Annotated in this window: 70 protein-coding genes, 3 tRNA genes and 3 pseudogenes (2 of these 76 only partly in view); 58 read left to right on the top strand and 18 right to left on the bottom strand. The window is 38.0% G+C overall.

Annotated features, from left to right (window positions below):
• From AB8525_RS05960 to AB8525_RS05940, 5 genes are all read left to right on the top strand, one after another.
• Positions 1–125: the 3' portion of a hypothetical protein gene (locus AB8525_RS05960; protein WP_369150110.1), read on the top strand. The gene continues 76 nt to the left of window position 1, outside the view; the window shows 125 of its 201 coding nt (coding positions 77–201); its start codon lies beyond the left edge, outside the window; the stop codon is at positions 123–125.
• A gap of 2 nt (positions 126–127) precedes the next feature.
• A complete protein-coding gene (locus AB8525_RS05955; protein ID WP_369176834.1) occupies positions 128–340 on the top strand; it encodes a hypothetical protein in 213 nt (70 codons plus the stop codon).
• 15 nt (positions 341–355) lie between these two features.
• Positions 356–1,750, top strand: a complete 1,395-nt coding sequence (locus AB8525_RS05950; protein WP_369176832.1) for a hypothetical protein — start codon at positions 356–358, stop codon at positions 1,748–1,750.
• Positions 1,751–1,963: 213 nt separating this feature from the next.
• A complete protein-coding gene (locus AB8525_RS05945; protein ID WP_369150110.1) occupies positions 1,964–2,164 on the top strand; it encodes a hypothetical protein in 201 nt (66 codons plus the stop codon).
• Positions 2,165–2,166: 2 nt separating this feature from the next.
• The gene (locus AB8525_RS05940) at positions 2,167–2,352 is read left to right on the top strand and encodes a hypothetical protein (protein WP_369176830.1); all 186 of its coding nucleotides are present in this window, start codon (positions 2,167–2,169) and stop codon (positions 2,350–2,352) included.
• Positions 2,353–2,370: 18 nt separating this feature from the next.
• On the opposite strand, the gene AB8525_RS05935 is transcribed toward AB8525_RS05940, so the two are convergent.
• Positions 2,371–2,574, bottom strand: coding sequence for a hypothetical protein (locus AB8525_RS05935; RefSeq protein ID WP_369150102.1), 204 nt, complete (start codon positions 2,572–2,574; stop codon positions 2,371–2,373).
• 143 nt (positions 2,575–2,717) lie between these two features.
• Here AB8525_RS05935 and AB8525_RS05930 point away from each other — a divergent pair.
• The 12 genes from AB8525_RS05930 to rnhB all read left to right on the top strand — a co-directional run bounded on the left by AB8525_RS05930 (position 2,718) and on the right by rnhB (position 14,559).
• Positions 2,718–2,794, top strand: a tRNA-Met gene (locus tag AB8525_RS05930).
• A gap of 51 nt (positions 2,795–2,845) precedes the next feature.
• Positions 2,846–3,307 carry a ribosome maturation factor RimP gene (rimP, locus tag AB8525_RS05925; RefSeq protein ID WP_369150100.1) on the top strand — a complete coding sequence of 154 codons (462 nt, stop codon included), beginning with the start codon at positions 2,846–2,848 and terminating at the stop codon, positions 3,305–3,307.
• A 9-nt stretch (positions 3,308–3,316) separates the two neighbouring features.
• On the top strand, positions 3,317–4,795 hold the full coding sequence (gene nusA / locus AB8525_RS05920) for a transcription termination factor NusA (RefSeq protein ID WP_369150099.1): 1,479 nt from the start codon (positions 3,317–3,319) through the stop codon (positions 4,793–4,795).
• Positions 4,796–4,816: 21 nt separating this feature from the next.
• Complete coding sequence (infB, locus tag AB8525_RS05915) at positions 4,817–7,132, top strand: translation initiation factor IF-2 (RefSeq protein WP_369176828.1); 2,316 nt, start codon at positions 4,817–4,819, stop codon at positions 7,130–7,132.
• A gap of 3 nt (positions 7,133–7,135) precedes the next feature.
• Entirely contained in the window at positions 7,136–7,474 is a 339-nt protein-coding gene (rbfA, locus tag AB8525_RS05910) for a 30S ribosome-binding factor RbfA (RefSeq protein WP_369150096.1), read from the top strand.
• Position 7,475: 1 nt separating this feature from the next.
• Positions 7,476–8,378 (top strand): tRNA pseudouridine(55) synthase TruB, encoded by a 903-nt coding sequence (truB, locus tag AB8525_RS05905; protein WP_369176826.1) that lies wholly within the window; start codon positions 7,476–7,478, stop codon positions 8,376–8,378.
• Entirely contained in the window at positions 8,375–9,001 is a 627-nt protein-coding gene (locus AB8525_RS05900; RefSeq protein ID WP_369150094.1) for a hypothetical protein, read from the top strand. Before truB ends, AB8525_RS05900 begins: the two co-directional genes overlap by 4 nt.
• Before the next feature lie 20 nt (positions 9,002–9,021).
• Positions 9,022–10,857, top strand: a complete 1,836-nt coding sequence (locus AB8525_RS05895) for a P-loop NTPase fold protein (RefSeq protein ID WP_369176825.1) — start codon at positions 9,022–9,024, stop codon at positions 10,855–10,857.
• Between the two features lie 20 nt (positions 10,858–10,877).
• Positions 10,878–12,143, top strand: coding sequence for a phosphoribosylamine--glycine ligase (purD, locus tag AB8525_RS05890; RefSeq protein ID WP_369176823.1), 1,266 nt, complete (start codon positions 10,878–10,880; stop codon positions 12,141–12,143).
• A gap of 36 nt (positions 12,144–12,179) precedes the next feature.
• Positions 12,180–12,329 carry a hypothetical protein gene (locus tag AB8525_RS05885; protein WP_369150050.1) on the top strand — a complete coding sequence of 50 codons (150 nt, stop codon included), beginning with the start codon at positions 12,180–12,182 and terminating at the stop codon, positions 12,327–12,329.
• Positions 12,330–12,715: 386 nt separating this feature from the next.
• Positions 12,716–14,002: a Fic family protein gene (locus tag AB8525_RS05880; RefSeq protein ID WP_369176822.1), complete on the top strand. Its 1,287-nt coding sequence runs from the start codon at positions 12,716–12,718 to the stop codon at positions 14,000–14,002.
• On the top strand, positions 13,999–14,559 hold the full coding sequence (gene rnhB / locus AB8525_RS05875; RefSeq protein ID WP_369176820.1) for a ribonuclease HII: 561 nt from the start codon (positions 13,999–14,001) through the stop codon (positions 14,557–14,559). The genes AB8525_RS05880 and rnhB overlap by 4 nt, the downstream gene beginning before the upstream one ends.
• Here rnhB and AB8525_RS05870 read toward each other — a convergent pair.
• Together AB8525_RS05870 and AB8525_RS05865 are read right to left on the bottom strand one after the other, a co-directional pair.
• Entirely contained in the window at positions 14,537–15,262 is a 726-nt protein-coding gene (locus tag AB8525_RS05870) for a BON domain-containing protein (RefSeq protein ID WP_369176819.1), read from the bottom strand. The two genes, rnhB and AB8525_RS05870, sit on opposite strands and share 23 nt — an antisense overlap.
• 6 nt (positions 15,263–15,268) lie before the next feature.
• Positions 15,269–15,643, bottom strand: a complete 375-nt coding sequence (locus AB8525_RS05865) for a YraN family protein (RefSeq protein WP_369150086.1) — start codon at positions 15,641–15,643, stop codon at positions 15,269–15,271.
• On the opposite strand from AB8525_RS05865, the gene rsmI reads away from it, so the two are divergent.
• The 11 genes from rsmI to phoR all read left to right on the top strand — a co-directional run bounded on the left by rsmI (position 15,642) and on the right by phoR (position 24,730).
• Positions 15,642–16,472, top strand: coding sequence for a 16S rRNA (cytidine(1402)-2'-O)-methyltransferase (rsmI, locus tag AB8525_RS05860; RefSeq protein ID WP_369153080.1), 831 nt, complete (start codon positions 15,642–15,644; stop codon positions 16,470–16,472). The genes AB8525_RS05865 and rsmI overlap by 2 nt on opposite strands.
• Positions 16,469–16,780 carry a ferredoxin gene (locus AB8525_RS05855; protein WP_369150085.1) on the top strand — a complete coding sequence of 104 codons (312 nt, stop codon included), beginning with the start codon at positions 16,469–16,471 and terminating at the stop codon, positions 16,778–16,780. The genes rsmI and AB8525_RS05855 overlap by 4 nt, the downstream gene beginning before the upstream one ends.
• 102 nt (positions 16,781–16,882) lie before the next feature.
• Positions 16,883–17,029, top strand: a complete 147-nt coding sequence (locus AB8525_RS05850; protein ID WP_369149988.1) for a hypothetical protein — start codon at positions 16,883–16,885, stop codon at positions 17,027–17,029.
• Between the two features lie 125 nt (positions 17,030–17,154).
• Complete coding sequence (locus tag AB8525_RS05845) at positions 17,155–18,210, top strand: PstS family phosphate ABC transporter substrate-binding protein (RefSeq protein WP_369153079.1); 1,056 nt, start codon at positions 17,155–17,157, stop codon at positions 18,208–18,210.
• 168 nt (positions 18,211–18,378) lie between these two features.
• Positions 18,379–18,528 carry a hypothetical protein gene (locus AB8525_RS05840; protein ID WP_369150050.1) on the top strand — a complete coding sequence of 50 codons (150 nt, stop codon included), beginning with the start codon at positions 18,379–18,381 and terminating at the stop codon, positions 18,526–18,528.
• 82 nt (positions 18,529–18,610) lie between these two features.
• Positions 18,611–19,951 (top strand): phosphate ABC transporter permease subunit PstC, encoded by a 1,341-nt coding sequence (gene pstC, locus AB8525_RS05835; RefSeq protein ID WP_369176817.1) that lies wholly within the window; start codon positions 18,611–18,613, stop codon positions 19,949–19,951.
• The gene (gene pstA / locus AB8525_RS05830; protein WP_369176815.1) at positions 19,944–21,224 is read left to right on the top strand and encodes a phosphate ABC transporter permease PstA; all 1,281 of its coding nucleotides are present in this window, start codon (positions 19,944–19,946) and stop codon (positions 21,222–21,224) included. The genes pstC and pstA overlap by 8 nt, the downstream gene beginning before the upstream one ends.
• A gap of 9 nt (positions 21,225–21,233) precedes the next feature.
• Complete coding sequence (gene pstB, locus AB8525_RS05825; RefSeq protein WP_369176813.1) at positions 21,234–22,061, top strand: phosphate ABC transporter ATP-binding protein PstB; 828 nt, start codon at positions 21,234–21,236, stop codon at positions 22,059–22,061.
• A gap of 17 nt (positions 22,062–22,078) precedes the next feature.
• Positions 22,079–22,759 (top strand): phosphate signaling complex protein PhoU, encoded by a 681-nt coding sequence (phoU, locus tag AB8525_RS05820; protein WP_369176811.1) that lies wholly within the window; start codon positions 22,079–22,081, stop codon positions 22,757–22,759.
• Positions 22,760–22,763: 4 nt separating this feature from the next.
• Positions 22,764–23,456, top strand: coding sequence for a response regulator (locus tag AB8525_RS05815; protein ID WP_369176809.1), 693 nt, complete (start codon positions 22,764–22,766; stop codon positions 23,454–23,456).
• Positions 23,453–24,730: a phosphate regulon sensor histidine kinase PhoR gene (gene phoR, locus AB8525_RS05810; protein WP_369176807.1), complete on the top strand. Its 1,278-nt coding sequence runs from the start codon at positions 23,453–23,455 to the stop codon at positions 24,728–24,730. The genes AB8525_RS05815 and phoR overlap by 4 nt, the downstream gene beginning before the upstream one ends.
• Here the strand turns inward: phoR and coaE are convergent.
• Positions 24,712–25,311, bottom strand: coding sequence for a dephospho-CoA kinase (coaE, locus tag AB8525_RS05805; RefSeq protein WP_369150074.1), 600 nt, complete (start codon positions 25,309–25,311; stop codon positions 24,712–24,714). The two genes, phoR and coaE, sit on opposite strands and share 19 nt — an antisense overlap.
• A gap of 75 nt (positions 25,312–25,386) precedes the next feature.
• On the opposite strand from coaE, the gene AB8525_RS05800 reads away from it, so the two are divergent.
• The 13 genes from AB8525_RS05800 (at position 25,387) to AB8525_RS05740 (ending at position 37,105) form a co-directional block, all read left to right on the top strand.
• Positions 25,387–25,463 (top strand) — tRNA-Met (locus AB8525_RS05800).
• 56 nt (positions 25,464–25,519) lie between these two features.
• Positions 25,520–25,595, top strand: a tRNA-Thr gene (locus AB8525_RS05795).
• A 321-nt stretch (positions 25,596–25,916) separates the two neighbouring features.
• Entirely contained in the window at positions 25,917–27,902 is a 1,986-nt protein-coding gene (gene tkt, locus AB8525_RS05790) for a transketolase (protein WP_369176805.1), read from the top strand.
• A 29-nt stretch (positions 27,903–27,931) separates the two neighbouring features.
• Positions 27,932–28,927: a type I glyceraldehyde-3-phosphate dehydrogenase gene (gene gap, locus AB8525_RS05785; protein ID WP_369150071.1), complete on the top strand. Its 996-nt coding sequence runs from the start codon at positions 27,932–27,934 to the stop codon at positions 28,925–28,927.
• 4 nt (positions 28,928–28,931) lie between these two features.
• On the top strand, positions 28,932–29,759 hold the full coding sequence (locus AB8525_RS05780) for an endonuclease (RefSeq protein ID WP_369150070.1): 828 nt from the start codon (positions 28,932–28,934) through the stop codon (positions 29,757–29,759).
• A complete protein-coding gene (locus tag AB8525_RS05775) occupies positions 29,756–30,916 on the top strand; it encodes a phosphoglycerate kinase (protein ID WP_369150068.1) in 1,161 nt (386 codons plus the stop codon). The genes AB8525_RS05780 and AB8525_RS05775 overlap by 4 nt, the downstream gene beginning before the upstream one ends.
• Before the next feature lie 3 nt (positions 30,917–30,919).
• The gene (gene pyk, locus AB8525_RS05770) at positions 30,920–32,371 is read left to right on the top strand and encodes a pyruvate kinase (protein ID WP_369150066.1); all 1,452 of its coding nucleotides are present in this window, start codon (positions 30,920–30,922) and stop codon (positions 32,369–32,371) included.
• 84 nt (positions 32,372–32,455) lie between these two features.
• Positions 32,456–33,517, top strand: a complete 1,062-nt coding sequence (gene fba / locus AB8525_RS05765) for a class II fructose-bisphosphate aldolase (RefSeq protein WP_369176803.1) — start codon at positions 32,456–32,458, stop codon at positions 33,515–33,517.
• Between the two features lie 72 nt (positions 33,518–33,589).
• Positions 33,590–34,036, top strand: coding sequence for a Panacea domain-containing protein (locus AB8525_RS05760; protein ID WP_369150063.1), 447 nt, complete (start codon positions 33,590–33,592; stop codon positions 34,034–34,036).
• Between the two features lie 9 nt (positions 34,037–34,045).
• Complete coding sequence (locus tag AB8525_RS05755; RefSeq protein WP_369176801.1) at positions 34,046–34,402, top strand: hypothetical protein; 357 nt, start codon at positions 34,046–34,048, stop codon at positions 34,400–34,402.
• On the top strand, positions 34,386–36,254 hold the full coding sequence (gene mnmG, locus AB8525_RS05750) for a tRNA uridine-5-carboxymethylaminomethyl(34) synthesis enzyme MnmG (RefSeq protein WP_369176799.1): 1,869 nt from the start codon (positions 34,386–34,388) through the stop codon (positions 36,252–36,254). Before AB8525_RS05755 ends, mnmG begins: the two co-directional genes overlap by 17 nt.
• A complete protein-coding gene (rsmG, locus tag AB8525_RS05745) occupies positions 36,251–36,913 on the top strand; it encodes a 16S rRNA (guanine(527)-N(7))-methyltransferase RsmG (protein ID WP_369176797.1) in 663 nt (220 codons plus the stop codon). Before mnmG ends, rsmG begins: the two co-directional genes overlap by 4 nt.
• Before the next feature lie 21 nt (positions 36,914–36,934).
• Positions 36,935–37,105 (top strand): hypothetical protein, encoded by a 171-nt coding sequence (locus AB8525_RS05740; protein ID WP_369176795.1) that lies wholly within the window; start codon positions 36,935–36,937, stop codon positions 37,103–37,105.
• A gap of 221 nt (positions 37,106–37,326) precedes the next feature.
• Here the strand turns inward: AB8525_RS05740 and AB8525_RS05735 are convergent, their stop codons facing one another.
• Positions 37,327–37,479 carry a hypothetical protein gene (locus AB8525_RS05735; RefSeq protein WP_369149986.1) on the bottom strand — a complete coding sequence of 51 codons (153 nt, stop codon included), beginning with the start codon at positions 37,477–37,479 and terminating at the stop codon, positions 37,327–37,329.
• Between the two features lie 4 nt (positions 37,480–37,483).
• On the opposite strand from AB8525_RS05735, the gene AB8525_RS05730 reads away from it, so the two are divergent.
• A complete protein-coding gene (locus AB8525_RS05730; RefSeq protein WP_369176794.1) occupies positions 37,484–37,849 on the top strand; it encodes a transposase in 366 nt (121 codons plus the stop codon).
• Entirely contained in the window at positions 37,849–37,983 is a 135-nt protein-coding gene (locus AB8525_RS05725; RefSeq protein WP_369176792.1) for a hypothetical protein, read from the top strand. The genes AB8525_RS05730 and AB8525_RS05725 overlap by 1 nt, the downstream gene beginning before the upstream one ends.
• A gap of 59 nt (positions 37,984–38,042) precedes the next feature.
• Here the strand turns inward: AB8525_RS05725 and AB8525_RS05720 are convergent.
• Positions 38,043–38,135, bottom strand: a pseudogene (locus AB8525_RS05720) (transposase); the annotation flags it as partial.
• A gap of 219 nt (positions 38,136–38,354) precedes the next feature.
• Positions 38,355–38,726: a hypothetical protein gene (locus tag AB8525_RS05715; RefSeq protein WP_369150056.1), complete on the bottom strand. Its 372-nt coding sequence runs from the start codon at positions 38,724–38,726 to the stop codon at positions 38,355–38,357.
• A 302-nt stretch (positions 38,727–39,028) separates the two neighbouring features.
• Between AB8525_RS05715 and AB8525_RS05710 the strand changes: the two genes are divergently transcribed.
• The 3 genes and pseudogenes from AB8525_RS05710 to AB8525_RS05700 form a co-directional block, all read left to right on the top strand.
• On the top strand, positions 39,029–39,646 hold the full coding sequence (locus tag AB8525_RS05710) for a hypothetical protein (RefSeq protein WP_369176790.1): 618 nt from the start codon (positions 39,029–39,031) through the stop codon (positions 39,644–39,646).
• A gap of 210 nt (positions 39,647–39,856) precedes the next feature.
• Positions 39,857–40,063, top strand: coding sequence for a hypothetical protein (locus tag AB8525_RS05705; RefSeq protein WP_369176781.1), 207 nt, complete (start codon positions 39,857–39,859; stop codon positions 40,061–40,063).
• A gap of 416 nt (positions 40,064–40,479) precedes the next feature.
• Positions 40,480–40,611, top strand: a pseudogene (locus AB8525_RS05700) (IS481 family transposase); the annotation flags it as partial.
• 71 nt (positions 40,612–40,682) lie between these two features.
• On the opposite strand, the gene AB8525_RS05695 reads toward AB8525_RS05700, so the two are convergent.
• A complete protein-coding gene (locus tag AB8525_RS05695; RefSeq protein ID WP_369150045.1) occupies positions 40,683–40,916 on the bottom strand; it encodes a hypothetical protein in 234 nt (77 codons plus the stop codon).
• 4 nt (positions 40,917–40,920) lie between these two features.
• Here AB8525_RS05695 and AB8525_RS05690 point away from each other — a divergent pair, with 4 nt between their 5' ends.
• The 3 genes from AB8525_RS05690 (at position 40,921) to AB8525_RS05680 (ending at position 42,740) form a co-directional block, all read left to right on the top strand.
• Complete coding sequence (locus AB8525_RS05690) at positions 40,921–41,286, top strand: transposase (RefSeq protein ID WP_369176788.1); 366 nt, start codon at positions 40,921–40,923, stop codon at positions 41,284–41,286.
• Positions 41,286–41,420, top strand: a complete 135-nt coding sequence (locus tag AB8525_RS05685) for a hypothetical protein (protein ID WP_369176786.1) — start codon at positions 41,286–41,288, stop codon at positions 41,418–41,420. Before AB8525_RS05690 ends, AB8525_RS05685 begins: the two co-directional genes overlap by 1 nt.
• A gap of 639 nt (positions 41,421–42,059) precedes the next feature.
• Positions 42,060–42,740 carry a hypothetical protein gene (locus AB8525_RS05680; RefSeq protein ID WP_369176784.1) on the top strand — a complete coding sequence of 227 codons (681 nt, stop codon included), beginning with the start codon at positions 42,060–42,062 and terminating at the stop codon, positions 42,738–42,740.
• A gap of 19 nt (positions 42,741–42,759) precedes the next feature.
• Here AB8525_RS05680 and AB8525_RS05675 read toward each other — a convergent pair whose 3' ends face one another.
• A complete protein-coding gene (locus AB8525_RS05675; protein WP_369150050.1) occupies positions 42,760–42,909 on the bottom strand; it encodes a hypothetical protein in 150 nt (49 codons plus the stop codon).
• Between the two features lie 149 nt (positions 42,910–43,058).
• On the opposite strand from AB8525_RS05675, the gene AB8525_RS05670 reads away from it, so the two are divergent.
• Complete coding sequence (locus AB8525_RS05670; protein ID WP_369176782.1) at positions 43,059–43,313, top strand: hypothetical protein; 255 nt, start codon at positions 43,059–43,061, stop codon at positions 43,311–43,313.
• A 582-nt stretch (positions 43,314–43,895) separates the two neighbouring features.
• Here the strand turns inward: AB8525_RS05670 and AB8525_RS05665 are convergent.
• A pseudogene (locus tag AB8525_RS05665) lies at positions 43,896–44,027 on the bottom strand (IS481 family transposase); the annotation flags it as partial.
• 416 nt (positions 44,028–44,443) lie between these two features.
• Positions 44,444–44,650 carry a hypothetical protein gene (locus tag AB8525_RS05660; protein WP_369176781.1) on the bottom strand — a complete coding sequence of 69 codons (207 nt, stop codon included), beginning with the start codon at positions 44,648–44,650 and terminating at the stop codon, positions 44,444–44,446.
• Positions 44,651–45,110: 460 nt separating this feature from the next.
• Here AB8525_RS05660 and AB8525_RS05655 point away from each other — a divergent pair, with 460 nt between their 5' ends.
• Positions 45,111–45,299 carry a hypothetical protein gene (locus AB8525_RS05655; protein ID WP_369150041.1) on the top strand — a complete coding sequence of 63 codons (189 nt, stop codon included), beginning with the start codon at positions 45,111–45,113 and terminating at the stop codon, positions 45,297–45,299.
• Positions 45,300–45,337: 38 nt separating this feature from the next.
• Here AB8525_RS05655 and AB8525_RS05650 read toward each other — a convergent pair whose 3' ends face one another.
• The 7 genes from AB8525_RS05650 to cysS form a co-directional block, all read right to left on the bottom strand.
• A complete protein-coding gene (locus AB8525_RS05650) occupies positions 45,338–45,814 on the bottom strand; it encodes a hypothetical protein (protein WP_369176779.1) in 477 nt (158 codons plus the stop codon).
• A gap of 81 nt (positions 45,815–45,895) precedes the next feature.
• Entirely contained in the window at positions 45,896–47,101 is a 1,206-nt protein-coding gene (locus AB8525_RS05645) for a hypothetical protein (protein ID WP_369176777.1), read from the bottom strand.
• 450 nt (positions 47,102–47,551) lie between these two features.
• Positions 47,552–49,132, bottom strand: a complete 1,581-nt coding sequence (locus AB8525_RS05640) for a M15 family metallopeptidase (RefSeq protein ID WP_369176775.1) — start codon at positions 49,130–49,132, stop codon at positions 47,552–47,554.
• A gap of 37 nt (positions 49,133–49,169) precedes the next feature.
• Positions 49,170–49,325: a hypothetical protein gene (locus tag AB8525_RS05635; protein WP_369150036.1), complete on the bottom strand. Its 156-nt coding sequence runs from the start codon at positions 49,323–49,325 to the stop codon at positions 49,170–49,172.
• A 119-nt stretch (positions 49,326–49,444) separates the two neighbouring features.
• A complete protein-coding gene (locus tag AB8525_RS05630; protein WP_369176773.1) occupies positions 49,445–49,918 on the bottom strand; it encodes a metallophosphoesterase family protein in 474 nt (157 codons plus the stop codon).
• The gene (locus AB8525_RS05625) at positions 49,915–50,577 is read right to left on the bottom strand and encodes an HAD-IA family hydrolase (protein WP_369176771.1); all 663 of its coding nucleotides are present in this window, start codon (positions 50,575–50,577) and stop codon (positions 49,915–49,917) included. Before AB8525_RS05625 ends, AB8525_RS05630 begins: the two co-directional genes overlap by 4 nt.
• Complete coding sequence (gene cysS, locus AB8525_RS05620) at positions 50,562–51,950, bottom strand: cysteine--tRNA ligase (RefSeq protein WP_369176769.1); 1,389 nt, start codon at positions 51,948–51,950, stop codon at positions 50,562–50,564. Before cysS ends, AB8525_RS05625 begins: the two co-directional genes overlap by 16 nt.
• Positions 51,951–52,083: 133 nt before the next feature.
• Between cysS and AB8525_RS05615 the strand changes: the two genes are divergently transcribed.
• The 7 genes from AB8525_RS05615 to AB8525_RS05585 all read left to right on the top strand — a co-directional run.
• A complete protein-coding gene (locus AB8525_RS05615) occupies positions 52,084–52,527 on the top strand; it encodes a DUF2141 domain-containing protein (RefSeq protein ID WP_369176767.1) in 444 nt (147 codons plus the stop codon).
• Entirely contained in the window at positions 52,502–53,167 is a 666-nt protein-coding gene (locus AB8525_RS05610) for an ABC transporter ATP-binding protein (protein WP_369176766.1), read from the top strand. Before AB8525_RS05615 ends, AB8525_RS05610 begins: the two co-directional genes overlap by 26 nt.
• Entirely contained in the window at positions 53,164–54,405 is a 1,242-nt protein-coding gene (locus AB8525_RS05605) for an ABC transporter permease (RefSeq protein ID WP_369176764.1), read from the top strand. Before AB8525_RS05610 ends, AB8525_RS05605 begins: the two co-directional genes overlap by 4 nt.
• A gap of 16 nt (positions 54,406–54,421) precedes the next feature.
• Positions 54,422–54,571 (top strand): hypothetical protein, encoded by a 150-nt coding sequence (locus AB8525_RS05600; protein ID WP_369150026.1) that lies wholly within the window; start codon positions 54,422–54,424, stop codon positions 54,569–54,571.
• Complete coding sequence (locus AB8525_RS05595) at positions 54,553–55,266, top strand: outer membrane lipoprotein-sorting protein (RefSeq protein ID WP_369150025.1); 714 nt, start codon at positions 54,553–54,555, stop codon at positions 55,264–55,266. The genes AB8525_RS05600 and AB8525_RS05595 overlap by 19 nt, the downstream gene beginning before the upstream one ends.
• Positions 55,263–55,583: a hypothetical protein gene (locus AB8525_RS05590; RefSeq protein WP_369176762.1), complete on the top strand. Its 321-nt coding sequence runs from the start codon at positions 55,263–55,265 to the stop codon at positions 55,581–55,583. The genes AB8525_RS05595 and AB8525_RS05590 overlap by 4 nt, the downstream gene beginning before the upstream one ends.
• Before the next feature lie 111 nt (positions 55,584–55,694).
• On the top strand, positions 55,695–55,719 hold the start of the coding sequence (locus tag AB8525_RS05585; protein WP_369176760.1) for a hypothetical protein. 677 nt of this gene lie beyond the right edge of the window; only the first 25 of its 702 coding nucleotides appear in the window; it begins with the start codon at positions 55,695–55,697; its stop codon lies beyond the right edge, outside the window.

Below are 55,719 nucleotides of genomic sequence, written 5' to 3'. Positions count from 1 at the left end.
AGCCATCCACAGTGTTTATGATTAACAAACCCGTTAAGCGTGAAATTTTTGCAGCAGATTTTTCCGATAGAGTGGTGCACCATTTGATTTATCGAGCGATTTACCTTGATGAGACCTTTGCATAAATATGAATAATCATCAAAACGCCATCTTTCATCAAATTACAAACTTTTTAAAAACACCCTTAGCCCTGCTAGGAGTGGATTTAAAAAATTTCCAATTTAATAAAATCTGTCATTTTGCTAATCATCCCTATTTATGCAAAGGTCTCTCTCTAATAAAAAAGATAAAAAAATCTGCACAGAGGGTCAATGGTATAATCCTTGAAAATTTTAATTAGAATCAGGTGCCAAGCATGACAAATACTATAATAAAAATCAAATTAATTCACTTCCTTAAAAATACCTTTACCAAAAACACCTTTACCAAAACCCCAGCCCAAGCCGTAAATATCGCGGGGGGTTCTACTGCATTAACCAAACTAAAATACCTTTTCAGTGTTAGTTTACTTACCCTATCTCTTAATGTAGTCTCAGACACTCAGCAATTCAACAAAGCTGCCTACCTAGATTTTAGCAAGCCTTACACCTACAACTGGAACAACACCCAAGCCGTTAATAAAAAAGACAACCAAGCCATCACCTTACTCAAAGAAGTCGCGGGCACTGTGCGTAACACCCTAGGCGGCACTGACTCAAACAATACCAACCAATTTGGCAAAACTCTAAGCACCAATGTAGCAAACCAACTCAAAAACAAAGCCATCAGCACCACTGAGGGTTTTATTAATGACAAAGCCAATGAATATGCTAACAGCATTGGCTCTGGTCGCAGCGAGATTAGTATTTACGGCATTGACTCACAAGCATTGGTTACTGCGGTGAATGCAACAGTTACTGCTGCTGCTGCCTCAAGCAGCGTTCTAGCAGACATCGGCACCGATGCCAACACTGCTAGCACTTCTGATACCACTATCGCTGAGTTTGGTGCAATTCTGCCAGCACTCACGGGTTTTGTTGATGCTAATTTAGCTGCTTACCAAGCCTACATTAATGACAATCCAGGTAGTTTTTCCTCTCCTGCGACTCAGGCAGAGGTGCAAGCAATGATTACTGCGGTGAATCCTTTTGTAGCTGAAACCGTTATGTTTAAGGGCTCAACTTATAAGACAGTGAAATCTCCTGACACAAACAGAATCTGGCTCGATAGAAACCTCGGTGCCACTCAAGTTTGTGCCTCATCTACAGATTCTGCTTGTTATGGCAATCTCTACCAATGGGGTAGAAATGATGATGGGCACGAATCTAGAACTTCAGGCATAACAGCAACATTGGCAACTACCATCACCCCAGCAATAAATAAATTTATTACCTCTTCAAGCGACTGGAGCACTGCAGACTCAACTGGTAGCAGTAGAACCAGTGCTTGGGCAGATGGCGGAGCAAATGACATTTGCCCAGCAGGCTTTAGTGTGCCAACAGAGGCAGAGCTAACAGCAGATACCGCCGGTGCCACTACCACGGATGTTATTAACAGCGCCACAGCCTTCTCCAGCTTCCTCAAAATCCCAGTTGCTGGCTATCGCTATCGTGCGAATGGCGCGCTTAACGATGTTGGCTCTGACGTCTACTTGTGGAGTCGCTCTGCTCGTGGGTCGAATGGTCGCAGTTTGGACATCGGCAGTGACACTGCGGGTTTCGGCAGCACTAATCGTGCCTACGGTTTGAGCGTTCGTTGCATTAGGGATTAAGCGTAGCGTGACACTTTGATTTATTTGCACACTTCGTCCCTTGACCCAGACATCCCGCAGGGTGGCTGGGTGCTCTTGATTTTTTGCGCCTTTGGCGCAAGTTTTTTTTAGATTTTAAAATGAAAAACAATAAAGATTATGAAAATTTGGCTTACCAGTTGTATTTGGCTTATTTATGATGCGCGCAAAAACAAGCGCAATACCTAAAATCAGTTGGAATTTGAGTTTGATTATGAATCAAAATTGATTGAATTGGCAACACAGATTAATAATCGAACTTACCAACCTAAGCCATCCACAGTGTTTATGATTAACAAACCCGTTAAGCGTGAAATTTTTGCAGCAGATTTTTCCGATAGAGTGGTGCACCATTTGATTTATCGAGCGATTTACCTTGATGAGACCTTTGCATAAATATGAATAATCATCAAAACGCCATCTTTCATCAAATTACAAACTTTTTAAAAACACCCTTAGCCCTGCTAGGAGTGGATTTAAAAAATTTCCAGTTTAATAAAATCTGTCATTTTGCTAATCATCCCTATTTATGCAAAGGTCTCAACAGGACAAAGATCAATTTTTATGAGAGAGACAACTTATAAAGTTAAAAGTGTTTGTTTTTAAAGTTGCCAGTTGCTGGCAACCGCAATCGTACGAATGGCGCGCTTAACAATGTTGGCTCTAACGCCAACTTGTGGAGTCGCTCTGCTAATGGGTCGAATGGTCGCAATTTGAACATCAACAGTGGCAGTGCGAATTTCAACAGCAATAATCGTGCCAACGGTTTTAGCGTTCGTTGCATTAAGGATGAGAATTTTTGTCATGCTGTTTTATTTTTTTATCAACTTTGCCTGATTACAAAGAGTCTTTAGTTATGAGGATGCGGCGATTTTTCGCTAGGTTATTAAATTAATCTGTGTTTTTAGTGGACATTTGCAATATAAGTGCGTAAAATCGCCTCCTTTAGTGCGGGGTGGAGCAGTTCGGTAGCTCGTCGGGCTCATAACCCGAAGGTCATAGGTTCAAATCCTGTCCCCGCTACCAAATTTTTAGACCCCCTTTTTTAGGGGGTTTTTATTACAATAAAGAAAAAGCATGGCAAAAATTACGGACAAAATTGAAGAATTAATCAAGCCCGTTATTGAAGGTATGGACTATGAATTGGTGGGAATTGAGTATATTTCCAGCGGCAAGCACAGTATTTTACGGGTGTATATTGATACTGAGAAAGGGATTGGGGTTGATGATTGCGAGGCAGTATCGCGTCAATTGAGTAGTCTTTTTGATGTGGAAGACCCGATTACAATGCCGTATAATTTGGAGGTTTCATCGCCAGGTATTGAACGACCATTGTTTCATATTGGGCATTATCAGCGATTTTTAGGCAATGATATTTCGCTGAGATTGTTGCGACCGATTAACGGACAGAGAAAATTTAAGGGTGCTATTGGCAGTGTGAGTGAAAAAAACAATAGTATTGAGTTGATGACAGAATTGGGGTCCGTTGATTTGGACATTGATTTAATTGAGAAAGCGAATTTAATTGCGCATTTTTAGGAGAAAAAAGTGGAAAGTAAAGAATTATTTTTAATGGTTGAGGCAATTTCTAATGAGAAGAACATCACAAAAGAAGATGTTTTTGAGGCTTTAGAAGAGGCAATGGCGGTTGCAACCAAAAAACGCCATAATATTGATGCTCATGTTGAGATTGACAGAAAAACAGGTGAGTTTTCTACCTTTAGACAATGGACAGTGGTTGAAGATGGCGATAATTTCCTTGATGATGATGGTGAAATAGAATTTAACGCAGAATTGCATGTTTACGCCAAAGACGCCAAAGGCATTGCAGTTGAAGATTTTGTGCGTGAGCCGAGAGAGACGGAAGAATTTGGCCGTATTGCCGCACAAACCGTGAAGCAAGTGATTATCCAAAAAGTACGCGAAGCAGAAAGAGAAGTGATTGTTGCCGATTACACTCAACGAGTGGGCGAGGTGATTATGGTCACTGTGAAGCGTGTTGATCGCAGTAATGCCTATGTGGATATGGGCGGTGTTGATGGAATGATTTCTAAATTTGATTTAATTCCTAACGAATCTATTCGTAAAAATGACCGTTTGAGAGCCTATATTAAAGAAGTGAAATCAAGTCCACGCGGTGCACAAATCTTCCTAAGTCGCACAGTACCTGAAATGATGATTGAGTTATTTGAGATGGAAGTGCCAGAGATTTCAGAGGGTGTGATTGAAATTATGGGTGCAAGTCGTGACCCAGGTTTGCGTTCAAAATTGGCAGTCAAAACCAAAGACAAGCGTTTAGATCCAATCGGTTCTTGTATTGGTATGCGGGGTGCACGAGTGCAAGCAGTTTCTAATGAGTTAAATGGCGAGCGAGTTGATGTGATTTTATGGGATGAAGACATTGCACAATACGCGATTAACGCTATGGCACCAGCAGAAGTCACTTCAATCGTGGTGGATGAAGATAAAAATACAATGGATATTGCAGTTGAAGAAGATCAATTGGCATTAGCCATTGGTCGTGGTGGTCAAAATATTAAATTGGCTTCTCGCTTAATTGGCTGGAAGTTGAATGTAATGTCAGTCAGCGAATCCGACGACAAACAAGCCGAAGAGAGCCAAAAAGTCAGCGATAAGTTGGCTGAAAAATTGGGTATTGATTCTGAGGTAGCAGCGGTATTAATTGACGAAGGTTTTGGCAGTGTTGATGCAGTGGCAGATGCCGATGCGGTAAATTTGGAATCTATTGAAGAGTTTGATGCTTCAATGGTGGAAGAAATGCAGGCGCGTGCTTCTGATGCACAATTGGTGCAGGCTTTTGGTGATGCAGATTCTTTTGAAGTATTGACAACAGTTGAAGGGGTTGATGAAGATTTGGCACAAGCATTGATTAAGGCTGAGGTTATCACCGTTGAAGATTTGGCAGAATTATCTATTGACGAATTATTGGAAGTTCGTAATATTGACAAAGAAGTGGCATCAGCTGTGATTATGACAGCAAGAGAAAATGAAGGATGGTTTAAATAATATTTAACAAAGGCAAACGCTATGGCACATACAGTTCAATCACTTTCTAAATTATTGAAAAAGTCGGAAGACGAAATCATTGCAAGTCTGGCAGACGCTGGTGTTAGTGATAAAACGATGGATTCCGAAGTTTCGGCAAGCGAACTCAAAATTCTAATGGGTAGTAAAAAGCGTACGGTTAAACCAGCCACACCTACTGTGAGTGAAATCGATGCAGAAGAAGTGGCTAAGGCGAAAGCGGCGTTAGAGGCTGGGCACGAAAAAGATGAGAAGTTGTTGGAGCAAGATGCTAAGCGTAAAGAAATGACGCAAAAGCAAAAGCAAGACGATGAAGATCTGAAAAAACAGCAAACAGAAGCAAAACAAGAAGCAGAAAATACTAAAAAAGCCCCAGAAGACAAGAAAGAAGAGGCCAAAAAGCCAAAACGCTTGCGTAATGCAGGTTCGCCAGGGGTAGGCGGTCGTGCACAGTTGCATGTTGCCAAGAAAACCAATAGAAAATTAAAGAAAAAAGACAGAACTCGCCTTAGTCAAAAAATTCAAGAAGAACAAGCACAGCACGGTTTCCAAAAGCCAGTTGAAAAGGTAATTCACGAAGTGGCAGTTCCTGACAATATTAAAGTAATTGATTTAGCCCAAAAAATGACTACCAAAGCAGGTGAAGTTCTGAAAGTATTGATGGGTATGGGTGTGATGGCGACGCTGAATGATGTAATTGACCAAGATACTGCACTTTTGGTGGTGGAAGAAATGGGACATCAAGGTGTTGCCAGTAAAGAAACAACGATTGAAGATGTGGCCATTGAAAAGTCAAAAGCCACTGGCGACGAAATACAGCGACCACCAATTGTTACTATTATGGGTCATGTTGATCACGGCAAAACTTCACTATTAGACCGTATTCGTGAGGCAAAAGTTGCGGATGGCGAAGCGGGCGGTATTACTCAGCATATTGGCGCTTATCAAGTTGAGTCAAAAGGCAATGTCATTACTTTTATTGACACGCCAGGACATGCTGCATTTTCAAAAATGCGTTCTCGTGGTGCAAATTCGACCGATATTATTATTCTCGTGGTGGCAGCCGATGATGGGGTAATGCCACAAACAATTGAGTCAATCAATCACGCGAAAAAATCAGGCGCACCAATTATTGTCGCTATTAACAAAATTGATAAAGAAGGGGCTAATCTTGACAAAGTCAGACAAGAACTCTCTTCGCACGAGGTCATTTCTGAAGAATGGGGCGGCGATGTGATGATGGTTGGTGTTTCGGCAAAAACAGGCGAAGGCATTGATGCTCTGTTGGATGCCATTACGCTAACCGCTGAAGTGTCAGAATTTTCAGCAGTTGCCAAAGGTCCAGCACAAGGGACAGTATTAGAAGCCCGCTTAGAAAAAGGCCGTGGCAAAGTAACGACAATTCTGGTGCAATCAGGCACTTTAAAGAAAGGCGATATTATGATTGCTGGGCTGGAATATGGCAAGGTTAAGCAAATTGTTAACGACCAAGGCAAAGTTTTAAAAGAAGCAGGACCTTCTATGCCAGTTGAAGTGCTTGGCTTGTCAGGTGTGCCAGATGCAGGTGATGAGGTATTGGTAGTGGAAACTGAACGCAAAGCACGCGAAGTCGCTAGTTTCAGAAAAGCACGCGATCGCGAGGCGGAATTACAAAAACAACAAGCATCGAAAATGGAAAACTTCTTGCAAAAAATGGAAGAAGGCGATGTTTCTACCGTTAATGTATTGCTTAAATCTGATGTTAGGGGTTCAGCACAGGCATTAGTTGAAGCGCTTGAAGAATTGTCAACCGATGAAGTGCGTGTTAAAGTGGTATCCAGTGGCGTGGGCGGTATTAACAATACTGATATTACTTTAGCGGCTACTTCAGGGGCGTTGGTGCTTGGCTTTAATGTGCGTGCTGATGCGGTGGCGCGTAAAACGGCAGATAATGAAGATGTGCGTATTGAATATTACTCAATTATTTATAACTTAATTGATGATGTTAAGGCGATTATGAGCGGTTTATTAAGCCCTGAATTGAGTGAAAATATCATCGGTATTGCTAATGTGAAAGAAGTATTTAGGTCGCAAAAATTGGGCGATATCGCAGGTTGTATGGTTGAGGAGGGTATGGTTAGAAAAGACTCTCCAATTCGTGTATTGCGTGATAGCGTGGTAGTATTTGAAGGTGAATTAGAATCACTCAGACGCTTTAAAGATGATGTTAAAGAAGTCAAATCAGGTATTGAATGCGGCATTGGCGTTGCTGGTTACGATGTGGAAGCAGGCGACCAGATTGAAGTCTTTGAGCGTATTGAAAAAGCGCGTACTTTGTAGGTAATGGCAGAACAAAATTCTTTTAGAGTAGAACGCGTTAATGAGTTAATTCGTCGAGAATTAGTGATATTGCTCAAAAAAGAAACCAAAGACCCAAGGCTACAAGCCGTCGATATTACTGATGTGTTAGCCAGTCGTGATTTGAGCAGTGCCAAGGTTTTTTACACTGTGCCAGAAGAGCAGAAAAACAGCGTCGCCCCTTTGCTTTATAAGGCTAGTGGTTTTTTTCGTTCTCGCTTGTCAAATATTTTGGATTTACGCCACACTCCAGCACTCAAGTTTATCTATGATTCAGCCCCAAATACAGGTGCCAGAATTGATGATTTATTAGCAAAACTCTAAATTGTCAAGACGCAACCCAAAAGGTAGAAATATTAACGGCATTATCCTATTGGATAAAGATACAGGGCTGAGTTCTAATGCAGTTTTACAAAAAGTCAAACGCTTATTTTTTGCTAAAAAAGCAGGACATACAGGGGCGCTTGACCCACTTGCCAGTGGCATACTGCCGATTTGTTTGGGGCAGGCTACGAAGGTTGCAGGGTTTTTATTGGATGACAATAAACGCTATTATGTGCGTGGGAAATTGGGTGAAACCACTGACACCTTAGATTGTGAAGGCGAAATTACCAACACCAGAGATTTTGAACTGAGTGAGGCACAAGTAAAAGCAGCTGCATTCAGTTTTCAAGGCGATATTGAGCAAATACCGCCAATGTATTCAGCGCTTAAAAAAGACGGACAACCTTTGTACAAACTCGCTAGACTAGGCATTGAAATTGAACGACCAGCTCGACCTGTCACTATTTTCAACATTGATTTTTTGGGCTATGAAAATGGCATTTTTAGTTTAGAGGTGTCATGTTCCAAAGGCACTTATATCCGTTCATTGGTTGGCGATATTGGTGAAAAATTGGGCTGTGGTGCACATGTGATTGAACTCAGGCGTACAGGATTTGCCCATGTAGATATTGGTCAAGCTATTAAATTTTCTGATTTGGAAAAATTAGCCAGTGACAATTATGCACAACTTGATGCACAGATTTTTCCAAGTGAGGATATGTTGCCTAGCATTCACAGCATCACTATTGATGAGCAGCAGGGTATCGACATTCGTTATGGGCGAACTGTGAAAGTTGAAAACCAAGGTGATAACTTGGTTAAAATATTTGATAAAAACGCTCTATTTTTAGGTATTGGGCAAATAGAAAATAACATTTTACAACCCAAGCGATTATTTATATGAAGAAAAAAGACGCACTCGTCGGCTATTATTTTAATAATAATTTAATGCACTCCATCAAAGGCGATAAAAGCCTACGAGAGAGTGTTTATAATCGTGAGCGTGCATTTAACAGTGTTGATAAAAACCTAGAAAAACTCTCAAAAGTTTGGTTATATTTGCTGCTGGAAACTGGTGCTTATCGCCTAGTAATTGGGCTTAATAATGCCGAGGTGCGTATTTCCAGTGTATTTGACCCATTTAATACTGAAGTGCATTTGGCAGATGATTTGCTCAATCCAGAATATATGGATTTTCATTTTAATAAAATCCCACTCAAAGAAAAAAGTCGATTGATTAAACGACTTTACAAAGTAATGGAAGACGATACTGCCTTTGAGTTGCTTTCCTTAGAATGGCAAAACTCTTTACGCATGCGTAATAAAAAAATGGAAAAATTGACCGATGTTGACGATTTGCGTTTCATTATGGAAAATCTACCTAAATTGCGAGACTTAGAGGGTTATTATTTGCGTGCAGTGACTATCAACTTGTTTAATTCAACGGTGTCAATGTCATTTAATTGTGACGGTACGCAGATTATGTCACACAAGAAATTTAGAGAATTTATTGAGCATTACATATAATTTGAGACCTTTGCATAAATATGAATAATCATCAAAACGCCATCTTTCATCAAATTACAAACTTTTTAAAAACACCCTTAGCCCTGCTAGGAGTGGATTTAAAAAATTTCCAATTTAATAAAATCTGTCATTTTGCTAATCATCCCTATTTATGCAAAGGTCTCAATTTTTGTAAATTATTCAAAAAAACTATGCATATTACAATAAAAGAAAGATTAAAAAATATTTTTAAAAAGGATGAGCCTATCGTTATTTCAATTAACGGCAAGTGGGGCGTGGGGAAAACGTATTTTTGGCATAAATCTAAAGAAGAACTGGCGGATAAAAAAACTGCCTATGTTTCTTTGTTTGGCAAGGAAAAAATTGCAGATATTCGAACAGATATATTTTTGCAAGTTATGTCTAAGAACGAGAAAATTGTAACTAAAACCAAGGAGTTGGTTAAAAGTATAAAAATCCCGCTTATTGATATTTCAACACTTATAGCCTCACTTGACAGTCAAGACTTCAAAGATATAATCGTGTGTTTTGATGATTTTGAAAGATTATCATCAATAAAACTAGAAGAAGTTTTGGGCCTTATATCAGAATTAAAAGAACAAAAACAATGTAAGATTGTTATGATATTGAATGAGGAAGAGTTAGAACCAGAAGATCAAGAAACCCTGTCCAAATATAAAGAAAAAATTGTTGATTATGAATTTAATTACGATCCCAGTCCATCTGATTCATTAAATATATTGAAAGATAAATTAACTGTTTTCAAAGATTATCCTTTAGAGAAATATTTAATAGAGCATAAAGTAAACAATATACGGATTATTAGCCGAATTATTAACGCACTAAATGATTTTTCTTTTATCCAGACTCATATCGAAGGCGAGCCAAAAGTTACAACTGAGATAGTGGGCAGTATTATCGAAATTGCCGCTATTAATGCACAAACATCTTCTTTTGATGGACTTATCAAATATGTTAGTGAAAAACTAGAATCTGAATCTGCTGAGTTTACAGAAAATGTAGAGCATGAAAAATTATTATTTTTAATCGAAGGCGATGATTGGAATATATCTTCTTTTTTGAAAAGCGATGTTGTGTCTATCCTTCGCCAATATTGCCAAACTTCTCTTGTTGACGAGGAATCTCTTGTAAAAATTATCAAATCTAAAGTTGATAATAGAAATTTATATTCTGTGCATGAAAATATTAAAACAAAACGGGATAAGCATTTATACGATATGTCGTATGAAGTCGATAGTTATGTAGGGGATTTATGGGAGATATTCGAAGAACACGGCAATAAACTTATTATTGCTGGAGATACATATCTAAATCCTAGAAATTTTATGTACTATATGGGGCAATTAAAAGAACTAGACATTGAAAATAAAGAAAAATACCATAATTTTGCTGTCGAACACCTTAAATCTTTTATTAAAGAGAATCTTGACTGGATGAAAGATGATAGTGGAGATGTACAAAAGATTTTAGATTTTGATGTGTCATTACCTGATTATTATAAAGAATGTATCAAAGAAAGTGATCAGTGTTCTATTAATTCAGTTGAACAAATAATAACCATGATGCGTGATATAAGACAAAAGCATGGTTGGAACAATGAGCCAGAAGTATTATCTAAAGTTCCGCCAAAGAATATAGAGCAATATATTTTGGATAATCCAAAATATGTTAAAGAGGTTGTGCGTTTTTTGAGTAGCCCTGAAGGAAAGGATTTGAACGTTAGTGAATATACAGAAAATGTAATATCCGTTTTCCAAGATTTATCCAAATCTCAGAATAAAAACCATGCGGATAAAGCCAAAAAAAATATTAAATTATTTAGAAAATACAAATAAATAAAATCACAGGAGAATATATGAAAATTTTAGTAATAGGCGGCGGTGGTCGTGAGCATGCTATTTCTTGGCAGTGTGCTAAGTTTGATGGTGTTGAAGAGGTTTTTGTGGCACCAGGTAATGCGGGCACGCAACTAGAAGACAAACTCACGAATGTCGATATTGGGGTGGAAGAGGTTGGTGCTTTGATTGATTTTGCTAAAGATAATGCGATTGATGTTACCATTGTGGGGCCTGAGGCACCGTTGGTGATTGGCGTGGTGGATGCCTTTCAAAAGGAAGGATTGGCAATTTTTGGGCCGACTCAAGCTGCCTCACAACTTGAGGGTTCAAAAGCGTTTTGCAAAGATTTCTTAGAGCGCAATAATATTCCAACTGCTTATTATGATGTGTTTACCGAGGTTGAACCTGCTATTAAATATGTGCAAGAAAAAGGTGTGCCGATTGTTATTAAAGCCGACGGTCTAGCGGCAGGCAAGGGCGTAATTATTGCCAATACTCAACAAGAGGCAACCGATGCAATTAATGATATGCTTGAGGGTAACCGCTTTGGTGAAGCGGGTTCACGCGTGGTGGTTGAAGAATTTTTGTATGGAGAAGAGGCCAGTTTTATTGTTATGGTGGATGGTAAAAATATCTTGCCAATGGCAACTTCGCAAGACCATAAAGCCAGAGACAATGGCGATAAAGGTCCAAATACAGGTGGCATGGGTGCTTACTCCCCCGCCCCAATCGTTACCGATACAATTTTCCAAGAAGTGATGGACACCGTCATCCGCCCAACCGTTGACGGAATGGCAGCCGAAGGCAATGCTTACACAGGATTTTTATACGCAGGTTTGATGATTGATGCGGATAATAAATTTAAAGTATTGGAATATAATTGCCGTTTCGGCGACCCAGAAACGCAACCGATTATGATGCGTCTAAAGTCTAATTTGGCAGATTTATGCTTATTAGCAACGCAACAAAAATTAGACCAAGCGACTATTGAATGGGATACTCGCTCATCTATGGGCGTAGTTTTGGCAGCAAATGGCTATCCAGATGCTTACCCTTCGGGCGAAGTGATTAGTTTGCCGATAGACAGTGAATCAACAAAAGTATTTCATGCTGGCACCAAGATAGATGGCGACAATATTGTTAGCAACGGTGGGCGTGTTTTATGTGCCACCGCACTCGGCACCGACACCAAAGACGCACAGAAAAACGCTTACGCATTAGTGCAAAAAATTGACTGGGAAAATGCCTATTATCGAACCGACATTGGTTTCAAAGCAATTTGACAGATTTTTTCCATTATTAGAGACCTTTGCATAAATATGAATAATCATCAAAACGCCATCTTTCATCAAATTACAAACTTTTTAAAAACACCCTTAGCCCTGCTAGGAGTGGATTTAAAAAATTTCCAATTTAATAAAATCTGTCATTTTGCTAATCATCCCTATTTATGCAAAGGTCTCTATTAAGGGCACGCTTAAAAACCCCAGCACAATTTATGAAACACATAAAAACAGCCCTTTTTCTACCCAAAAACTCGTTAAATAACGGGCTATTCTCCTTATTTTTGGATAGAAAAGGGACTATTTTCTGCATTTCCTAAATCGCACCGGGGTTTCTGGGGCGCCCTTAATTTTTTCAGGTTGGATAAAAACCGATAGTTCAAAATAATATAGTCTTATATTTACACTAACTATCAGTGTTAAAAGTTAAAAAAATAGTGTTTAATCAACGATAAACAGAGTTACAAATAATTAACTATCGGTTTTTAAAAAACTGATAGTTAATGTTATAATGTGTTTTATTTTAATCATTTCTTATTATGAAAATTGTATCACCACCTCAATCACTATCTATGGGGGAACTTGTTAAATTAGTAGTTGAAAAAGTTCAGTTGGGTGCGATACCCTCTGCAACAGATAAAAAAGGGCGTTATTTACATTGGGATAAAATTAGACACTTAGAGGTTCCTGAGGCGTTCGATAGTATTGAACAGTATTGGCATTTTTTGCAATTTTCTCGCACAGGACAACAAAAAATATTGCCTTTTACCGAAGCGTTTTCCTATGTTTTGACAGACGATATTCAGAAAAATATCCACCAAATAGATTCCAACATGCACGGCTCAGTTGAATCTAAAAATATTGGAAACAATAAAGACAGGTATATTATTCGTTCATTGATGGATGAAGCCATTAGTTCGTCTCAACTTGAGGGGGCAGCAACCACCAGAAAAGTTGCACGCGATATGTTGCGGCACAATAAAGCACCTGAGGATTATTCGCAACGCATGATTTATAACAATTATCAAGCGATTAATTTTATTAATGAACACAAACACGATGATTTAACACCCAAGTTAATACTAGAATTGCACAAAATTGTTACTGACAATGCCATAGACAACCCTGATGACGCAGGCAGATTTAGGCAAGATGACGATATTAATGTGGTTGATATGGGTACAGGCAGTATCTTGCACCACCCCCCAGAATATCAATCATTGCCCGATAGAATGAAAGTTTTGTGTAATTTTGCCAATGGCAATACGCCGAATTATTTTGTTCATCCCATTATTAGAGCGATTATTGTGCATTTTACTTTGGCATATGACCACCCTTTTGCCGATGGCAATGGACGCACCACTAGGGCGTTATTTTACTGGGTGATTTTAAAAAACAATTATTGGCTATTTCAATATATTACGCTATCAACCTACATTAAAAAAGCACAAGGTCAGTATGGTGAATCGTTTTTAATGGTTGAAAGTGATAATTTTGATTTGACTTATTTTATTAATAGCCAACTAAAATTTATTAACCAAGCCATCAAAGGTTTGTTTGACTATGTAGATAAAAAGCAGCATGAACAAAAAAAGGCGTTAGAATTACTAAGCGCTTACTTGACAGATGGCAAACTTAACTCACGCCAAGCGATGCTAATTCAGCATTCCATCAAACACTTGGGGGCAGTTTATACAATTGAAGGGCATAAAATATCTCAAAATATTGGCTATGCAACCGCTAAATTAGATTTAGAAAAATTAGCAAAATTAGGGCTTTTGCAACAATCTAAGCGTGGGCGAGCCTTTGTCTTTATTGCCCCGAATGATTTAGAGCAACGCATTAAATCATACCAATGATTATTGTCGGTGTAGATGAAGTGGGCAGAGGCTGTTTGGTCGGTAATGTGGTGGCAGGAGCGGTGATTTTGCCTGATGATTTTGATTTGCCGGAACTTACTGATTCTAAAAAACTCAGTGAGAAAAAACGCGGAACTTTATATGCACAAATCACCCAACAATGCCAATGGGCAGTGGGCGAAGCAAGTGCCAATGAAATTGATGAAATCAACATCTTGCAAGCCACAATGTTAGCCATGAAACGGGCGGTTGAAAATCTGTCTATCCAATATCATCAAGTGTTAGTAGATGGCAATCGTTGCCCAGAGTTAAATAATTGCCAAGCAATTATTAAGGGTGATTTGACTGAGCCTGTGATTTCCGCAGCGTCAATTATTGCTAAAGTCACACGCGACAGGCAGATGTTTGAATTAGATGAACTTTACCCAGCATATGGTTTTTCCAAGCACAAAGGCTATGGCACAAAGCAACATCTGCAAGCACTAAAAGAATTTGGTGCAATTAAAAATCAGCACCGTGCTTCATTTTCCCCAATTAGAAACTTGTCCCGCTGTTAGAGTCTAATGCCTGTATTTGGCGACGAAGAACCTCTTTTTTTGCTTTGATTATGGCGCGTTTTGCCTCAAGTTTTGCTTGCTTCTCAGCCTCAAGTTGTTTGCGTTTTTCGCTTTCAATCTCAGCGGCGGGACGGGCTTTTAAATAGTGAAATAATTTAACGACTCGCTCAACCCCTCCTATTGTAGAGACAATTTTGGTTGCTTTGTCAGCTTCACGAGCCGTCAACGCACCCATTAAATAAACCGTGCGATTTTCAGTCATAATCTCAACATGTAGCGGATTAAAAACTTCTTGATTATGGAATAACGCTTTGGCACTTAGGGTAATCGCCGAGTCTTTAGCCCTGCCCACTAAACCAGTATTTTTTGCAACACGCACTTCATTGGTAACCTTTCTGATTTTAAAATCTTTGAATGGCGCCTGCTTAGTAATGTAGTTGCGTATGGAGACAGTCGGCACTTCACCCGTGATGACAACTTCTTTGTTATAAACCATAAAATTTAAATGCGTGTCTTTTAGCATTTTGTCTTCGCCACTCCAGCTAAATAAACTAAACTCAATACCTGTGTCATCAATGACTTCGCCAGTAGTACGCCTGTCATTAGAAACTACAATAGTAGTGCCCACCACCGATGAAATAAGACAGCCACTTAAAAATAGCGTGCCTATAGTAATGAGTAAAGATAAGATGATTTTTTTCATAAGTAGTTATCGCACCTCAAATGCGTTTTGTATCCAATTTATTTTAGGACATTTTAAATCAGATTCCAACCCAACAACATCAAACCGGCAGATAAAATCATCATATTGTGCATATTTTTGTAAAAAATGTTTAGCAGTGTTAATAATTTTCCCTTGCTTGCTATGGTTGATTGTATCAGTGGCAGAGCCAAAATTCGCCATTTTCCGATAACGAACTTCAATAAAAACCAAACTTTGTTCTGATTTATCAAGCATAATAAGGTCTATTTCACCCATTGTGGTTAAATAGTTCTGCTGGATAAGTTTTAGTCCCTGTTTTTTTAAATATTGCAGCGCCAACTTTTCCGCTTTATTGCCTATTTTCCGTTTTAAACTAAACATAATTATGCCTTTATATATCATTGCCACCCCGATTGGAAACCTAGACGACATCACTTTTAGAGCAATAGAAACGCTCAAAACCGTCGACTTAATTTTAGCAGAAGACACCCGCCACAGCAAAAAATTACTCACCCATTACGCCATCAACACCCCTACACAAGCCTTTCATGAATACAACGAATCCGCCAAAACAGCCGATATAGTAACACAATTAGTGGCAGGAAAAAACATTGCCCTTATCAGTGATGCAGGCACACCCCTGATCAGTGACCCGGGCTATGTGCTCGTCCATGAAGCAAAAAAATCAGGGATTATTGTCTCCCCAATTCCGGGTGCATCGGCAATCATTAGTGCAATGAGTGCTAGCGGCATTGCCAGCAATCAATTTACTTTTTTTGGCTTTCTACCTGCTAAAACCACTGCCCGCATCAAAGTTATCCAATCCATTGCACACATCAACGAAACTGCCATTTTCTACGAATCCCCCAAACGCATCCTCGCCTGCGCAAATGACTTATTGCAAATTTTGGGCAATGAACGCATCGTCTGTTTCGCCAAAGAAATCAGCAAATCTTTTGAAACCATTGTTACAAATACTTTGCCAAAAATTATCGATTATTTAACGACAGACAACGCCCATCAGAAAGGCGAATTTGTAATTTTAATTAGTGCTATTGATAAAAATAATGCCATTCAAGGAGAAGCACAATTAGATAAAATTCTCCCTATTTTACTCATAGAAATGGGCACATCTAAAGCCGCAAAACTAGCCGCCAAAATCACTGGTATTGACAAAAAATATTGTTACCAAAGGGCGATTAATTTATGAGCCATTACACACGCCATATTTTCTTTTGCAATAATCAACGCAAAGAGGGCGAGGATTGCTGTGCAAAATTTGGTGCCAAACAAATGTATCGTTACACCAAAGACAAATGTCGCAACGAAGGAAAATTAGGCGCAGGAAAAATTGGCGTCAGTGAATCACGCTGTTTAGGACGCTGTGAGTTTGGACCAGTGGCTGTGGTATATCCTGATAATATTTGGTATCAATATATTGATGAAGACGACATTGATGAAATCATCAATGAGCATTTAATAGCAGGTAAGTTGGTTAATAGATTAAAAATTGATTAGCAGGCAGTAAATTTAATTATTAAAGTGTTTTGTTGTTAGTAATTACACCATTAACCTCTTAGAAAATTTACCAATTTACCTAGGTGAGACCTTTGCATAAATATGAATAATCATCAAAACGCCATCTTTCATCAAATTACAAACTTTTTAAAAACACCCTTAGCCCTGCTAGGAGTGGATTTAAAAAATTTCCAATTTAATAAAATCTGTCATTTTGCTAATCATCCCTATTTATGCAAAGGTCTCTAGGTATAAAAAAATGTATTGTCATAATTCTGTCATATTCATTGGTTAAACTTTATCCGTAATTTAATAAAAATGGAGAAAAGCATATGATAAATAATTATAAACTAGCAGCAATCACTTCTGCAGCCATGATGACACTATCTGTTTCATCTTATGGGGCATTAATTTCTAGAAATCACATTGATATCGTTGGGTCATCAACAGTTTATCCTTTTGCAACGGTAGTTGCCGAAACTTATGGGAAAAAAACAGGATTTAGAACGCCAAAAATTGAATCTACTGGCTCAGGGGGTGGTTTTAAGTTGTTTTGTGCTGGGAATGGTATTGCTACGCCAGATATTACCAATGCTTCTCGTAGAATTAAAAGCAGTGAGTATAAAAAATGTCAAAAAAATGGTGTGCAGGATATTATAGAAGTTAAGATTGGATTTGATGGTATCGCCGTTGCTAACTCTAAGAAAAGTCCGGTTTTTAATTTGACGCGTAGAGAATTATTTTTAGCGTTAGCTAAGCAAGTTCCAAGTCTAAAAACAGGCGAGTTGGTTGATAACCCATATGCAAAATGGAGTGATATTAACCCCAAGTTACCCAATACAAAAATTGAGGTATTAGGTCCGCCACCAACCTCTGGAACACGCGATGCATTTGTAGAGTTAGCCTTGCAGGGAGGGTGTTTTACCTATAGTTGGATTAAGAAAATTAAAAAAGATTCAAAAGTGGCTAAGAAATCTAGCAACAAACCCCTTGCTTCTAAGTTAAAGAGAAAATATAAAAATATTTGTCATTCAATTCGCGAGGATGGCGCCTACATCGAAGCAGGAGAAAATGACAATCTTATTGTTGAAAAATTAAAGGCAAATCCTAATGCATTAGGCATTTTTGGGTATAGTTTTTTAGATCAAAATAGCGATGTAGTTCAGGGCGCTGTTATTGACGGGATTAAGATTGATTTTGAAGCAATCGCTAATGGCTCATATCCAATCTCAAGACCTTTGTATTTCTATGTTAAGAAGAGTCATGTTGGAAAAGTGCCAGGTATTAAGGAGTTTATTGCTGAATTTACCAGTGAAGATGCTTGGGGCGAAGATGGATATTTGACTGACAAGGGGCTAATCCCGCTATCTGATAGTGAACGCCAAAATATGAACCGTTCTGCCAACAATTTAAGACCACTTAAAATGTAGGTAGCATATTTAGCAATTAAATTTAATTGCTAATCATCCCTATTTATGCAAAGGTCTCATAGAAAAGACCATCGGTGGCGACGATAGTAAGATAATAAACTTTATTGTCATAATTCTGTCATATTCACTTATTAAACTCCATCTATTATTAGAGACCTTTGCATAAATATGAATAATCATCAAAACGCCATCTTTCATCAAATTACAAACTTTTTAAAAACACCCTTAGCCCTGCTAGGAGTGGATTTAAAAAATTTCCAATTTAATAAAATCTGTCATTTTGCTAATCATCCCTATTTATGCAAAGGTCTCTATTAAAAAATGCTAAAAATAACTGTATGCGTATGATAAGTTTTATATTGAAGGAATTAATATGACCTTTGGAGTTACACTCATAGCATTGCTACTTCTGGGGTATTACACTGGGAGGAAGCGCTCAATTGACTTATCTAATAAGAGTAACCAGCGTTTGCATTCATTGCCACAGCATTATGGTTATTTGATTGCATTTTGGAGCAGTGTTCCTGCATTATTAGTGTTGTTATTTTGGTCTGTTTTAGAGCCATCTATTATTAACTCTGCAATTGTTGCCCAATTACCAGTACAGTTGCAACAACTATCAACAGATGAACTCGGGTTATTTATTAATGAAATTATTAATTTATCTCATTCAAGTGTCGTTATAAATGATGATGTTAAACGCCATGCAGTCCTTTATTACAAAGAGTTAACTGAATTTAGCGACTGGATTAAGCCAGTCGCTGTTTTTGTTTTAGCGTTTATAGGTATGTTCGTCGCATTAACCTTTGTTAAGCCAGAAATGAAAGCGCGCAATTTGGTTGAAAGGTTAATACGCTGGGCGATGATTGGCTGTGCTTCAATTGCAGTTTTGACGACTGTGGGCATTATATTTTCAGTGATATTTGAATCTATTATTTTCTTTAAAACAGTTAATGTATTTGATTTCTTATTTGGCATCCACTGGAGTCCTCAAGAAGCTATTCGTGAATACCAAGTTGGCGGCTCTGGCAGTTTTGGTGCATTGCCTTTATTTATTGGAACCTTATTGATTTCATTTATTGCATTAATGATTGCTGTACCTTTAGGACTTATGTCAGCTATATATTTGTCAGAGTATTCATCGCCTAGATTTAGGTCGTTTGCTAAGCCAGTTTTGGAAATGCTAGCGGGTATTCCGACTGTTGTCTATGGTTTCTTCGCTGCGATAACAGTCGCACCCTTTATTCGTGATTTAGGTGAGTCCCTTGGTTTAAGTTTGTCATCTGAAAGCGCATTAGCAGCGGGTATTGTAATGGGTGTAATGATTATTCCATTTGTGTCTTCATTGTCAGATGATATTATTTCTGCCGTGCCACAAGCAATGCGTGATGGTTCATACGCAATGGGCGCTACTAAATCTGAAACCATCAAACAAGTGATTATTCCCGCCGCACTCCCTGGTATTGTTAGCAGCGTGTTGTTAGCGGCTTCTCGTGCCATTGGTGAGACGATGATTGTGGTTATGGCGGCAGGTCTATCAGCAAATTTAACATTCAACCCTTTAGAAGCAGTTACGACAGTTACAGTGCAAATGGTAGCCTTGTTAACAGGTGACCAAGAGTTTGACAGTACAAAAACGCTTGCAGCATTTGCATTGGGATTAGGATTGTTCTTAACCACATTAGTGCTTAATGTTATCTCATTATATATCGTGCGTAAATATCGTGAACAATATGATTAGTAATACAAAAAAAATAAAAGATAAACTCGATAAGCGTTATGCAAAGGAAAGGCGTTTTAAGGTATATGGTATCAGTGCGATTGCTGTTAGTATTGCATTTTTATTATCATTATTGATCAATATCTCAATAACAGGGTTTCCAGCTTTCCAGCAAACTTATATTAATATTGATGTTGATATAGATAGTAAACTATTAAATCTAGATGGTAAATATAGCAAGAAAGCGTTATTTAGTGCTAATTATAGAAAAGTTGTTAACCAATCATTAAAAGCTATGTTTCCGGGAGTTAAGAGTAGGAAGCAAAAAAGAGCACTTAGGCAGTTAGTCAGTAAAAGTGCCACATACCAACTTAGAGATATTGTTATCAATAATCCCGATGTTATTAATACTAAACAATCTTTGTGGTTTTTAGCTAGGGACGATGTTGATGTATTTATGAAAGGTGGTATCGACAGATCTTTGCCAGAGTCAGACCGTAGGCTTAAAAATTTTCAACTGGTCTGGATTGATAAATTATTGGCTGAAAATCGCCTTGAAAAACGATTTAATATCAATTTTTTTACCAAAGGAGATTCTAGGGAGCCCGAACAAGCAGGTATTAAAGGTGCAATGATTGGCTCATTGTTGACAATGATAGTAACGATGCTTTTGTCTTTTCCAATCGGCGTTGCAGCTGCTATATATCTTGAAGAATTTGCACCAAAAAACAATAGATGGGTGGATGTTATTGAGATTAATATCAATAATTTAGCTGCCGTACCCTCCATTGTTTTTGGATTATTGGGACTAGCGGTATTTATTGGTCTTTTTGGAATTCCAAGATCAATTCCATTGATTGGAGGCTTGGTATTAACTTTAATGACCTTCCCTACTATCATTATTTCTTCTAGGGCGGCATTAAAATCTGTTCCCCCATCTATTCGTGAGGCAGCACTAGGTTTGGGTGCATCACGCGTACAAACTACCTTTCATCATGTGGTTCCAGCCGCCATGCCTGGAATACTAACAGGCACTATTATTGGTATGGCACAAGCATTAGGCGAAACTGCACCATTGCTAATGATTGGTATGGTTGCTTTTATTGCAGATGTGCCCCAAGGTATTGCAGATCCATCTACGGTGCTTCCAGTGCAAATATATTTATGGTCTGATTCACCAGAACGCGCATTTACAGAGAGAACTTCGGCGGCTATTATGGTATTGTTAGGGTTTTTAATTGTAATGAATTTGTTAGCAGTAATAATGCGTAGAAAATTTGAAAAAAAACGGTAGAATAAAATTATGATAAATATGGAAAAGCGTGAAGAATTTGATATAGAAATTGATAAAACTGTTGGCAAGCCTTTTATTGATAATGCAAAATTTTCTACTCGTAATGTGGATGTTTTTTATGGCGAAAAACAAGCCATATTTGATGCGAATATAGATATTGGGAAAAATCAGATTATCGCTATGATTGGTCCATCTGGATGTGGGAAATCCACTTTTTTACGATGCCTTAATCGTATGAATGACACCATTCAAGATTGCCGTATAAGCGGTGATATTAAGTTAGACGATGAAGATGTTTATCAAAAACAACAGGACCCTGTTTTGCTGCGTGCACGGGTTGGAATGGTTTTTCAAAAACCAAATCCATTCCCAAAATCTATTTATGACAATGTCGCCTATGGGGCAAAATTACATGGGCTAGCAAGTAGTAAGATTGAGCTTGATGAGTTGGTAGAGAAAAGTTTAATTCGAGCGGGCCTTTTTAAAGAGGTTAAAGATTCATTGCATAAGCCAGGTACTGGACTTTCTGGCGGGCAACAGCAACGATTATGCATTGCCAGAACAATTGCCATTGACCCAGAGGTTATTTTAATGGATGAACCAACCTCTGCACTTGACCCGATTGCCACCGCTGTTATTGAAGAACTAATGATTGATTTAAGTAAGAAATATACCATTGCAATCGTTACACATTCTATGCAACAGGCGGCTAGGGTATCACAAAGAACCGCTTATTTTCACTTGGGTTATTTGGTTGAGGTGAATGATACCAATACCGTTTTTACCAATCCAGAACATCAATTAACTGAAAACTATATCACTGGCAGATTTGGATAATAATTAGGAGGCTATTTATGGAAACACAACAACATATTTCACAACAGTATAACCAAGAGTTAGAGGGTGTTAAAAGTAAAGTTCTGAATATGGGAGGGCTAGTTGAAGACCAAGTAGAAAAGGCCATTAATGCCCTGATTGAACAAAATAATGAGTTGGCAAAAGAAGTTGCAGAGTCAGACTATAAAATTAATAAAATTGAAGTAGAGATTGATGAGAACTGTGCCCAACTTATTGCTAAAAGACAGCCTGCTGCTGGCGATCTTAGACTTATTATTGCAATTATTAAGCTTATCACAGACCTTGAGCGTATTGGCGATGAGGCAGAAAAAATTGGCCGTTACACCCAAAAACTAACCGCTATGAAAGATGACATTAACATGTATGCTGAACTCTCTGGATTAGGGAATAAGGTTGTCACTATTTTACGAGATGCACTCGATGCTTTTGCCAGAATGGATGTAAAACAGGCAATCAAAATCGCTGAAACTGACAAACAAATTGACGAAGAGTTTAACCGAATTTCTAGAATATTAGTAACACATATGATGGAAAATTCCCGTAATATTAAAACTATGCTACATGTTATTTGGTGTGCAAGAGCACTAGAGAGAATCGGCGACCATTCTCAAAATATTTGCGAGTATGTCGTTTACTTAGTCAAGGGACAGGATATTCGCCATATTGAGCGAGAGTAAAGATATGGCAACCATATTAATTGTTGAAGACGATAAAGCAATATTAGAAATGCTTAGCATATCACTTCAATCCAAGCGATACAAAACACTCAAAGCCAACACAGGCGCCAAAGCAATAAGCCTATTGAGCGATAACGACATAGATTTAGTTTTACTAGATTGGATGTTGCCAGATGTTGACGGCACTCAGTTGATTGGCAAGATTAGAAAGTTTGAGGGCTTTCAGTATTTGCCAATAATAATGCTAACCGCAAAATCCAGCGAAGAAGACAAGGTCAAAGGCTTTGATATGGGTGCCGACGACTATATGACCAAACCTGTGTTATTAAAAGAATTAGATGCACGCATTCGCTCTTTATTACGCAGATCACAAGGGCTTACCGCAAATGACGAACTCATTATTGACAACATTACTATAAATCCAGTGCAACAATTATTAACTATTAGCGGTGAGAATATTGCCGTTGGCGCTACCGAGTTTCGGTTACTACATTTTTTAATGAAAAATAAAAACAGGGTGTTTGGTCGCTCCCAATTGCTTGATGAAGTCTGGGGAAGGTTTGTCGCTATAGACGAACGCACTGTTGATGTCCACATCTTAAGACTAAGAAAAGTATTAAAACCCCATAAGTCAGACAAACACATCCAAACTGTCCGCAATATAGGCTATCGATTTAGCCCTGATATAACTCTATGAAACCCGCCATTTTGTCTATTGAAAAATGGCACATAACTCTTGCTATACTTGCAATACTACTGGGTGGCTTACTCACAGGTGCTTGGCTAATCAGTATAGCGTTAAGTTTATTTGGCTATATTATCTGGATGTATTACAGAATTCATCAGTTCTACATTTGGATAATTAACGGAACCCGTCAAAACAATGTGCCAGACAGTGATGGAATATGGGACAAAATTAACTACCAAGTATTACAAGATAAAAATAAAAGCAATAACAGGAAGAAAAGACTAAACGCTTTATTAAAACGCTCGCAAAGTATTTTAAAAGGTTTCCCCTACGCTGCTATTGTGCTTGATCAAAGCAATGCAGTTGAATGGAGTAATAAAGAATCAAGTGCTTTACTCAATATTGTTAAAAATGATAAAGGACAGCGTATTAACCATTTAATCCGCTCACCCAAATTATACAAATTATTACATTCCAACGACCGCAGCAATGAAATTGAAATAGAATCACCCAAAGACTCATCCGTACAGTTATTATTAAAGCTAATTACCCTCGGTGTAGACTCGAAATTATTGATAGCACGCGACATCACCCAAAGAAACAGAACGCTAGAAATGCGTAAAAGTTTTATCTCCAACGCTTCTCACGAATTACGCACCCCGCTAACAGTCATCTCAGGCTATTTGGAGATAATCAAAGAAGATAAAAGTTTACCGCAATCCCTATCCAGCCCAATTAACACCGCATACGAACAAGTCGAACGAATGCAAAATATCATTGAAGATTTACTCACACTTTCACGCCTAGAAAGCACCAACGACATCCAAGACATCAGCACAAACATCAATATGGCAAAGCTTATCAACCACATCTGCCAAGACTTAAACCGACAAGTCATCATAGAAATTAACACCAATGAAATCATAATCGGTATCGAAACAGAAATAATTAGCTTATGCACCAATCTCATACAAAACGCAATATTTTATACCCAAAAACACACAAAAATCATCACCAGATGGTATAAGGACAAGGATAAATTGTGCTTTGAGGTGCAAGATTTTGGCGCAGGTATCCCACACAAACATTTAGCCCGCTTAACCCAAAGATTCTATCGAGCCGACAAAGGCAGGTCTAAAGAGCAAGGAGGAACAGGGCTAGGATTAGCCATTGTGAACCACATTGCTCAACGCCACAACGCCACATTAAGCATCAACAGCAAAGTAGGTATCGGCTCAACATTCACAGTGCGTTTTAACCTTAGTCAACCCAGCCCCTTATAAAACGCCTGTGCCTGATGCTGTAAATCCTCAATCCCTCCATTATTCTTAATAACACTACCTCCCACCCGTTCAGTCGCCCTTAATCGTTGCCGTTGATTCATCTGCATCGCAATCAGCCTTTGCGCAGTATCTTCATCCACCCCTGTGCGTTTTCTCAATCTCTCCCGTTGTTTCCCGCCCCCGCAAACAACCACAACAACCCTATCAAATAACCCCTCCAACCCCTGCTCAAAAAGCAACGGCACCTCCACCACCACCACGCGTTTTTGCGAGTGTTGTTGCAATCTCCTCATCTCTGCTAATATCCGCGGATGCAAAATCCCCTCAATCACCCGCCTATCCGCCTGACAAGCCAGCAAAATATCACGCAACACCGCCCGATTCAACCCACCCGCCCGATTAACAACCCGCACACCAAACGCCTCAACCAATGCCGCCAGCCCCGAAGACCCAGCCCCAGTTACCTCAGCAGACAAATCATCCAAACGAATAACCTGCGCACCCAACCCCTCCAAAAAACCCCCAAACCGTGATTTTCCACAAGCAATCCCACCCGTCAACGCAACATTTAGTCTCTTCATAGCCCCCAATTTTAAATAATAAAGCCTTAACCTATTGACTTTTTTAACAAAGCTTGGATAATACCCTCTCTGTATGGTTATGTAGCTCAGCTGGTTAGAGCACAGCATTCATAATGCTGGGGTCGGTGGTTCAAGTCCACCTATAACCACCATATTTGAGAATTTATCCAATCTACCTCCCATAAGATTGTATAATCTCTCGTTTCACGCCGAAGTAGCACAGTTGGCAGTGCAACTGATTTGTAATCAGTAGGTCGCCAGTTCGAGTCCGGCCTTCGGCACCATACATTAAAAAGGTTATCGAAAGGTAGCCTTTTTTTTCGCCCCAACAAAAAACCACCAAAACAAAAAAACCACCAAAACAGTTTTTACGGCATAATGCCCTCATTCTTAGATAAGCATTCCAATACACCATCATCACCCCTGACAAGGTCGAACCTTGTCAGGGCGGAAAAGGGGCTATGTGTTGGATTTTTTAGAGTAGTAAACAGTTATATAAGATATAAAATAGGTTATTTATTGATAGCGCAAGCGTTTGTGAGGGGGTTGATAATTAGAAATTTTTTGCGTATAATTGTTTAATTTTTTGTTCAAGGAAATTTAATATGTCATCACGCAGAAATTTAGCAAATGCCATCCGCGCTTTAAGTATGGATGCGGTTCAGAAAGCCAACTCAGGACACCCAGGCGCCCCAATGGGCATGGCAGATATTGCCGAAGTGCTTTGGAATGACCATCTAAAGTTTAATCCTACAAACTCTAACTGGGCGGATCGCGACCGTTTTGTTTTGTCTAATGGACATGGGTCAATGTTGATGTATTCATTGTTGCATTTGTCGGGTTTTGATTTGACAATGGACGATATTAAAGGCTTCCGTCAATTACACTCTAAAACAGCGGGACATCCAGAATATGGGTATGCAGACGGTATCGAAACAACAACTGGTCCATTAGGTCAGGGAATTACTAATGCGGTCGGTATGGCAATTGCAGAACGCACTTTAGCAGCACAGTTTAATAAACCGGGACATCAGATTGTTGACCATAATACCTTTGTCTTTATGGGAGATGGTTGTTTAATGGAAGGCTTATCGCACGAATCTTGTGCAATGGCTGGGACATTAGGTTTAGGTAAATTAATGGCATTTTGGGATGATAACGATATTTCAATCGATGGGCATATTGGTGATTGGATGGAAAAAGGCGTTCCAGGGCGTTTCAAATCTTATGATTGGCATGTGGTTGCGGTTGATGGACATGATGCCCAGGCAATTGGTAAAGCCATTGAAGAAGCAAAAGCTGTTACAGACAAGCCCAGTTTAATTTGTTGCAAGACCACGATTGGTTTTGGTTCACCCAATCTTGCGGGGACGCACGATTGTCATGGTGCACCTTTGGGCGATGATGAGATTGCGGCAACACGCAAACAATTAGGTTGGACATATGCACCGTTTGAAATACCTGCTGAGGTTTATGCGGGTTGGGATCACAAAGTGCAAGGGGCGGCGGATGAAGCGGCTTGGGATGATAAATTTGCTGCTTATAAAGCAGAATTTCCAGCTGAAGCGGCTGAGTTTATTCGTCGTATGGCAGGGGATTTACCAGCGAACTTTGAAGTTGAAATGGATGCTTTTATTGCTAAGACACAAGAGCAAATGCCAAAAATTGCCTCTCGTCAAGCATCGCAAGCAGCGATTGAAGCAATGGGGCCATTATTGCCAGAGATGTTTGGTGGTTCTGCCGATTTAACTGGCTCTAATTTGACCAACTGGTCAGGTACGGTGAAAGTCAATAAAGAAAATGCAAAAGGCAATTATCTTTCATGGGGTGTGCGTGAATTTGGTATGGCACATATGATGAATGGTATGGTTTTACACGGTGGTTTTAAGGTGTATGGTGCCACATTCTTTATGTTTATGGAATTTATGCGCAATGCGTTGCGTATGTCAGCATTGATGAAAATTGGCACGATTTATGTTTATACGCATGACTCTATCGGCTTGGGCGAAGATGGTCCAACGCATCAACCAGTTGAGCAATTGGCAACGGTTAGAATGATTCCTGGTTTTCAAACTTGGAGAGGCTGTGATGCAATTGAATCTGCAGTTTCTTGGAAAATGGCAATGCTTCGTCATGATGCACCGACAGCGTTAGTCTTTTCAAGACAAGCATTAACCCCTATGCCAAGAACGGCAGAACAAGTGAAAAACATTGAAAAAGGAGGGTATGTGTTGCAAGATTGTGATGGCAAGGCAGATATTATTCTCATTTCAACAGGGTCAGAAGTGGGCTTGGCAATTGACAGTGCCAATGCGATGACCGATAAGAAAGTGAGGGTGGTTTCAATGCCTTCAACAGATGCATTTGATGCACAAGATCAAGCCTATAAAGAGTCTGTATTGACTGCTGGTGTTAAGCGCGTGGCAATTGAAGCAGGTGTGGGTGATGGTTGGTATAAGTATGTTGGTTTGGACGGTGGCTTGGTTTGTATGACCAGTTTTGGTGAAAGTGCACCAGCAGATCAATTGTTTAAAGAATTCGGTTTCACAGTGGATAATGTTGTCAAAACGGTTAATGAAGTTTTAGCATAATTTTAAAAAAATAAATAGGAGAAAGTAAAATGACAGTAAGAGTAGGTATTAACGGCTTTGGTCGTATTGGTCGCATGGTTTTCCGTGCAATTAAAAAGGATTTTCCTGAATTGGAAGTAGTCGGTATTAACGACTTATTAGAAAACGATTATTTGGCATATATGCTTAAGTATGATACGGCACAAGGTCGTTTTGACGGCGATATTGCTGTCGAGGGTGACAATTTTATTATTGATGGTAAGCAGATTCGTCTTTCTGCTGAACGCAATCCTGCTGATCTTAAGTGGGGCGATATTGATGTAGATATTGCGATTGACTGCACAGGTTTCTTCCTAACCACAGAATCTTGTCAAGCACATATTGATGCGGGTGCTAAGAAAGTGGTGCAATCCGCACCTGCTAAAGATGGTACACCTATGTTTGTTTATGGCGTTAACCACGATTCTTACGATGGTCAGACAATCGTTTCAGCTGCGTCTTGCACCACTAACTGTTTAGCACCAATCGCTAAAATTGTCAATGACAACTGGGGATTGAAACGAGGCTTAATGACAACTGTTCACGCCTCAACAGCAACACAGAAAACGGTTGATGGTCCTTCAATGAAAGATTGGAGAGGTGGTCGTGCCGTATTTGAGAATATCATTCCTTCCTCAACAGGTGCGGCTAAGGCAGTTGGTGTTGTGTTGCCAGAATTGAATGGCAAATTGACAGGTATGGCTTTCCGTATCCCTTCAGTGGATGTTTCGGTGGTTGATTTAACTTGTGAATTAGATAAAAGCGTTACTTATGAAGAGATTTGTACAACCATTAAAGCAACAGCAGAAACCACAATGAAAGGCACTTTGCAATATACAGAAGATATGGTTGTATCCTCTGATTTCCGTGGTGTTAGTGCTTCTTCAATTTTTGATGCCAATGCGGGTATTGCACTTGATGGCACTTTTGTGAAGTTGGTCTCTTGGTATGATAATGAGTATGGTTATACTTGTAACATGCTTCGTTTAGTTAAACATATCGCTTAAGCCGATGAAAAAGTTTATTTTATTGTGTGGTGTGGTACTTACGCTGAGCATAACCTCATGTGGCTTTTCAGATACTACTGAGAATGTAAAAGACAATCAAAAACCGGTTGAATCGTTAAGGGAAAGGTTGTTTGAACAAATAAAAGACCACAAGGTTATCAGTTATAAACAGGTATGGAAGGCATTTAAAACAACCGATCCATTACCAGGTCATGCGGATGAAGTGTTTGATATTTATTCATATAATGATAAGAATAAACCACCAATGGCTTATGTTTATAAATTTTTTACCGATCAGTGTGGTGTTTATAAACACGAAGACGAATGTTATAACAGAGAGCATTCCTTTCCAAAAGCTTGGTGGGGAGGTGGTTTAGGTAAGCCAATGGCTAGGGACTTATTTCATATATATCCCACAGATGGATTTGTGAATAATATGCGTGCTAATTACCCTTATGCAGAAGTTGACACAACTCAAAAAGGCACTTACAAGCAATCTACTAACGGATCTTATTTAGGTCAAGCAGAAAACAAACTGATAAAAGGCAAGGTTTTTGAGCCAGTTGATGAGTTTAAAGGAGACCTTGCTAGAGGCTACTTTTATTTGGTAACGGCTTATTATGACAGAGTAAAAAATTGGTCATCGCCTATGTTAGAAGGGGATAACTTTACACCATGGGCGCAAGAGATGTTGCTTAGATGGCATGAAAATGATCCTGTAAGTGATAAAGAGAAAAAACGCAACGATCAAATTACGGCAATACAAGGGAAATCCAACCCCTTTATTACAAACCCCGAATATGTTGAACGAATATGGAATATTAATCAATGATTATAAAATTAGAAGCGTTAGACTTGAACGGCAAGAAAGTATTGATTCGTCAAGATCTTAATGTACCCATCAAAGAGGGTGTAGTAACTAGTGATAAACGCATTAAGGCATCATTGCCAACCATTGAAATGGCAATGAAGCAAGGTGCCAAAGTGATGTTAATGTCGCACCGTGGTCGCCCAACTGAGGGTGAGTATAGTGAGGAATTTACACTGCAACCTGTGGCTGACCGTTTAACCGAGTTATTAGGTGTTACTGTGCGTTTAGAAAAAGAGTGGCTAGACGGCATTGAAATGAATGACGGCGAAGTGGTGCTATGCGAAAATGTGCGTTTTAATAACGGTGAAATGGCAAACGACGATGATTTATCTAAACGCATGGCGGCGACATGTGATATTTTTGCGATGGATGCGTTCGGCACTGCACATCGTGCACAGGCTTCAACGCATGGCGTTGCCAAATATGCACCCATTGCTTGTTCTGGTCCATTATTATCGGGCGAGCTTGAAGCGCTAGGTAAAGCATTAGACAATCCTAAGCGTCCGATGGTAGCGATTGTGGGTGGCTCTAAAGTGTCAACAAAATTAACCGTACTTGATTCCCTTTCCAAAATTGTTGACCAGTTAGTTGTTGGTGGCGGTATTGCTAATACTTTTATTGCAGCACAAGGGCATAATGTTGGTAAATCATTATGTGAAAATGATTTAATCCCAACCGCTAAAAAGTTGATGGAAGACTGTGAAATCCCAGTGCCAACAGATGTCGTTTGTGGCAAGGAATTCTCTGAAACAGCAGAGGCAACGACAAAGGCATCCTCAGAAGTGATGGATGATGATATGATTTTTGATATTGGTCCAAATTCTGCAGAAGAGTTGGCTGAAATTATGAAAAATGCAGGGACCATTGTTTGGAACGGTCCAGTCGGCGTATTTGAATTTGATCAATTTTCTGATGGCACCAAAACGGTAGCAACAGCAATCGCTGAATCAAAGGCTTTCTCAATTGCAGGCGGTGGTGATACGCTAGCAGCAGTTGATAAGTATAATATTGAAGACAAAATCAGTTACATCTCTACTGGCGGTGGCGCGTTTTTAGAATTTTTAGAAGGTAAAAAATTACCTGCAGTAGAAATCTTAGAACAAAGAGCAGCGGAGTAATTCTTGCCTAGAAGAACTAAAATATTAGCAACACTTGGCCCAGCAACGGACAAGCCCGGCGTTTTAGAAAGCGTTTTAGAGGCGGGTGCCAATGTCGTGCGTATTAATTTTTCACACGGTTCGCAAGAAGAGCATTTAGGTCGCGTTAAAGCAGTGCGTGATTGGGCGCATGCAAACAACACTTATGTTGGTGTTTTAATGGACTTACAAGGACCTAAAATTCGTATTGCCCGCTTTCAAGACGAGATGAAAATCCAGTTAGAAAATGGCGATAAATTTGCGTTAGATGCAGATCAAGATGAGTCAATGGGCACTCAAGAGTCAGTCGGTATTGCTTATAAAACTTTACCGCAAGATGTTAAAACAGGTAATATTTTATTGTTAGATGATGGCAAGGTTGTTTTGGAAGTGCTGAGTGTTGAAGGTAATAAAATCAACACCGTAGTTACCCAAGGCGGTGAATTATCAGACAAGAAAGGCATTAACTTGCGTGGCGGTGGTTTATCAGCCGATGCGCTAACTGAAAAAGATAAAAAAGATATCCTAACAGCAGCAAAAGCTAAGGCAGACTATGTGGCGTTATCATTCCCAGTGAGTGGCGACGATGTGCGCTTAACTAAGAAATTATTGAAGGCAGCGGGATCTGATGCAGGTGTTATTTCAAAAATTGAACGCGCTGAAGCTTTGGCAGAGGAAGTTATTACCGACATTATTAAAGAGTCAGCTGGCATTATGGTGGCACGAGGTGATTTGGGCGTTGAAATTGGCGATCCACAGTTACCCGCGCAGCAAAAACGCCTGATTAAATTAGCACGCTCTTATGACCGTGCGGTGATTACAGCAACGCAGATGTTAGAGTCTATGATTCACAGTCCAATTCCAACTCGTGCAGAAGTATTTGATGTTGCCAACGCAGTGCTTGATGGCACAGATGCGGTGATGTTATCTGCAGAAACAGCGGCAGGAGATTATCCTGCGAATGCTGTCAGAACGATGCATGATGTTTGCGTGGAAACGGAAAAGAGCCCAACAGCAAAAGTATCCCATCACCGTTTGCACGAAGGCTTTGAGTTTGTTGATGAAACCATTGCCATGAGCACAATGTATGCAGCCAATCACTTGGGCGTTAAAGTTGTGGTGGCGTTGACTGATAGCGGAAAAACCCCATTATGGATGTCGCGTATCAGCTCTAATATTTCCATTTATGCGATGAGCGACAAAGTGGCTACTTTGCGTAAGACAACGCTTTATCGTGGTGTTTATCCTTGTGGTATTGAAAAAATGTCAGCTTTAGATTGGGAAAAAGTCAACGCTAAAGTGATTGAAATATTGACAGAAAAAAACATTGTAGAAGAAGGAGATTTAGTAGTGCTAACCAAAGGCATGCACAGTGACAAATCTGGTGGCACCAACCTAATGAAAATTTTGCGTGTCGGCGACGAAAAATATGGGTAAAAACAGTAAAAAAAGTGTGTGTTCGTTTTTATGTAAACGAGTAACATCAACTAACCAGTAAATAATAATAAAAAGGAGAAAAATATGTTAATTTCATTAAGAGAACTATTAGACCATGCGGCAGAAAACAACTACGGTATGCCCGCATTCAATGTCAACAATATGGAGCAAGTGCATGCGATTATGCAGGCTGCCGACAAAACTAACAGCCCTGTTATCATGCAAGGCTCTGCGGGTGCTAGAGGCTATGCAGGCGAACCGTTTTTGCGTCATTTAATCATTGCAGCCACGGAAATGTATCCACATATTCCCGTTGTTATGCATCAAGACCATGGTTCTGAGCCCGCAGTTTGTTTGCGTTCAATCCAATCAGGTTTTTCATCAGTAATGATGGACGGTTCTTTAGAAGCAGATTGCAAAACCCCTGCTTCATTTGAATACAATGTTGCCGTAACCAAAGAAGTGGTTAAAATGGCACATGCAGGTGGTGTTTCAGTAGAAGGCGAATTAGGCTGTTTAGGCTCGCTGGAAACAGGCGAAATGGGCGAAGAAGACGGTCACGGTGCCGAAGGCAAATTAGACCTTGATATGCTCCTAACTTCCGTTGAAGAAGCAGCAGATTTTGTTAGAGAAACCAATGTTGATGCCTTAGCAATCGCTATCGGCACTTCACACGGTGCTTACAAATTCACCAAAGAGCCAGACGGTGACATCTTACGTATTGACCGCATCAAAGAAATCCACCAACGCCTACCCAACACCCATTTAGTTATGCACGGATCATCTTCAGTGCCACAAGAATGGTTAGAAATCATCAACTCTCACGGTGGCGATATGGGGCAAACTTACGGCGTGCCAGTCTCTGAAATTCAAGAAGGCATCAAAAACGGCGTGCGTAAAGTCAACATTGACACTGACTTGCGTATGGCTTCAACCGGTGCAGTGCGTAAATTCTTAGTTGAAAACACAGCAAATTTTGACCCGCGTAAATTTTTAAAAGAAGCCACCAATGCTATGAGTGATATTTGTGCCGCTCGTTTCGAGGCTTTTGGTTCCGCTGGCAATGCTGATAAAATCAAAGTGTCTTCACTAGACACTATGAGTCAAAGATATTTATCTGGTGAGTTAGACGCACAAATCAAATAACTAGGTTAGACAGTTTGTTGTGAGTATTTGGGTTGGGCTTGTAATGGGAATATATTTTAATGGGAGGGTCGCATGGTTTATTCAGTGATAACTATTGCTAATAAATTTATTGATTTAGCCAAAGAAGAGTATTTGACTAATATGCAATTACAAAAAATGGTTTATATTGCACATGGATTTAATTTAGCACTTAGAGATACTAAGTTATATTATGAAGATACGAGAGCTTGGAATTTTGGACCTGTGGTGCCAGAACTTTATGAAGAGTTACGACAGTATGGTTCCAACCAGGTAACAGAAAAGATAAATACCCCCCCCAATACAGCAGAACAACTTGATGACGGTAGTTTAAAGATTATTGAAGCTGTATATGATAATTATAAGCAATATAGTGGTACGCAACTGTCAAATTTAACCCATCAAGATAACACACCTTGGAGCAAGTCTTGGGAAAGTAATAAATATGGTGTAATTCCTGCTGATGACATATACGAGTTTTATAAGAATAATCATATTTAATTGATAACTATGGGGAGTAACACTAAATATAGCGATTTCATAAAAAAAACAAAGGATTCGCAGAATATAAAAGCTGAAAGTGCAACTCAAGAACAAAAACTAGATCTTGCTGAACCCTTATCTAAGGAAGAAGAACAAGATTTAGTACACAAAAATGATAAACATGAACTTGCAGTTAAAATATACAAGAAATTATTTTGGGCTATTTGTGTTTATATTTTTTTGGTGTTATTGTTACTTGTTGGGAATGAACATTATTTTCAACTTAAGAGCCAAGTATTAATTACTTTACTAAGCACAACCACTGCAAATATTCTAGGTGTTTTTTATATAGCCTCTAAGTGGCTTTATGAAACAAATAAATAACACTTATTCAGTAATCGTCATCGGCGGTGGTCACGCAGGTACGGAAGCGGCGTTGGCATCTGCACGGATGGGGGTTAGCACTTTGTTGATTTCTCATAACATTGAAACCCTAGGGCAAATGAGTTGCAACCCTGCAATTGGTGGGATTGGCAAGGGGCACTTGGTCAAAGAGATTGATGCGATGGGTGGCGTGATGGCGAAGGCGATTGACAAAGCAGGTATTCAATTTCGCACGCTAAACGCCTCTAAAGGGTCTGCGGTGCAGGCAACTAGGGCACAGGCGGATAGGGTTTTATATAAGGCGGTCATTCGTTTTGCGTTGGAAAATCAGGAAAATTTGTCTTTGTTTCAGCAGGCAGTAGGTGATTTAATCATTGAAAACGATGTGATTAAAGGCGTTAAAACCGAAATGGGTTTGGATTTTTTAGCTGATAAAGTGATTTTGACTACAGGCACTTTTTTGGGCGGTATTATCCATATCGGACAAAGCAACTTTCAAGGCGGGCGGGCAGGTGATGCCCCCTCTAATGCTTTATCTAAAACGCTTCGTGCCTATGATTTAGGGGTAGGGCGACTTAAAACGGGCACACCACCACGGCTTGACGGCAGAACCATTGATTTTAGTATTTTGCAAAAACAACTGGGTGATACCCCCTTGCCGACTTTTTCCTTTATGGGAAAAGCCACTGACCACCCCGAGCAAATCCCTTGTTATATCACCCATACCAATGAAAAAACCCACGATTTTATTCGTGATGGCTTAAAAGATTCACCTATGTACACAGGTAATATTGAAGGCGTTGGCCCTAGATATTGCCCATCGATTGAAGATAAGGTGGTGCGTTTTGCCGAGCGTGATTCACACCAAATTTTTGTTGAACCTGAGGGTTTGACGACGAATGAGTTCTATCCAAATGGCGTTTCTACTTCTTTGCCGTATGAGGTGCAGCAAGATTTTATTCGTTCAATTAAAGGCTTTGAAAATGTTGATATTGTGCGTCCTGGTTATGCCATTGAATACGATTTCTTTGACCCACGAGGCTTGAGGCAAACGCTGGAAGTGAAGAAAATATCGGGGCTGTATTTTGCTGGGCAAATTAATGGCACAACTGGCTATGAAGAAGCGGCAGCACAAGGGTTATTAGCAGGCGTAAATGCGGCGTGCAGCGTACAGGAAAAAACCGCTTGGCTGCCAAAACGCGACGAGTCTTATATCGGGGTAATGGTCGATGATTTAATCACCAAAGGCACAAATGAGCCTTATCGAATGTTCACTTCCCGTGCGGAATATCGCTTGTTGTTGCGTGAAGATAATGCTGATAAGCGTTTAACACCCAAAGGCAGAGAATTGGGGCTTGTGGATGATGAACGCTGGACAGCCTTTCAAACAAAATATGAGGCGACAGCACAGGAAGAACAACGATTAAAAACCACTTGGATTCAAGCAGGTGATACGCAGGCAGACGAAGTATTGGGGCAAACATTGAATCACGAATATTCACTGCTAGAGTTGTTAAAACGCCCAAAAGTAAATTACGAATTATTGTCTAAAATTGAGTCGGGAAAGCCATTTTTGACCGATAAAACTTTGAGTAGCATTGTTGAAAATGAAATTAAATACAAAGGCTATATCAAACGCCAATTAGAAGAAATTGAGAAATACCGCAAGAACGAAGACACTAAACTACCAGAAGATATGGACTACACCTCTATCAAAGCGCTGTCTGCCGAAGTAATACAAAAACTCAACGACCACCGCCCAGAAACGATTGGTTTGGCAAGTCGATTGCAAGGCGTTACCCCAGCATCCATTTCCATCTTATTGGTTTATTTAAAAACCTACAAAAAATGAGTTCAGAAGCATTATTAATCTCAGGTGCAGAGAAAATGGGCATTGCGTTAAACGATATTCAAGCACAACAACTCATCGCCTATCTTGAGTTGATTGTTAAATGGAACAAAACTTACAATCTGAGTGCCATTCGCACCATGGAAGAAGGCGTTAAAAAACACTTGCTAGACAGCCTGTCCATTATGCCATTTATTGACCAATCACCCTTACTTGATGTGGGTTCAGGTGCAGGCCTGCCAGGCATTGTGATTAGCATTATGCGACCAGAATTTGCTGTTAGCGTATTAGACACAGTGGGCAAGAAGTGTCATTTTATGCAGTTTGTAAAATCTCAATTAGGGCTTAAAAATTTATCAGTATTGAATGAGCGGGTTGAAGTGTTTGAGCCCGAACAATGTTTTGGTCAAATTACCACCAGAGCATTTGCCGAAATCAATAAAACCTTAAAATTAACTCAGCATTTATTATGCGATAATGGACACCATTTGTTAATGAAAGGAATCAATGTTGAACAAGAAGCTCTACCCAAAATGGCAAAAATTCATAAATTATCCGTGCCATATGTCTCAGATGATCGATTTTTAATTAAAATCAAGAAAGGTCTTTGCATAAATCAACTAAAAACACATCAAACTGGTAAAATAAACACCCTCTACTAAATCAACCATAAAAATACTAAAATGTCCTGGAAAAACACTCAACAAAACTCATTCGCAGATTCTCTTGTCGTTGAGCATAAATCCCTATCAGAACTTGATGATGTTCACAACATCATTAACTGGAATGAGATAGAGCAATCACTTAGAGCAAAATTCAATCATTGTCTCGCCATGCTCAATCAACACCATTGACGCTACTGTCATAGAAGCCAAACAATCAAGAAAACGCAAGGGAAAACACGGCAACAACACCCAAGACCCTGAAGCCGCTTACAATGTCAAAACTGCCGCTGATGGCAAACGCAAAACCACCTATGGCTTTAAGATGCATGCAAATACTGATAAGGATGGCTTTGTTAAAAAAAATGACGTTTACCCCTGGCAATGTGCATGACTCACAAGAATTTGACAAACTACTTGATGAGACCTTTGCATAAATAGGGATGATTAGCAAAATGACAGATTTTATTAAATTGGAAATTTTTTAAATCCACTCCTAGCAGGGCTAAGGGTGTTTTTAAAAAGTTTGTAATTTGATGAAAGATGGCGTTTTGATGATTATTCATATTTATGCAAAGGTCTCTTGATGTTAGCAAAACCAAAACCTGCGGGCAAGTCTTTGCTGATAGCGCTTACGCCAACAAAAGAAATGACAAAAAGTTGGGCAAACAAAACAATAAAGTCTTGCATCGAGCCTACAGAAACACACCACTCACAAACAAACAAAAACAAGACAACAGACAACGCTCATCTGTTCGCTACATTGTTGAGCGAACCTTTGGGTTGCTCAAACTTCATCATGGATTAGGCAAGGCAAGATACCTTGGATTAGAGAGAAACAAGACCCGAGCACAACTGATTGCCATGAGTCATAATCTTAAAACAGGGATGAATATTTTTAAACAGATGCGAGAACTGCAGGATTGTTGCGTCTAATGGCTGGAATAAAGGTAAAAATAGGCGGGAAATCGCCAAGAAATGCAAACAATCGGTCTTGTTTTTGGGTTTTTGAAGAAAGTGAGAATAATTTTGAAAAATATTTTTTGAAAAATTACAAAAGTTGGGATTAAAGCAATAAATTATGAATTACGCAAAGGTCTCTAAACATTAAATCTCTGGCAATTTATTTCTCTAATGCCTCATCACTTAGTCCGTACCAAGCTTGAAGAATGAGAATCTTGAACATCATTAGTGGTGGGTAGCTGGGTGCACCTCGCTTGGATGAATACAGGTTTGAAAGTGTTTGTTCTATCTCAGGCCAATTGATAATGTTATGCACATCGTCTAGTTCTGATAGGGATTTGTGTTCAACGACAAGAGAGTCTGCAAATGAGTTTTGGGCTGTTTGTTTCCAGGACATTTTTTTTTGATTTTTGTGGCTGTTTTTAGATGGGTGTTATTTTACCATGTTGGTGGGTTTGGGTTGATTTATGCAAAGGTCTCATGTAGATGCTTGTTGTTTTCTCTGTTGTGGTACTTGATTAATACCAAAATGCACTAAGGTGCGATAAATATTACTTCTGTTGGCGTTAGGGATAGTAGCGCTCATGACATCGGTTAAATCATCTAACTTTAGCCAAGTGAGTGTTCGTACTACTCGAATGATTTCACGTTCGGTTGTGCTTAGGCTGTAGTGTAGTGTCCTTGGTCTTGAGGTTTTATCAACAACAAAATCTCTATTTTTCCATTTGGCAATGGTTTTGGTGCTAACCGAAAAGCGTTTTGCCAGACTGATATTTGAGGCTTTAGCGCCGTGTATAATTGCTCTTGAGTGTGAATTTGTATTTGCATTCTTGTGGTAGTTTTGTTGCATGTCTTCTCCTTTTGTGGTGAAAAAAGTTGATATGTTACGATAACTATCACTCTTATTTGAGTGTTAGTTTAAGGGGTAAAAAGTGGATTTACACAGTTTGGTTTACACTCCCTTTTTTAGGTTTTTTTGAAATTAATTTTTAATTAGAGAACATTAAAGATATTTTATGTAGTATAATTATATTCAATTATTTAATGACGAATAATTAACAAACGTTGCTGTTTATTTGTACCAACCTAGAGTGAATCGATAAGATGAAATCTTGGCATAATAAATGAAAAATAATAAAAAGGAGTAACAAAATGAAACATACAGAAGACGAGTTATATGACAATAGTAAGAAAGTTAAAAGTATTGAAATGATTGATAAAAAAGGATTGGATTTAATCAATAGCATAGATAAAACTGGCTTAAAAGCAATCCTTAACGATGGTATTGATAGTGTTGCTGCTGTTTCAACAGTATATACTGCTGCTGAAGTAATTAAAGAATTCTTAGACGGTGCATATCTAACGGTTTCGGTTGAAAATTCTAATGCTGATGTTGTTATATTGCAAGCATTTATGACTGACGATAGTCAACATAATGCAAGAAGTTTACCACATAAAAACTTTTTATTTAAAGGCGAAGCGGATACGGGTGTTTTTCGTGTAAATTCTATGTCAGAGTCCAATTCAACATTCTTATATTCTGTTGAGACTAAGAATAAAGTTTCAACTGTATTGATACAATATAAATGGTCTCAACAAGATAGTGGAAGTGGTAAAGTGGTGATTACGGATTATAAAGGCAAAGAGGTGACTATAGAATTCAATTTATATAAAAGAATTTCGCTTGAAAGTGCTGATAAAGAGTTTAAAGTGTCGTTGCTTGCTACTGGCGGTGTAATGCAATTTGGTATCATAAGGCCAAACACTTGAATTCACATTATACTCTAATCCAAAAATAGAGACTTTAAAGATAACACTACCCTTTGTCCTGCCTGTGTTTGTAAGAGATATTAGCCCATTTATAGGTTCAGTGGCTATTTTTTTGTAAATGCAGATGAGGCGAAGGGCTGCACTGGGCTCATGATTTCTTTTTTTTGGATTGGAGCCATAAACACAATACTCAGAGACCTTTGCATAAATATGAATAATCATCAAAACGCCATCTTTCATCAAATTACAAACTTTTTAAAAACACCCTTAGCCCTGCTAGGAGTGGATTTAAAAAATTTCCAATTTAATAAAATCTGTCATTTTGCTAATCATCCCTATTTATGCAAAGGTCTCTCTCAATTATACCATTTTCAAATAACAACACTAAAAAATTCTGATGCCCTAATCCAAAAATAGAAAACAAAAAAGTACAGAAATCCTAACTGGTATAATAACAGTTTCAACAAAAAAACCTTGAACCAATAACCAAATTTCTGTTCTTAAACTATAAACTTACCTAGCATCAACTGTCAAGGAGTGCTAGCGTTCAAGCCCTTGACAGTTAAAACTAGATTTGTTGGTATAATAGATCAGCCAATTAAGGATAAAAATGACTGTGAACAGTCAAGATTCTGCTTAAAAGTTGCGCGGGAAATGGGGTATTACAGAGGTAATTGTGAATTTCTACCGTTTCACCATCTAATCTTAACTTTTTCTTGCTACCTTTAGCCGTTTCAAGATGGTAAATTTTCTTGCCTTCTTTGCTAATAAAGTAGTTGTTTAGTCCCACAATCTTATGGTGTATCATTACCCCAACTACAGGAGACTAACTTATGGGAAACATACTGCATGCTAATGCCAAGACTACGCCACGAATCAGAACTGAAATTCAAAACGCTACAGCGAGCATCGCTGTTTTAGCCGAGCGCTACAAATTAAATCCTAAAACCATTATTCGCTGGAAAAATACCCTCTCTGTAGCAGATAAAAAATCAGGACCTAAAGTCTGTAATGGTCTAATCAACTTGGACACATTTCAAGCCACTTTTTTCAATTCAGCCATCTTTCCCGCTGGGGTTAAATACCCAATGGTTGAATGAATCCTTTTGTAATTATAAAAATAGATGAGACCTTTGCATAAATAGGGATGATTAGCAAAATGACAGATTTTATTAAATTGGAAATTTTTTAAATCCACTCCTAGCAGGGCTAAGGGTGTTTTTAAAAAGTTTGTAATTTGATGAAAGATGGCGTTTTGATGATTATTCATATTTATGCAAAGGTCTCTTGATGTTAGCAAAACCAAAACCTGCGGGCAAGTCTTTGCTGATAGCGCTTACGCCAACAAAAGAAATGACAAAAAGTTGGGCAAACAAAACAATAAAGTCTTGCATCGAGTCTACAGAAACACACCACTCACAAACAAACAAAAACAAGACAACAGACAACGCTCATCTGTTCGCTACATTGTTGAGCGAACCTTTGGGTTGCTCAAACTTCATCACGGCTTAGGCAAGGCAAGATACCTTGGATTAGAGAGAAACAAGACCCGAGCACAACTGATTGCCATGAGTCATAATCTTAAAACAGGGATGAATATTTTTAAACAGATGCGAGAACTGCAGGATTGTTGCGTCTAATGGTTGAAATAAAGGTAAAAATAGGCGGGAAATCGCCAAGAAATGCAAACAATCGGCCTTGTTTTTGGGTTTTTGAAGAAATTGAGAATAATTTTGAAAAATCTTTTTTGAAAAATTACAAAAGTTGGGATTAAAGCAATAAATTATGAATTACGCAAAGGTCTCTATAAGGCTATCTTTGTGTCCAAGATTGTTAGACCATTACACAGGGCTGCAAATGTTTATAAGAATCTGATAACAACCTAGGGATTATTGTGTCTTTTTTAACAAAAATATATAAAATTAGGGGTAGAAAACAAAATATTAGTTATTTTTTTAGTTAAAAATCTGTTTTTTAGGGATTTCTTATTTTTTTGGAAAAAAATAGAGGTTTTTGAATTTTGGTGATTGCTTTTTAGAGTCATGTGGGGCTAATGCAGTGGTCTTAGTCAAATAATCTCATTGTTATCATCTTGTTTTTTTTTGACAAAAGATGATATTTATTTTAACTTAAATTCTTTTGTAGAAGGGTTTTTATAGGTTTTTTGATTGGAAAAATACTAATTTTTTTGTGTTTGGGTTTTTTTAGGGGTGTCCTTAAATTTATTGTTGCAATATAGTTTTTGTGTTATAATATTTTTTACTTAGTAGAATAGTAGAATAGTAGATAGTAGAAAAAACGATTAAGGCTCTGTGTGTTGAATTTAGGGTATTCGGATTCACTTATAGAAAAGACGCTGATTTTGTTGGCAAACTATAGTACAATTATATAATTTAAATAAGGAGTATAAAATATGCAATATGAAATTGATTTAAAGTTGGATAAACCAACACTTGAGAAACTGATTGAAGAAGGTTTTAGTTTACAGGTTTTTAAAGGTGCGAACAACATTTCTAAAGACGCTGCTAAAGTGTCAGTTTGGAAGTCCGTTGAGGAATTGTTAGAATTAAACACTATAGAATGGGAAGAGAATTATGCTGGTTATTTCACTGCTACGGTTCTCAAGGACGAAGCAGTAATAGAAGCCACAGATTTTTCATCGTTAAAATTGGGTGATTTATATACCCTTAATAGTGACGGGGAGGGGATTGTATCCAAAGGGGAACGCTCAGATAGTTTTAATTATGCAATGGAACAACAGAAAGTGCCAGAAGACCAATTCTATTGCGGATTAGGCTCTATTGCCGATAATAAACTTAGTCCGTTTGTTGCGATTAGTATAGCGCCTCAGTTTTTCGTGCAATTAGAACCTCATGAAAAAATATTATTAATGTTTTCACGACAGCCACGAGAAGTTGGGACTATTACTGTTCAGTCTGAGAGTAGAGCTATATTAATTGATTTTCCAACTAGTAACAGGAAAATAGTATTATCTTTTGATGAGAATACAGGTTGGTTGCCATTAGATCCAGCAGACCCAAGGGTAACAATTTTTAAGAATCCCGTTAATATTGTTAATGAAGTTTGCAATTAGTCACCTGAAAATAAATTAATTAATAGAGACCTTTGCATAAATAGGGATGATTAGCAAAATGACAGATTTTATTAAATTGGAAATTTTTTAAATCCACTCCTAGCAGGGCTAAGGGTGTTTTTAAAAAGTTTGTAATTTGATGAAAGATGGCGTTTTGATGATTATTCATATTTATGCAAAGGTCTCTAATAGAATTAGAGGGTAAAGAGTTAATAAACTCATTGCCGATTACTGGGTTAAAAGCACCTGATGTTGGGGCTATATAGATGGTTGCAACGACTTTATTTCAAGCGATAAGAGCAATTAAAGAGTTTCTTGATGGTGCGTATTATGGGGCTATCAAACTTATATACATTAGCTAAAGACGGAACAGATGTTGTATCAAAGGGTGGTGACAAAGAAAGTTTTAACTTTGGAATGGAGGAGCGGACCGTTAAAGAATTCCAATTTAGTTGTGGGCTAGGGACGATTGTTGACGGTGATATTAATCCATTTGTTGCGGTGAATATTGAACCTCAGTTTTTTGTTCAATTGAAACCGCACGAAAAAATATTACTAATGTTTTCACAATAATAGCGAGAAATTGGAACAGTCACAGCAACATCAGAGAATAAAGCAGTATTAATTGATTTTCCGCCTAAGAATAGAACGATTGCCTTGACTTTTGATGTAAACACTGGCTGGATTTCGTCAGATCCGACAGACACACGCATTACAATTTTTGATAAACCTGTAGATATTGCGTATCAGGTGTAGAAGATTTTCAGGGTTCCCGCTTGCGGGATGTCGTGGATGTTTCTTTTGTTTTTAACAATTTTTGAGATAAGCAATGTTCTGAAATTTAACACCAAAAAAAGTGCCACCAACATTGATTTAATTGTTAGTGCATTGTTGGTGTTTAATGTTTTTAAAAATAATTTTGTTTTCAATGGCCGTTAGTATTTTAAAACTAATTTATTTTTAATTTTGGAGTGCGTTTGAATGTCTTTTTTTATCAAAAAAAAAGAACTTAAATCCTGTGATTTAAAAAGTCCAAAAGATTGCAAGGCATATGAAACACTAAAATCAAAAAAAAGTGGCTTGAAATGTGTCCAAGTTGATTAGACCATTACAGACTTTAGGTCCTGATTTTTTATCTGCTACAGAGAGGGTATTTTTCCAGCGAATAATGGTTTTAGGATTTAATTTGTAGCGCTCGGCTAAAACAGCGATGCTCGCTGTAGCGTTTTGAATTTCAGTTCTGATTCGTGGCGTAGTCTTGGCATTAGCATGCAGTATGTTCCCCATAAGTTAGTCTCCTGTAGTTGGGGTAATGATACACCATAAGATTGTGGGACTAAACAACTACTTTATTAGCAAAGAAGGCAAGAAAATTTACCATCTTGAAACGGCTAAAGGTAGCAAGAAAAAGTTAAGATTAGATGGTGAAACGGTAGAAATTCACAATTACCTCTGTAATACCCCATTTCCCGCGCAACTTTTAAGCAGAATCTTGACTGTTCACAGTCATTTTTATCCTTAATTGGCTGATCTATTATACCAACAAATCTAGTTTTAACTGTCAAGGGCTTGAACGCTAGCACTCCTTGACAGTTGATGCTAGGTAAGTTTATAGTTTAAGAACAGAAATTTGGTTAATGGTTCAAGGTTTTTTTGTTGAAACTGTTATTATACCAGTTAGGATTTCTGTACTTTTTTGTTTTCTATTTTTGGATTAGGGCATCAGAATTTTTTAGTGTTGTTATTTGAAAATGGTATAATTGAGAGAGACCTTTGCATAAATAGGGATGATTAGCAAAATGACAGATTTTATTAAATTGGAAATTTTTTAAATCCACTCCTAGCAGGGCTAAGGGTGTTTTTAAAAAGTTTGTAATTTGATGAAAGATGGCGTTTTGATGATTATTCAAATTTATGCAAAGGTCTCTGAATATAATTATATTACATAAAATATCTTTAATGTTCTCTAATTAAAAATTAATTTCAAAAAAACCTAAAAAAGGGAGTGTAAACCAAACTGTGTAAATCCACTTTTTACCCCTTAACTATCCAGTTTCACCACGTTATTCCACTTTAAGCATTTGAATTAATAATTCTCAAGCCTAGCACAATGGTCATTTTAAGGGTTTGAATTTTTGCTTGCAAAAATACAGAAAAATAAAAATTCAAACCCTTAAACTAACACTCAAATAAGAGTGATAGTTATCGTAACATATCAACTTTTTTCACCACAAAAGGAGAAGACATGCAACAAAACTACCACAAGAATGCAAATACAAATTCACACTCAAGAGCAATTACAAATAATTAAGGTCAGAGTGTTATTTTTACGCTAAAATAATATTTCTCTTTTGTATTCTGTATTTCAAAATGGCAAGACTAAAACGCATAACTCCAGCAGATATTCCTCAGCATATCATACAACGAGGTAATATCAGGAAAAATATTAACAAAGGGTTAGCACTTGGTAATGAGGTTTTTATCAAAGAAATTGAAGTTTTGAATAATGCTAGGGTAAGTAGTAGAAAAGCAGGAAGACCGAAGAAAAATGTTGAATAAATTACACTCTGACCCTAATTATTTCTAATTATTTGACCCTAATTATTGTATTGGAATAATGCACGATAATTTGCTGATTCAGCACTCTCATTAAGATTAATTACCTTTATTTGTTTTGATGCATGTAAGGCCAGCTTTCTATCCATTGTAACTAAATATGCATCTTCAACATGAGCGATACAAGCAAACACAAGGTCTGCTCCTTGAAGATTGTTAAAACCATCAAGGGTGAACAAATCAATTGATTTAGTAATTAACTCTTGGTTTACATCATATGAAATTGCATTGTCATCCATAAGATAAAAATCTCTTAAAATACGCTGACCTTTTCTATGTTTTTTAGAGACGGTTGCTTGAATTTCAAAAACTGCTAGCGTAGGAAAAATATTTAAATATTCCCCTTCAATCCAACCATCGTTGAAATCTTCGTAAAAGCTATTACCTGGTGAGTAACCTTCAGCATTTGGCTCTTTTATATTTACAATTGCTGATGTATCCCAAACAAACTTTCTCATTATATGTCTCGTTTATAGCCCTAACACTTGAATTCACCTGACGCGTTAGCGGTCAGGTGGAATGATTTGTTAGATGCTTTTTCATAAACTCATCTCTTTCATTTTTTCCCAGTTTATGCCTTTAAAATAATTAAATTCTTTTGAAAGTTTTTTATATTCATCTTTTTCTTTTTGTGTCCAGTTTTTATTTTCTATATACACAAGATCTGAGGAAGATCCATTTCCTTCTGGTTTATCTCTTGCTATACCAACTATTATTTTATTTTCTAAATTGACACTCACTATACAGCACCTTAAAAGCAATTCTTTAGATCTATGCTCTCTATCACAATGCTTACCCCTTAAAAAAACAAAAATAGTGTTGTCGTAACCTTGGGCTATGCGAGAAGCACTTTTATTATTGTTTAGATATTCAATAAAAGCATCCATAAGAACTGCGCGATGACCTCTTGGCTGTAAAGCCATTGTCATAATAGCCCAATCATTGTCTGTGGCTTTTCGATTATAAAAATCAAATATTTCTCCAGATAATAAATATTTTGAATAATGTTCAATTAATTCATCCCAAATATAGGAAGACTTTAAATCTAACAACCTGTCTTTATATTCTTGTGAATTTACCCATCCGATCCACATATCGTTTTCTAATAACATCAAACTTGGTTTTTTACTATTTTCATTAATATTGAATAAATTATTATTTTGCAAATATAAGGCAATTAAATCTTCAATACCTCCGCCATCAAAAATCAGTTTTGTTTTATCTGATAAATTTTCAACAGCTTGTAAAAAATTTGTAAAGTCTGAAATTGTATCAAGTTCTTTAAATAAAATTTTTGTACTTTTTTCATCACAAATATGTATAAAGCCACTTCCTAAATCTCCATACGGCATAGGAACTTGATCTTTTGAGCCTAAAGAGACAGATATTCTGTGATATATTCTTTCCGATTTAGGCGGTAAATTGATTATTCTTTCATCGTGTCTTTTAACGGCATCTGTACCTTCTAGCCAATGCTTCGCACCATATATTTGGTTTGCTGATTTATCTATCGCTTTTTTAGTCCACCTATCATATCCTGCTTCACTTTCTGTATTTTTATATTCAATTTCCTTAACAGAGATAATAACGATATGTACTCCACAAACAATTAGGCAATCGCATAATTCTTTATCTTTTTTGCCTTTAGGGTTTGGATGTGTCCATAATTTTAAGAATGATAATTCACAAAGATTATTAACAAATTTTTCAGATGGCGTTAGCCCTTGAGTTAAATTTTTGGTCATTTTATGTCGTTAATATACTGGAATCCATCCTTTGTAATTTGCAGGATAAATAATAGTTGTATTAGGTCTTTGTCTTTGATTTTGTAAAATTGACTCATATGCTTTAGATTGTTCTTTATACCCATCCCCTATTGATTTTATTGCTTGGTTAATTTCACCCCATGCTTGTTGTTTTTGTTGTTTTCCGCTTAATGGATAGAGTCTTTCAACTTCTAAAATAAATAATTAGGGTCAGAGTGTAATTTTATGAGGGGGTGTGGCGGGGAATGGTTGAATGTGTTATCATAGTTGAGGAATTATATAGAATATTTTGGGGTTGTCAAGAAGTAATAAGGTGTTTCCATTATTTCTAATTTACCTACTTATCTTTTAAAACAAAGGTTAGCTGGTTTTTAAGGGGCAACTATTTGGGAGGCTACGCATTATAAAGACCTTGTTAAAAAATTTGATTTATTGACTGGTTGCCTGTGCCTGAAGTTTTGTGTAAAGCATTTGATAAAACCCATCTTCACCCAAAGTATCAAATTGTGCAATATTTTTAACAAACGCTTGAGCGAAGTGCTTGGGGTAAAGTTGTGCCATTAGCGACCATTTAGCCATTTCTGTGCTTTGAATGGAAAACTTGTGCAAAAGGCTGTCTTTATTTTTCTCTAAAGTAAGTAGAATTTTCCCGCTTTTTTCATTGATAAGAGGGAATAGATATGAGAAGAATGGGCTGGTTTGGAAATGCATATAATCAGTGCGATTAAGCCAATGACCGCCCCACTCAGATAATCCTTGAGAACGGAGGTAATCAACATGGGCTTCATTAAAACCATCTGTATGCTGATTACGAGCCAAAAAAATCAATTGGCTGTCAGGAATTACAATCACCCCTGTTGCTGCTATGCCGTCGTTATTTTTATCCAGTTTATATATACCTATATAGGGGTTTCGATAGTAACTAAGGTCAAGTGCTGTGCCGTAAGAATGTAGTGAAAATCCAGATTCTCCAGTAATTTTTCGACAATTAAACATACCGGTGCCACCCACCTTTTCACCGCCTGGTTTTTCAATGGCAATTTTATTTTGGAAGAAGTTTTTAAAAATTTCTAAAATATTAGGGGCAACAACATCGGCTGTTACTAGTGATCCTTGGGCGATATTTCCGTCATAGCCGTAATAACCGAATTGGACATAGTTCAGTCTTTCTAAACTAACTGGACAACCTTTTTTCCATGCTCCACTGTTAATCAGTGCTTTTTTCACGCTATCTGGTAGAGGCTCATAAGAAAATGTTGGGGTAACTGAAGATGTATCGGCAAAATCAATTTTTTTAGGCATTTTAGGTGCCTTATATTGATAACCCAGTAAGCCAAAAAATAACATATCAGGGTTGTCATTTGCTTGTAATGCTTGAATAAAATTATGTTTGGAGAATACTTCTAATGCTTTTGGTGTTAGTTTTCCAACATTTCCAGTTTGATTCACATTGACTGACAAAACCCCTGCGGCAGGAAAAATTACCAATTTATTGCTGGTCGCCACCCCATGGGCAAAAGTATGTTTATATGCTGCATTTTTGTTTCCAATATCACGCACAATGAGTGGATTATTTATTGGGTTGATAACTAGCCATATCCTCCCTAAAGTGCTTGTAAAGAAAAAAGTTGCATTGTCTTTCATTGCTGCATAAACATCGCTATATTGTGATAAAGGCTTGATTTTTTGAAAAAGAAAGCCATTTGCTAACAAATCAGGAAACAATGCCTTTACTTGATTGGCAATATTAGCAGGCACTTCAAGTGCCCCATCATGATGTAAATCGCCATTGTAATCTTTATAACTAACAGTTAGGGTAGTGCTTGCCTCTATTTTTTTAATTTGCCTAAAAAGAGGAAACTCTTGAATGGTTAATTTTCGTACATAATCCACATTCGTCAAAGTATCAAACGATGTTGCTTTGTCTTTACTGATAGCCGTTTGGCAAGAAACTATTGATAAGAAACCAATAATAAAAGTTAATGTCCGTTTATTTATTTTTTGTTGCATAGCTTTTACCTTTTGCTGTACTTGTGCTTTAAAGAACTTATTTTATATTGAGACCTTTGCATAAATAGGGATGATTAGCAAAATGACAGATTTTATTAAATTGGAAATTTTTTAAATCCACTCCTAGCAGGGCTAAGGGTGTTTTTAAAAAGTTTGTAATTTGATGAAAGATGGCGTTTTGATGATTATTCATATTTATGCAAAGGTCTCATATTGAAAACTTTGTTCAAAAATAAGAGAATGTGACAAGTTTTTAGGTGGAAAAGGTACTATTTTATGTGTTTCACTAAATCGAATGATTGCATTCATCGTTTACGCATCGTTAGTAAATTCACATGTTATGATTTCCCAGTTTTGTTCATCATCAATAGTGAGTATTAAGCATTTAGAACTACCCTTATTACGAATAGCACCCGATGCACCGGGGTTGACTATCCAGGGGCTGATTTCAGTGTCAATAAGTTGCTTATGCGTATGTCCGTAAACAATAACTTTAGCCTCAGCGTGTGCTTCTCGTAAAGAATTATGTGATGGGGTGTGCCAGCCGTGTTTATGACCGTGTTCTACCACTAATTTTCCACCAGGTAAATCAAGCGTTTCAATGTCGGCAAAGGCAAGGTGTTCGTCATTATTACCTCTAACTGTAATAAGGGGGGCGGTGAGTGCTTTCAGTGTATCTTCTTCCATAATGTCGCCTGCATGGATAATTTTGTCGCAGGTGTTCATTAGGCTGATAATTTCTGGGTGAATCCAGCCGTGGGAGTCTGAGAGAATGCCGATTTTCATTTTATAAGTGCGTGTTCAAAAGTTTCAATATTGATAAAACCTTCAATTTCTTTAGCATCCATTTTGGAGCTAGGTTTGCTCATTGCAACAATAGTACCGATACCGTATTGTTGGGCGGATTTTAGCACGGCTAATGAATCGTCAAAAAAGATGCTTTTTGCCTTATCAAATTTTAATTCGGCTTCTAATTTGTGCCAAAATTCTTGCTTTTCTTTGGCGACTTTGTAATCGTGAGAAACAATCATACCGTCAAAATAGGACTCTAAATTGGTTACTCGCATTTTCAATTGCAGGGTTTTTCTGTGTGCGTTAGTAACGAGGTAAATGCGTTTTTTATGGGCTTTGGCCTGTTCTAAAAACTCTAATACAAAAGGGTGAATTTGAATGAGATGTGCCACATCTTGTTTGAGTGTGGCAATGTCTAATTGTAATTTTTCCTGCCAATAGTCCAGGCAATACCAGTGCAATTTTCCTTCTTCAGCACGAAGAATTGGAAACAGTTTGTCTTTGGCTTCATTGTGCGTTAAGTCGTGCTTTTTAGCAAAAATCAAAGGCATATATTCCATCCAAAAATGCAGGTCATAGTTCAAATCCAACAAAGTGCCGTCCATATCTAAAAGCACAGTGTCGATATTATCCCAGTCTATTTTCTGCGCCATGTGGTTACGCCTGCGCTGTCTTCTAAAATAATACCCAATTCGGCTAATTCGTCTCTGATTTGATCAGAAGTGGAAAAATCTTTATTGGCTCTGGCATCGTTTCGTTGGCAGATTTTTGCGTCAATAGCGTCATCAGATAACGCAACACCTTGTTTTAAAAATTCATCTGCATTCATTTGTAAAATACCGATGTAGCCACCGAGCTTTCTGAGTAATTGCCCCAAGGCATTGGCTTGGTCTGGGTCTTTTTCTCGTTCAGCATTTGCCATTTTTGCTAACTCAAATAAAATACTGAGTGCAATCGGTGTATTAAAATCATCATCTAAGGCTGCGGTCATTCGTGCTTCAAAATCAAAGCGTTGTGAGACTTCTTCCATCGCTGATTCTGAAGCTTGTAATCCACGAGTGGCAGTATACAAACGCGTTAAAGAAGCTTTGGCATTGTCTAAGTTTTCATCAGAGAAATTAAGCGGAGATCGATAATGCGAACTCATAATAAAGTAACGCAACGATTCACCATCATAATTCTCCATCACCCCACGAATGGTGAAAAAATTATCCAGCGACTTGCTCATTTTTTCATTATTAATATTGACAAAACCCACATGCATCCAAGTATTTACAAAAGTGCAGTCGTTTGCGCCTTCAGATTGCGCAATCTCATTTTCGTGATGTGGAAAAGCCAAATCCATCCCACCCCCGTGAATATCAAAATGATTACCCAAATGATTGCACGACATCGCCGAACATTCAATATGCCAGCCTGGACGACCATCACCCCAAGGCGATTCCCAACTTGGCTCGTTTGGTTTTGCCATTTTCCACAGTACAAAATCCAATGGGTCTTTTTTATTCGATTCCACACCAACTCGTGCGCCCGCTTCAAGGTCATCAATATTTTTGCCACTCAACTTGCCGTAATTTTTAAATTGTCGCACCGAATAATACACATCGCCATTCTCGCCTTGATAAGCGATTCCTTTATCAATCAAAGTTTTAATCATATAAAACATCTGGTCAATTGCATCCGTCGCCCGCGGTTCTGCATCAGGTGGCAAAATCCCTAAAGCCCGCTCATCTTCGTGCATTGCATCAATAAAACGATTGGTTAGTGCATAAATATCTTCCTTATTTTCAATCGCTCGTTGGATAATCTTGTCGTCAATATCAGTAATATTACGCACATATTCCACCTGCGGAAAATGGCGTCGTAGGTGGCGAGTAATAACATCAAACATCACTAACACACGGGCATGCCCCATATGACAATAATCATAAACCGTCATTCCACAAACATACATCCCGACTTTTTCTGGATTGATAGGTTGGAAAACTTCTTTTTCTTTACTGAGAGTGTTGTAAATTTTTAGCATAGCGGTATTTTACAGTCCCGTTCATCGTTTTTACTAACCTTTTAGCCGTAAAAAAAAGGCTTTTTATCCTTTTGTGTACATTATTTTTTTTTAAACATTATGATTGCCACTTAATTTAAAAAGGAGAAATAAAATGAAAAAGATAATTGTATTGTTTGGTTTTTTAACTTCGTCTGTATTTGCAGCGGATTTTCTCATTGTTATGGAAGGTATTGAAAGTAATGAGGGGAATATTGAACTTGGTTTATTTTCTGAAAAAGACAAGGGAAATTTCCCCGATGGGAAGGTAACAATAGGGTTGAGCATTCCTGCTAAAAAAGGCAGTGTATCTGCTAGAATATCAGCCCCCGCAGGGATTTATACAGCGACAGCATTTCATGATAAGAATAAAGATAAAGAGCTAAATAAAGTATTTTTGCTAGGCATACCACTTGAGCCATATGGGTTTTCTAATGATGCTAGGGCAGCATTTTCTGCGCCAAGCTTTTCCCAAGCGCAATTCAAACTACCAGAATCAGGTATGCAAATTAACTTTGAAATAATAGGACATTATGTTGATAAAACTGAACAAAATTAGCAAAACTTTTGGCGAAGGTATTAAGGAAGTTAAAGTACTAAAAAATATTAATTTAGAGATTGAGACAGGTGCATTTACAGCGGTTTCTGGACCAAGTGGCTCGGGTAAAAGCACTTTATTAAATGTGATTGGTTTGCTGGATAATGCTGATAATGGCGAATATTATTTTGATGGCGTGAAAATTGATAGCAACAATGAGGCACACATCAACCATTTGCGAGCATTTGACTTGGGTTTTATTTTTCAGGATTTTAATTTATTGCCCGTCTTAACAGCGTTGGAAAATGTGGAAATGTCAGCACTTTCTAGTATTCCAAATGTAGCACAGCGTAAAACTCAAGCACAATATTTTTTAGAACAAGTGGGGTTGAAAGATAAGATGGATACCTTTCCTCATCAACTCTCAGGCGGGCAACAACAAAGGGTATCCGTGGCGCGTTCGTTGATGGGTGAGTCAAAATTGATTTTGGCAGATGAACCGACGGCAAATTTAGACTCAGAAAATACCTTTATTTTGATTGATTTGATGAAAAAACTCAACCAAGAACTGGGTACGGCTTTCTTATTTTCTACCCACGACGACCGCTTACTTGACAAAGTCAGTAACACAATCAATCTATTAGACGGAGAATTAGTATGAGTCAATGGTTTAAAATCGCTTGGCGTAATGTCGCACGCAATAGACGCCGTTCAATGGTGGCAATTTGGACAGTTGCCATTGTTTCTAGTTCAATCATAGTCGCTCATGGCTATATTAATTTTACTTTTTGGGGCTTAACCCGAGTTATTGTTCAAGGCGGCACAGGCAATATGCAACTTGTAGATAAACGAATGGTGAACGACTTTGAAACGGAATTATTAGCATTTGGATTAGACAGCAAAACCGCCAATGAAACCGTGGCAAAATTAGAAGCAACCCAGCCTGTGCGCCGTGCAATGCAAAGATTATTGTTTACTGGCATTGTCTCAAAAGACGACAGTATTAGCACCGTATTTCGTGCTACAGGCATTGAAAGTAAGAAAGAAAAACGCCTGCAACAAGGTAATGCTGCAGGTGCTTTTGTCAAAGGTGCAATGTTTAAAGACACCGATAAAAATCCCTATCAAGCGGTATTGGCCATTGATTTAGCAAAAAAACTTAGCATTGATGTCGGCGATGAAGTGGTGCTACTTGCCAATACCGTTGAAGGTGGTATCAATGCCATTGACGCAACGGTGAGTGGGATTTATGACACAGGCATTCCAATTACCAATCAACTGGATATTAAAGTGCCACTTGCCTTGGCACAACAACTATTACTTACCGACAAAGTCAGCAATATCGTGGTGCAATTGCGTGATATTGAAGCGACTAAATCCATTTTTCTTCAAATTAAAGCCTTAGTAAAAGGCACAAAAATGACAGTGCAACCTTGGTACGACATTAAACCTTATTTCAAAGCCGTAGAAATTATTTATTATTCAATTTTCACAGTAATGGGTGTGATTATTATGACAGTTGCCCTGCTTTCAGTAGCAAATGTGATGGGCACAACCGTGAATGAGCGAGTGCCAGAAATCGGCACGCTACGGGCTTTTGGCATTGAAAAATGGCAACTACGACTTAATTTTGTTTTTGAAGGGCTTATCATCGGCTTTATCGGTGCTGTTCTCGGCATAATACTGGGCTTCGTGTTGGCATTTACCATCAGTCAAGCAGGTATTATGATGCCGCCTCCACCAGGGCGTTCTACGGAATTTCCGCTATTGATATTGCCGACGATGGGTATGGCAATATGGGTATTATTAGCAATGAGTTTGTTGGGTGTCGCTGCCTCTTATTTACCAATTAATAAAATTTTGAAAAAGAAAGTTATTGAGCAACTTTCTCATACATAGAGACCTTTGCATAAATATGAATAATCATCAAAACGCCATCTTTCATCAAATTACAAACTTTTTAAAAACACCCTTAGCCCTGCTAGGAGTGGATTTAAAAAATTTCCAATTTAATAAAATCTGTCATTTTGCTAATCATCCCTATTTATGCAAAGGTCTCACATAATTATGACTATTTTACGACTTCTATTTTTAGCGTTATTGACAGCACCAGCAATGGCAATGAATGCAATGGAACTATTGATCAAAGTTGACACTTACCGCTCACCTTTTCTTCACGCACAATTAGACATTCGCATTGATGAATACAAAAATGACATAATAGAAAAAAGTCAAAACTACACCGTTTTCCATCAAGATGGACAAAGTTTAGTCAGCGTTTTAGACGGTAGTGACAAAGACAATCGCATTTTACTCAGCAATAAAGGAATGTTCGTTGCTCCTAAAAATAGTTCTCGTGCAGTACGCATCACCCCAATTCAGCGTTTGCTAGGGCAAGCATCGTATGGCGACCTTGCAGGTCTGCGTCTTAGTAAAAACTACACACCCAGCATCATCGAACAAAAGCCAAATACTACTATTTTAGAATTAATTGCTAAAAAATCCAGTGCTACTTACCATAAAATTATTTTGCTCATTGACAGCACCGACCAACGCCCCATCAGTGCAAATGCCTATTTAAGAAGTGGCAAATTGTATAAAAAAATGCACTACAATGTCAAAGAAAAAATCCTTAATAGTATTACTTACACCTCAAAAAATAAAAGTAAAAAAACAGTAATGAATTTTCTCAATATCACCGCCAAAAAAATCCCAAAACGCCTTTTAACCAGTCAAGGTATGCGTAACGCCATCCGATGAAGAAAATCATTTTTATTCTCGTGGGTTTATTGGCAGGCAATGCATTCGCCAAACCCATCAACCACGCCACCTTTATTACCCACAGTTACAAACTTGATAGAAAGGGGCTATGGGGAAATCCAGCTGTCGAAAATACGCTAAGAGACACAGAAAAAACCAACGCTATTTTAGGGTTGAGTGGCGACATATCGGGTTTTGAATATCAACTAAAATATCAGATAGACACCAAAAAAACTACCATCCAAAGCCTATTTTATATTGCCGATATCAATGATGATTTAAGCGTGCAAATGGGAAAATTTATTGAAAATTGGTAACTTGGCTACGCCTTTAACCCCTTAGCTGTCACTGATCCCTATCACTCCATCAATAATGATGATGAGCTCAACCAAAAACTCGGTATTAACGCTATTGCTATGCGATATAGTATGGAGAATTCCTATTTAGATTTGT

Source organism: Candidatus Thiodubiliella endoseptemdiera, assembly GCF_964212635.1.
Classification (GTDB): Bacteria; Pseudomonadota; Gammaproteobacteria; order PS1; family Pseudothioglobaceae; genus Thiodubiliella; species Thiodubiliella endoseptemdiera.
The sequence above is the reverse complement of the archived record's forward strand: the minus strand, read 5'-3'. Positions and strand labels throughout refer to the sequence as shown.

Coding starts and splice junctions, on each gene's coding strand:
- AB8525_RS05595 (WP_369150025.1), top strand. CDS start 54,553: ATGCAAAGGTCTCACATAATTATGACTATTTTACGACTTCTATTTTTA.
- AB8525_RS05935 (WP_369150102.1), bottom strand. CDS start 2,574: ATGACAAAAATTCTCATCCTTAATGCAACGAACGCTAAAACCGTTGGC.
- AB8525_RS05685 (WP_369176786.1), top strand. CDS start 41,286: ATGGTTGAAATAAAGGTAAAAATAGGCGGGAAATCGCCAAGAAATGCA.
- rbfA (WP_369150096.1), top strand. CDS start 7,136: ATGGCAGAACAAAATTCTTTTAGAGTAGAACGCGTTAATGAGTTAATT.
- pstA (WP_369176815.1), top strand. CDS start 19,944: ATGATTAGTAATACAAAAAAAATAAAAGATAAACTCGATAAGCGTTAT.
- AB8525_RS05645 (WP_369176777.1), bottom strand. CDS start 47,101: ATGACCAAAAATTTAACTCAAGGGCTAACGCCATCTGAAAAATTTGTT.
- AB8525_RS05815 (WP_369176809.1), top strand. CDS start 22,764: ATGGCAACCATATTAATTGTTGAAGACGATAAAGCAATATTAGAAATG.
- rsmG (WP_369176797.1), top strand. CDS start 36,251: ATGAGTTCAGAAGCATTATTAATCTCAGGTGCAGAGAAAATGGGCATT.
- AB8525_RS05695 (WP_369150045.1), bottom strand. CDS start 40,916: ATGAATAATCATCAAAACGCCATCTTTCATCAAATTACAAACTTTTTA.
- coaE (WP_369150074.1), bottom strand. CDS start 25,311: ATGAAGAGACTAAATGTTGCGTTGACGGGTGGGATTGCTTGTGGAAAA.
- AB8525_RS05955 (WP_369176834.1), top strand. CDS start 128: ATGAATAATCATCAAAACGCCATCTTTCATCAAATTACAAACTTTTTA.
- phoR (WP_369176807.1), top strand. CDS start 23,453: ATGAAACCCGCCATTTTGTCTATTGAAAAATGGCACATAACTCTTGCT.
- AB8525_RS05690 (WP_369176788.1), top strand. CDS start 40,921: ATGCAAAGGTCTCTTGATGTTAGCAAAACCAAAACCTGCGGGCAAGTC.
- AB8525_RS05590 (WP_369176762.1), top strand. CDS start 55,263: ATGAAGAAAATCATTTTTATTCTCGTGGGTTTATTGGCAGGCAATGCA.
- AB8525_RS05950 (WP_369176832.1), top strand. CDS start 356: ATGACAAATACTATAATAAAAATCAAATTAATTCACTTCCTTAAAAAT.
- AB8525_RS05675 (WP_369150050.1), bottom strand. CDS start 42,909: ATGAATAATCATCAAAACGCCATCTTTCATCAAATTACAAACTTTTTA.
- AB8525_RS05650 (WP_369176779.1), bottom strand. CDS start 45,814: ATGAGAAAGTTTGTTTGGGATACATCAGCAATTGTAAATATAAAAGAG.
- AB8525_RS05850 (WP_369149988.1), top strand. CDS start 16,883: ATGAATAATCATCAAAACGCCATCTTTCATCAAATTACAAACTTTTTA.
- AB8525_RS05725 (WP_369176792.1), top strand. CDS start 37,849: ATGGCTGGAATAAAGGTAAAAATAGGCGGGAAATCGCCAAGAAATGCA.
- AB8525_RS05625 (WP_369176771.1), bottom strand. CDS start 50,577: ATGGCGCAGAAAATAGACTGGGATAATATCGACACTGTGCTTTTAGAT.
- phoU (WP_369176811.1), top strand. CDS start 22,079: ATGGAAACACAACAACATATTTCACAACAGTATAACCAAGAGTTAGAG.
- AB8525_RS05605 (WP_369176764.1), top strand. CDS start 53,164: ATGAGTCAATGGTTTAAAATCGCTTGGCGTAATGTCGCACGCAATAGA.
- pstB (WP_369176813.1), top strand. CDS start 21,234: ATGATAAATATGGAAAAGCGTGAAGAATTTGATATAGAAATTGATAAA.
- AB8525_RS05840 (WP_369150050.1), top strand. CDS start 18,379: ATGAATAATCATCAAAACGCCATCTTTCATCAAATTACAAACTTTTTA.
- rnhB (WP_369176820.1), top strand. CDS start 13,999: ATGATTATTGTCGGTGTAGATGAAGTGGGCAGAGGCTGTTTGGTCGGT.
- mnmG (WP_369176799.1), top strand. CDS start 34,386: ATGAAACAAATAAATAACACTTATTCAGTAATCGTCATCGGCGGTGGT.
- AB8525_RS05895 (WP_369176825.1), top strand. CDS start 9,022: ATGAATAATCATCAAAACGCCATCTTTCATCAAATTACAAACTTTTTA.
- AB8525_RS05775 (WP_369150068.1), top strand. CDS start 29,756: ATGATTATAAAATTAGAAGCGTTAGACTTGAACGGCAAGAAAGTATTG.
- AB8525_RS05680 (WP_369176784.1), top strand. CDS start 42,060: ATGCAATATGAAATTGATTTAAAGTTGGATAAACCAACACTTGAGAAA.
- AB8525_RS05670 (WP_369176782.1), top strand. CDS start 43,059: ATGGTGCGTATTATGGGGCTATCAAACTTATATACATTAGCTAAAGAC.
- AB8525_RS05845 (WP_369153079.1), top strand. CDS start 17,155: ATGATGACACTATCTGTTTCATCTTATGGGGCATTAATTTCTAGAAAT.
- AB8525_RS05640 (WP_369176775.1), bottom strand. CDS start 49,132: ATGCAACAAAAAATAAATAAACGGACATTAACTTTTATTATTGGTTTC.
- fba (WP_369176803.1), top strand. CDS start 32,456: ATGTTAATTTCATTAAGAGAACTATTAGACCATGCGGCAGAAAACAAC.
- purD (WP_369176823.1), top strand. CDS start 10,878: ATGAAAATTTTAGTAATAGGCGGCGGTGGTCGTGAGCATGCTATTTCT.
- AB8525_RS05615 (WP_369176767.1), top strand. CDS start 52,084: ATGAAAAAGATAATTGTATTGTTTGGTTTTTTAACTTCGTCTGTATTT.
- AB8525_RS05865 (WP_369150086.1), bottom strand. CDS start 15,643: ATGTTTAGTTTAAAACGGAAAATAGGCAATAAAGCGGAAAAGTTGGCG.
- gap (WP_369150071.1), top strand. CDS start 27,932: ATGACAGTAAGAGTAGGTATTAACGGCTTTGGTCGTATTGGTCGCATG.
- AB8525_RS05705 (WP_369176781.1), top strand. CDS start 39,857: ATGAATAATCATCAAAACGCCATCTTTCATCAAATTACAAACTTTTTA.
- cysS (WP_369176769.1), bottom strand. CDS start 51,950: ATGCTAAAAATTTACAACACTCTCAGTAAAGAAAAAGAAGTTTTCCAA.
- AB8525_RS05885 (WP_369150050.1), top strand. CDS start 12,180: ATGAATAATCATCAAAACGCCATCTTTCATCAAATTACAAACTTTTTA.
- AB8525_RS05610 (WP_369176766.1), top strand. CDS start 52,502: ATGTTGATAAAACTGAACAAAATTAGCAAAACTTTTGGCGAAGGTATT.
- AB8525_RS05740 (WP_369176795.1), top strand. CDS start 36,935: ATGTCCTGGAAAAACACTCAACAAAACTCATTCGCAGATTCTCTTGTC.
- AB8525_RS05880 (WP_369176822.1), top strand. CDS start 12,716: ATGGGGGAACTTGTTAAATTAGTAGTTGAAAAAGTTCAGTTGGGTGCG.
- AB8525_RS05655 (WP_369150041.1), top strand. CDS start 45,111: ATGGCAAGACTAAAACGCATAACTCCAGCAGATATTCCTCAGCATATC.
- rimP (WP_369150100.1), top strand. CDS start 2,846: ATGGCAAAAATTACGGACAAAATTGAAGAATTAATCAAGCCCGTTATT.
- AB8525_RS05900 (WP_369150094.1), top strand. CDS start 8,375: ATGAAGAAAAAAGACGCACTCGTCGGCTATTATTTTAATAATAATTTA.
- AB8525_RS05710 (WP_369176790.1), top strand. CDS start 39,029: ATGAAACATACAGAAGACGAGTTATATGACAATAGTAAGAAAGTTAAA.
- AB8525_RS05630 (WP_369176773.1), bottom strand. CDS start 49,918: ATGAAAATCGGCATTCTCTCAGACTCCCACGGCTGGATTCACCCAGAA.
- tkt (WP_369176805.1), top strand. CDS start 25,917: ATGTCATCACGCAGAAATTTAGCAAATGCCATCCGCGCTTTAAGTATG.
- AB8525_RS05760 (WP_369150063.1), top strand. CDS start 33,590: ATGGTTTATTCAGTGATAACTATTGCTAATAAATTTATTGATTTAGCC.
- AB8525_RS05755 (WP_369176801.1), top strand. CDS start 34,046: ATGGGGAGTAACACTAAATATAGCGATTTCATAAAAAAAACAAAGGAT.
- AB8525_RS05940 (WP_369176830.1), top strand. CDS start 2,167: ATGAATAATCATCAAAACGCCATCTTTCATCAAATTACAAACTTTTTA.
- AB8525_RS05600 (WP_369150026.1), top strand. CDS start 54,422: ATGAATAATCATCAAAACGCCATCTTTCATCAAATTACAAACTTTTTA.
- AB8525_RS05870 (WP_369176819.1), bottom strand. CDS start 15,262: ATGAAAAAAATCATCTTATCTTTACTCATTACTATAGGCACGCTATTT.
- AB8525_RS05635 (WP_369150036.1), bottom strand. CDS start 49,325: ATGAATAATCATCAAAACGCCATCTTTCATCAAATTACAAACTTTTTA.
- AB8525_RS05730 (WP_369176794.1), top strand. CDS start 37,484: ATGCAAAGGTCTCTTGATGTTAGCAAAACCAAAACCTGCGGGCAAGTC.
- AB8525_RS05780 (WP_369150070.1), top strand. CDS start 28,932: ATGAAAAAGTTTATTTTATTGTGTGGTGTGGTACTTACGCTGAGCATA.
- AB8525_RS05715 (WP_369150056.1), bottom strand. CDS start 38,726: ATGCAACAAAACTACCACAAGAATGCAAATACAAATTCACACTCAAGA.
- infB (WP_369176828.1), top strand. CDS start 4,817: ATGGCACATACAGTTCAATCACTTTCTAAATTATTGAAAAAGTCGGAA.
- AB8525_RS05735 (WP_369149986.1), bottom strand. CDS start 37,479: ATGAATAATCATCAAAACGCCATCTTTCATCAAATTACAAACTTTTTA.
- AB8525_RS05855 (WP_369150085.1), top strand. CDS start 16,469: ATGAGCCATTACACACGCCATATTTTCTTTTGCAATAATCAACGCAAA.